The following is a 56,343-nucleotide window of genomic DNA, read 5'->3' as shown; positions in this document are numbered from 1 at the left end:
GACAAGCCGGCCTTGCGCATCCAGGGCGATGTGCAACTGGCGGCCGACATCAACTGGCTGGTTGACAACGTGCAGTGGGACGTCGAGGAAGACATGTCCCGCATCATCGGCGACGTGCCCGCGCACACCCTGGCCAACCTGGGGCGCAGCATTGCCGGGGCGGTGCGCCAGTTTGTCGGTGGTCGCATGGGCCAGGGCGCTGCCGCCAGCGGCGCGGACCGGTTGTCGCAATGAGCCGCTTTTTCCGAGGCTGCACCATCGTCTGGGTGGTGCTGCGCTACGGCCTGGATGAGCTGGTGCTTTCCAGCTTCCAGCACCCGTGGCTGCACCGCCTGCGCCGCGTGCTCACCATCGGCCGCAAGCTGGATGCGCCGCGCGGCCAGCGCCTGCGCGAGGCGCTGGAACAGTTGGGCCCCATCTTCGTGAAGTTCGGTCAGGTGCTGTCCACGCGCAGCGACCTGATGCCGCCCGATGTGGCCGAGGAGCTGGCCAAGCTGCAGGACCGCGTGCCGCCGTTTGATTCGCAGATCGCCGTCGACACCATCGAGCGCAATTTCCGCAAACCGCTGAACGAGATCTTCGTGCAGTTCGAGCGCACGCCGGTGGCCAGCGCCTCGATCGCCCAGGTGCACTTTGCCGTGACCCGCGACAAGCATGGCGTGGAGCGCGAGGTGGCCGTCAAGGTGCTGCGCCCGGGCATGAAGACGGTGATCGACAAGGACCTGGCCCTGATGCACATGATGGCCGGCTGGGTGGAAAAGCTCTCGGCCGATGGCAAGCGCCTGAAGCCGCGCCAGGTGGTTGCCGAGTTTGACAACTACCTGCACGACGAGCTGGACCTGGTGCGCGAGGCCTCCAACGCGGCGCAACTGCGCCGCAACATGGAGGGGCTGGACCTGGTGCTGATCCCCGAGGTGTTCTGGGACTACTGCCATGCCGAGGTGATGGTGATGGAACGCATGCACGGCGTGCCCATCAGCCAGACCGAGCGCCTGCGCGAAGCCGGGGTGGACATTCCGCAGCTGGCGCGCGACGGCGTGACGCTGTTCTTCACCCAGGTGTTCCGCGATGGCTTCTTCCACGCCGACATGCACCCGGGCAACATCATGGTCAGCCTGGCACCGGCCACCTTCGGGCGCTACATCTCATTGGACTTCGGCATCGTCGGCACGCTGACCGAGTTCGACAAGGAATACCTGGCGCAGAACTTCCTGGCCTTCTTCCGCCGCGACTACAAGCGCGTGGCCGCCCTGCACATCGAAAGTGGCTGGGTGCCGGCGAGCACGCGCGTGGAAGAGCTGGAAGCGGCCATCCGCGCCGTGTGCGAGCCGTACTTTGACCGCCCGCTGGCCGAGATCTCGTTGGGCATGGTGCTGATGCGCCTGTTCCAGACCTCGCGCCGCTTCCAGGTCGAGATCCAGCCACAGCTGGTGCTGCTGCAAAAGACGCTGCTGAACATCGAAGGCCTGGGCCGCCAGCTGGACCCCAACCTGGACCTGTGGAGCACGGCCAAGCCCTTCCTGGAAAAGTGGATGCTGGAGCAAATGGGGCCGCAGCGCTTCTGGCGCGAGCTGCAGGCCGAGGCACCGCGCTACGCCAAGCTGATCCCGGAGCTGCCGCGCCTGGTGCACGCCGCGCTGCAGCGCCAACAGGCTGCGGACCCGGAACTGGTACAGGAGTTGCTTCGCGAGCAGCGGCGTACCAATCGTTTGCTGCAGGGGCTGGTGTACGGCGGGCTCGGGTTTGTACTAGGCATGCTGGCCATGCAAGTCCTTACGCGAATTCGGCTTTTCTGATCCGGCCTGCACGGGCGCCTGCTGCGTGAGCGGGTGCTCAGTTCAAGAAAAAAGGAGCGCTTAGCGCTTGTTACGTTTGGATTTCGATGTCATTGGATATCGAAAGCCAATCGAGGCAAGCGCCAGGCGCTCCTTTTTATTTGTGGCCTGAAGCAGACAGCGCGCGATTTTTTCCGCGTGCGGACACAAGTGGTGTCCATAATCGCGCCTCAAATTTTTCCACAACCCTTTTCCTTTTCCCGGAGGGACCAGCCACCATGCTGATTACCTTTATCGCCGCGTACCTGTTGGTGTCGATCGGCATTGGCCTTTACGCAGCCCGCCGTGTGCACAACACGGCCGACTACGCCGTGGCTGGGCGCAACCTGCCGCTGTACATCGTGGTGGCGACCACGTTTGCGACCTGGTTCGGTTCGGAGCTGGTGCTGGGCGTGTCCGCGGTGTTCGTGGAGGAAGGTCTGGGAGGGGTGGTGGAGGACCCGTTTGGCGCGGGCATGTGTCTGATCCTGGTGGGCCTGTTCTTTGCCTACAAGCTGTACAAGAAGAACCTGATCACCATCGGTGACTACTACCGCCTGCGCTATGGCCGCGCGGTGGAGCTGCTGTGCTCCATCATCATCATCTTCAGCTACCTGGGCTGGGTGGCGGCGCAGGTGTCGGCGCTGGGTCTGGTGTTCCACCTGCTGACCGGTGGCGCCCTGTCGATCGTGGCGGGCATGGTGCTGGGCACCGTGATCGTGCTCATCTACACCCTGTTTGGCGGCATGTGGTCGGTGGCCATCACCGATCTGGTGCAGATGATCGTGATCTGTGTCGGCCTGCTGGCGATCGCCTGGTTTGCCGGCAACCTGGCCGGCGGCGCCGACAAGGTGATCGACTATGCCGTGACCGAGGGCAAGCTGCAGTTCTTCCCGCAGGATGCGGACTTGAAGACCTGGCTGTTCTTCTTTGCCGCGGCCATCACCATGATGCTGGGCTCCATCCCCCAGCAGGACGTGTTCCAGCGCGTGATGTCGTCCAAGGACGAGAACGTGGCGCGCCTGGGGCCCATCATCGGTGGCAGCCTGTACATCGTGTTCGCCTTCATCCCCATGTTCGTGGTGACGGCGGCCGTGCTGGTCATGCCCGAAGAGACCAAGGCCCTGATCGCGGACGATCCGCAGAAGATTCTGCCCACCCTGGTGATGAGCCACATGCCCGTGGTGCTGCAGATCGCCTTCTTTGGCGCGCTGCTGTCGGCCATCATGTCCACCGCCTCGGCCACCATGCTGGCGCCCTCGACCTCCTTCGTGGAGAACGTGCTGCGCAACATCAAGCCCGGCATGACCGACGCGCAGACCCTCAAGGCCATGCGCGTGACGGTGGTGGTCTTCACGCTGTGCGTGCTGGTCTATGCCATCAGCATGCAGGACAGCTCCATCTATGAAATGGTCGCCGGGGCCTACCAGGTGCCGCTGGTCGGTGCCTTCGTGCCCCTGGTCTGCGGCCTGTACTGGAAGCGCGCGACCACCCAGGGCGCACTGCTGGCTGTGGTGTCCGGTCTGGGCATGTGGCTGACCTTCGTTTTCATGCCCGGCTGGGGCGAGGCCTTCCCGCAGCAGCTGGCCGGCCTGCTGGGCGCGTTCGCCGGCATGGTGTTCGGCTCGCTGGCGCCCCAGTACATCGCCAACGAACACGAGGACGTGGTGCACTACCAGGGTTCCGTAGAGTAAGCGACCGGTGCCCCGTGCACCCTCGCTGGCGGTACACAGGGCGCTGAGGCGCCCTGTGTCGCGTCTGGGCAAGTGGTGCATAGGCATCACCCCAAAACAGGCCCGCCTATAATCGAGGGTTTTGCGAATTTCGCTTGATTGTTGTCTCGCACACGGAAACAGAAGCTATGCCGATTTATGCGTACAAGTGTGGCGCCTGTGGCCACGCCAAGGATGTGCTCCAGAAGATGTCGGATGCACCGTTGACCGATTGCCCGGCCTGTGGTGCCGCGGCCTTCTCCAAGCAATTGACCGCACCCGGCTTCCAGCTCAAGGGCACGGGCTGGTATGCCACCGACTTCAAGGGTGGAACCAGCAGCGCCGCGGCAGCGCCGGCCGCAGCTTGCGACAATGGCGGCAGCGCCTGCGCCGCCGCCGGCTGCCCTGCCGCCACCGAAGCCTAAATCCCCCCTTTTTGTCTATGTCTGCTTTGCGCAAATGGCTGTTCACCGGCTTGCTGGTCCTGGTGCCCGGTGTGATCACCGTCTGGGTGCTGAACTGGATCATCAGCACGCTGGACCAAACGCTGTACCTGCTGCCGCAAGCCTGGCAGCCCGACCACCTGCTGGGCATGCACATCCCCGGCTTTGGCGTGCTGCTGACGCTGGCCGTGCTGCTGGTGATCGGCGCCATCGCCAGCAACTTCGTCGGCCGCAAGCTGGTGCAGTGGGGCGATGCGGTGATCACCCGCATCCCGGTGGTACGCTCCATCTATTCCAGCGTCAAGCAGGTGTCGGACACTGTGTTCTCGGACAGCGGCAACGCCTTCCGGACGGCAGTGCTGGTGCAATGGCCCCGCGAGGGGGTGTGGACCGTGGCCTTCATCACCGGCAATCCGGCGGGCGAGGTGGCCAGCTACCTGCGCGATGAATTCGTCAGCGTGTTCGTGCCGACCACGCCCAATCCGACCGGCGGCTACTTTGTGCTGATGCGCAAAAGTGACTGTGTGGAACTTGAAATGAGCGTGGACGCCGCGCTCAAGTACATCGTCTCCATGGGGGTGGTGGCTCCGCCACCGCTGCCCGTGCCCGACGAAGAACGATAAACAACCCTGAAAGCGCGTCCCCCAAGGGCGCAGGAAGATAGACCATGGCCATGCGCTCCGAATATTGCGGTCTTGTGACCGAAGCCCTGATGGGCCAAACCGTTACCCTGTGCGGCTGGGTGAATCGTCGCCGCGACCATGGTGGCGTGATCTTCATTGACCTGCGCGACCGCGAAGGCTATGTGCAGGTGGTGTGCGATCCGGACCGTCCCGAGATGTTCAAGGTGGCCGAAGACATCCGCAACGAGTTCTGCGTGCAGGTCAAGGGCATCGTGCGTGCACGCCCCGCCGGCACCACCAACGACAAGCTCAAGAGCGGCCAGATCGAAGTGCTGTGCCACGAGCTGAACGTGCTCAACGCCGCCGTGACCCCACCCTTCCAGGTGGATGACGACAACCTGTCCGAAAACGTGCGCCTGACCAACCGCGTGATGGACCTGCGCCGCCCCGTGATGCAGCGCAACCTGATGCTGCGCTACAAGACCTCCATCCAGGTGCGCAACTTCCTGGACAAGCTGGGCTTCATCGACATCGAGACCCCCATGCTGGGCAAGTCCACCCCCGAAGGCGCCCGCGACTATCTGGTGCCCTCGCGCGTGCACGACGGCCAATTCTTCGCGCTGCCCCAGTCGCCCCAGCTGTACAAGCAGATGCTGATGGTCTCGGGCTTTGACCGCTACTACCAGATCACCAAGTGCTTCCGCGACGAAGACCTGCGTGCCGACCGCCAGCCTGAATTCACCCAGATCGACTGCGAAACCTCGTTCCTGAACGAAGAGGAAATCCGCGCCATCTTCCAGGAGATGATCACTGAAGTGTTCAAGCAGCAGCTGAATGTGGACCTGGGCGAATTCCCCATCATGACCTACCAGGACGCGGCCTTCCGCTTCGGTTCGGACAAGCCCGACCTGCGCGTCAAGCTGGAGTTCACCGAGCTGACCGACGTCATGGCCGATGTGGACTTCAAGGTGTTCTCCACCCCTGCGACCACCAAGGGTGGCCGTGTGGTGGCCCTGCGCGTGCCCGGTGGCGCGCAGATCTCGCGCGGCGAGATCGACCAGTACACCGACTTCGTGAAGATCTACGGTGCCAAGGGCCTGGCCTGGATCAAGGTCAACGACGTGGCCAAGGGCCGTGACGGCCTGCAGTCGCCCATCGTCAAGAACCTGCACGATGCCGCCATCGCTGAAATCCTGAAGCGCACCGCGGCACAAGACGGCGACCTGATCTTCTTCGGTGCCGACAAGGGCAAGATCGTCAACGACGCCATCGGCGCGCTGCGCCTGAAGATCGGCCACAGCGAATTCGGCAAGAAGAGCGGCCTGTTCGAAGACAAGTGGGCACCGCTGTGGGTGGTGGACTTCCCCATGTTCGAACACGACGAGGAAGAAGACCGCTGGGTGGCCGTGCACCACCCCTTCACCTCGCCCAAGGACGGCCACGAAGAACTCATGGCCACCGACCCCGGCAAGTGCGTGGCCAAGGCCTACGACATGGTGCTCAACGGCTGGGAACTGGGCGGCGGCTCGGTGCGTATCCACCGCGCCGACGTGCAGGCCAAGGTCTTCGAAGCACTGAACATCACCCCCGAGCAGCAGCGTGCCAAGTTCGGCTACCTGCTGGACGCCCTGCAGTACGGCGCGCCCCGCACGGTGGCCTGGCCTTCGGTCTGGACCGCCTGATCACGCTGATGACTGGCTCCGAGTCGATCCGCGACGTGATCGCCTTCCCCAAGACCCAGCGTGCGCAGGACCTGCTGACCCAGGCGCCTTCGCCCGTGGACGAAAAGCAGCTGCGCGAGCTGCACATCCGCCTGCGCAACCCCGACGCCGTCAAGGCATCGTGATTCGAGGGCTCTGAAATTCATAGCTGTTGGCGTTTGATGGACAAGCGCTGAAGCCTTGAAACGCTCCAAAAGCCTTTGCGGTGACGCAAAGGCTTTTTTGCATCCAGGGCCCGGCTTCCGGTGCGAAGATGCCGCCATGGTGTGCCAGCCCTACAAAATTCCACGCTCCGTGCTGGTCGTGATCTACACGCCGGATCTGCAGGTCTTGCTGCTGCGCCGTGCGCTGGGCGATGGCCTGGGGGCGGCTTTCTGGCAGTCCGTCACCGGCAGCCTGGATGCCGAGGACGAGCCTTGGGCGGCCGCGGCCGTGCGCGAGGTGCAGGAAGAGACCGGCATCGACGCCACGGCACCGGGCTGCCGCCTGCACGATTGGGAACTGGAGAACACCTACCCGGTCTATCCCCAGTGGCTGCACCGCTACGCCCCGGGCGTGTGCATGAACACCGAGCGCGTGTTCGGGCTGGAGGTGGCGTCCTACACCCACGTCACCTTGAATCCCCGGGAGCACACCGCATTTGCTTGGCATGCTTGGCGCGAAGCGGCAGACCGCTGCTACGCCCCGTCGAATGCCGAAGCCATCCTCCATCTGCCTGCTTTTGTCGCTGCATGACGTTTGAGTTACCGACCCTGTCGCCGCTGTCACCGTCCACACCGTCGGGCATCCTGCTGCCGCCGGAGCCCCGCATCCTGCGCGTGGCCACCTACAACATCCACAAGGGGGTGCAGGGCCTGGGGCCCACGCGCCGGCTGGAGATCCACAACCTGGGCCTGGCCGTGGAGCAGCTGGATGCCGACATCGTCTGCCTGCAGGAAGTGCGCAAGATGAACCGCCGCGAGGCCCAGTACTTCGAACGCTGGCCCGCCGTGGGCCAGGCCGAGTACCTGGCCCCCGAGGGCTATGAGGCGGTTTACCGCACCAACGCCGTGACCAAGGATGGCGAGCATGGCAATGCCCTGCTGTCGCGCTGGCCGGTGCGCGATGTCAAGCACCTGGACGTGTCCGACCACCGCTTCGAGCAGCGTGGCCTGCTGCATGCCGAGGTGGAGTTCCACGGCCGCGCCGTGCACACCGTGGTGGTGCACCTGGGGCTGATTGCCGGCAGCCGGGTGCGCCAGATCCAGCAGTTGCACCAGTTCATCGAGCGCGAGGTGCCGCCCGGCGCCCCGGTGGTGGTGGCCGGCGACTTCAACGACTGGGGCAACCACATCAAGCGCATGCTGGCGGGCTTCGGCATGCACGAATACGAGGGCGACCGCAGCAGCTTCACCTACCCCTCACGCCTGCCGCTGGCGCAGCTGGACCATGTCTACGTGCGTGGGCTGGAACCCCTGAGTCTGGTGGTGCCGCAGGGCCGCATCTGGTGGCGCATGTCCGACCATTTGCCCCTGATTGCCGAGTTCAAACTCTGAGTCCGCCGCTAATTCCATGGCGCCTGTCGGCCCGCTGATTCACTGTTACCATCCCGCCCATGTTTACAGATTTGCTTGCCGCATCCGATAAAAAGCCTGCCGGTGGAGACCCGCAGGGCACGCCCATTTCTGTCAGGATTCGTGAGCGGGTGCAGGCAGCAGGGCGCAGTTTCAACGCCAACGACAACATCGCCGACTTCATTGAGCCCGGCGAGATGGAGTTGCTGCTCGACGAGGTCGAGGCCAAGATGCAGGGCGTGCTGGACAGCATGGTCATCGACACCGCCAACGACCACAACAGCCAGGCCACAGCCCGCCGTGTGGCCAAGATGTACCTCAAGGAGGTGTTCGCCGGCCGCTACCACCAGCCGCCCAAGATCACCGAGTTTCCGAACGGCAAGAGCCTGAACGAGCTGATGATCGTCGGCCCCATCACGGTGCGCAGCGCCTGCAGCCACCACCTGTGCCCCGTCATGGGCAAGGTGTGGATCGGCGTGATGCCCAACAAGCACACCAATGTGATCGGCCTGTCCAAGTACGCGCGCCTGGTCGACTGGGTGCTGGGCCGCCCCCAGATCCAGGAGGAAGGCATCATCCAGCTGGCCGACCTGATCATGGAAAAAACCCGACCTGACGGCCTGGCTGTGGTCATGGAATGCTCGCATTTCTGCATGTCCTGGCGCGGTGTGCGCGAGAAGGACAGCAAGATGCTGAACTCGGTCATGCGCGGCGCCTTCCTCAAGGACCCCACGCTGCGCCGCGAGTTCCTGGCCCTGATCCCCGGGCGCCAGTAAGCGCGGTTTCCCCCTTCATTCCGGCTGCGTACCCCGCAGCCTTTTTCTTGCCTGCGCACCGTGGGCACGGCGCCGCTGGCGCTGCCCCGGGTCCCTATGTCACTGCAAGCCTTCGCCCTGATTCTGTTGGCCGGCCTGATCCATGCCGGCTGGAACATCGCCGCCAAGAAAGCCGGCGGTGATGCGCGCTTCGCCTTCTTCAGCTCGCTGCTGCTGGTGGTGGTCTGGGCGCCCCTGGCCTGGTGGGTGGGCCACGATGTGGTGCCGCACTGGGGCTGGCAGGCCTGGGCCCTGGTGGCCGTCAGCGGGGTGCTGCACCTGGCGTATTACGTGATTTTGCTGCGCGGCTACCGCCAGGCCGACCTGACCGTGGTCTACCCGCTGGCGCGCGGCAGCGGCCCGCTGATCAGTTCGCTGTTTGCCATCGTGGTGCTGGGTGAGGAGATCTCGCAGCTGGGCCTGCTGGGCGTGGCCGGCGTGGTGCTGGGCGTGTTCCTGATCGCCGGGGGGCCGGGCCTGCTGCGCGCGCGCCAGGACCCGGTGGCCCGCCTGCGGCTGCACCAGGGTTTGCTGTACGGCCTGCTGACCGGGGTCTTCATTGCGGCCTATACCGTGGTCGATGGCTATGGCGTCAAGGTGCTGCTGCTGTCCCCCATCCTGATCGACTACCTGGGCAGCTGCCTGCGTGTGCTGCTGCTGTCGCCCGTGGTGCTGCGCGACCTGCCCGAGGCCCGTGTGCTGTGGACGGTGCAGTGGCGCTGGGCCCTGTTGGTGGCCGTGGTCAGCCCGGTGGCCTATGTGCTGGTGCTGTTTGCCATGCAAAGCGCGCCCATCTCGCACGTGGCGCCGGCGCGCGAGGTGTCCATGCTGTTCGCGGCCCTGATTGGTGGCCACCTGCTGCGGGAGGGCGACCGCCTGGTGCGCATGGGCGGGGCGGTGCTGATCGCCCTGGGGGTGACGGCGCTGGGCCTGGGGTAAAGTGGCCCGCATGCTGCGATATGTTGTGAGTTGCAGTGGCGCACTGCTGCTGTGGATGGGTCTGGAGGGCGCGCGTGCCGCGCCGGCGCCCTGGTACTGGTGGACCAGCAAGGTCGACGGCCAGCGTGTGTGTGCGCAGTTCATGCCGCGCCAGGGCTGGACGCAGGCGGAGGGGCCCTTCAACAACCCCCAGTGCCGCCCGCAGCGCCAGGTACCACCGCGCTGACGCCGGTGGTGGCGCGCCCGCGGCGCCTGCACAATGGCATTTTTTGCGAAGCGCCACACGGCGCCTGACACATGCCTGCTTGGGAAACATTGGTGGCTTTCTATGGTGCAGCCTTGCTGCTGTCGCTCAGCCCGGGACCGGACAACCTGTTTGTGCTGGTGCAGTCGGTGCAGCGCGGCTGGCGCGTGGGCCTGTGCGTGGTGCTGGGCCTGTGCCTGGGCGTGCTGGGCCACACGCTGGCGGTGGCGCTGGGCCTGGCGGCGGTGCTGGCCGCGTCGCCCCTGGCCTTCACACTCTTGAAATGGTGCGGCGCGGCCTATCTGGCGTACCTGGCCTGGGGGCCTTGCGGGCCCCGGCGCAGCGGTCCGCGCTGCCGCAGGCGCAGATGGCGCGCGCCGACCGCCTGGATGCGGCCCAGGCCTGGCGCCTGGTCGGGCGCGGGGTGGTGATGAACCTGACCAACCCCAAGGTGCTGATCTTCTTCCTGGCCTTTCTGCCGCAGTTCGCCGACCCGGCGCGCGGCAGCGTGGCCCTGCAGTTGCTGGTGCTGGGCGGGGTGTTTGTGCTGGCGGCGTTTCCGGTGTTCGCCGCCGTGGCGTGTTTTTCCGGCGTCTTCGGCCAGGTGCTGATGGGCTCGGCCCGCGCGCAGTGGTGGCTGAACCGCCTGACCGGCGTGGTCTTTCTGGGCCTGGCCGTGCGCCTGGCGACGGTGGACAAATAAAAGCGGAGCGCTTTGCGCGCATAGACAAAGGGCTTCAGAGTGTTTTCGCTCTGAAGCCCTTGTTCCATCAGCGCCAGGCGCTATGGTTGCTGGTGATCAGGATTTCTCCGACCAGTGCATCACCGACAGGTCGTTGACGAAGATCGGCATGTCCTTCCACAGCCCGCGCAGCTGCTTGTTGGCAATCGTTACCCACTGCGGCTGGTACAGGAAGCCATGCACCGCGTCGTTGGCCAGCAGGCGCTGGGCCTCGCCCAGCAGGCGCGCGCGGTCCGTGGGCTTGGGCGTGTGCTTGATCTTGTCGAACAGGTCGCGGAAGGCCTGCGAGTCGTAGGCCCAGTAGTAGTCGGGTTTGGCGAAGTTGCCCAGGTCGAAGGGCTCGACGTGGCTGATCATGGTCAGGTCGTACTGCTTGTTGCCGTAGGTGCCGGACAGCCACTGCGCCCATTCCACGTTCTGCAGCTTGACCTCGATGCCCACCTTGGCCAACTGGGCGGCAATGATTTCACCGCCCTGGCGCGCGTAGGGTGCGGGGGGCAGCGTCATGTTCAGCTTCAGCGGCAGCTTCACGCCGGCCTCGACCAGCAGGGCCTTGGCCTTGTCGAGGTTGTGCGGGTTGATGCCGGTGGTGTCCACATAGCCAAAGGCGCCGGGCACGTAGTGGCTGCCAATCGGCACGCCGTAGCCCTCGGCGGCGCCTTCGATGATGGCCTTGCGGTCCAGGGCGGCGGCAATTGCCTTGCGCACGCGCACATCGTTGAGCGGCTTGCGGCCGTTGTTGATGGCCAGGATGGTCTTGGCACGCGAGCCGCTGACCAGGACCTGGAAGCGCCCGTCCTTCTCGAACTGGGGCACGCTGCGCGGTGTGGCGCGCGGGAAGGCGTCGACATCGCCGGCCAGCAGGGCGGCGACCTGGGCGGCTGCATCGGGGATGAAGCGGAAGGTGGCGCGGCGGATGCGGATCTTGGCCGCATCGCGGTACTGCGGCCAGGCCACCAGGGTGATGGAGGCGCCCTTTTGCCACATGCCCAGGCGGTAGGGGCCTGTGCCCACAGGCTTGGTGGCGTTGGTGGGGGCGCTTTTGGGCTCGACGATGATGGAGGTGCCCTGGCCCAGCACGAACAGGAAGTCGGGGTCGATGTCCTCGGTGACCAGCTCGACCGTGTGTGGATCGATCACCCGCACCTGCAGGTTGGTGAAGCTGCGCTTGTCCTTGTTGGTGCTCTTTTCGCCGCCGGCGCGCTCGAACGAGAACTTCACGGCCAGCGCGTCGAAGACTTCGCCGTTGTGGAAGCGCACGCCCTTGCGCAGGCGGAAGGTGTAGGTCTTGAGGTCGGGCGAGACCTCCCAGCTTTCGGCCAGCAGGGGCGAGACACTGCCGTCGGGGTTGATCTTGGTGAGGGTCTCGTAGATGTTGTACTGCGTGATCTCGGCGATCGACGAGGAGGCGCTGGCCGTGGGGTCGAGCACCGGCGGCTCCAGCGCCAGCGCCAGCGTCACCGTGTCTTTCTTGGCCTGCGCCCAACTGCCCAGGGGCATGAGCGTGGTCAGGCTGGCAAGCGCGCCAGAGGCAAGCAAACTGCGGCGGTGGATCATGGTGGCGGGTCTCCGGGGGGCTTCTGGGTATCGGGTCAACAAGCTGGCGTGCCGGGGTGGCCGGCCAAGCAATGCGCGTTTTTACACCAAGTTGGACGGGGCTTTGGCCCGCAACTGGCGCAGGGCCCGCGCGCGGCCCGGGGCAATCTGGGGCACGGCGTTCACCAGCGTCTGGGTGTAGGGGTGGCGCGCCTGCGTGAACAGCTGGTGGGGCGTGCCGCGCTCGACCACTTGGCCTTGCTGCATGACCAGCACTTCATCGCACAGGTGGTTGACCACGGCCAGGTCGTGGCTGATGAGCAGGTAGGTCATGCCAAAGCGCTGCTGCAGGTCCAGCAGCAGGTTCAGCACCTGCGCCTGGATGGAGACATCCAGCGCGCTGAGCGGTTCGTCGGCGACGATGAGCTTGGGGCGCGTGATCAGCGCGCGGGCAATCGCAATCCGCTGGCGCTGTCCGCCCGAGAATTCATGCGGGTACTTGTCCAGGTCGTGCGGGTGCAGGCCCACCTGGGCCAGCACCTCGGCGGCCCGCTCGCGCTGCTCCAGGCGGTTGCTGCCGGCCTGGGCGCTCAGGGGTTCGGCCACGATCCGCGCCACGGTCATGCGCGGGTCCAGCGAGCCGTAGGGGTCCTGGAACACCATCTGAAAGTCACGCCGCAGCGCGCGCAGGGCCGGGCGTGGCAGGCGGTGCAGGTCCTGGCCTTCGAACAGCACCTGGCCGCTGCTGGGGGTGTCCAGTGCCATCGCCAGGCGCGCCAGCGTGGATTTGCCACAGCCGGACTCGCCGACGATGCCGACATTGCGTCCGCTGTACACCGTCACATCCACGCCGTGCAGGGCCTGCACCAGGGGGGCGGGCTGCCACAGCTGGCGCCGCGGCAGGCGGTAGGTCTTGCTGACGCCCTGCAGCTGCAGCAGTGGCGGGCGCAGGTTGTCGGGGGTCATTGCCAAGCCTCCGTGTTGCCGGGGCGCATGGCTTCCGGGCGCAGGCAGCGCACCTGGTGCACGCCCAGGCTGCTGTATTCGGCCTCCTGTGGCTGGAAGCTGGGAATGCCCACCCGCTGCGGGCGCTCCTCGAAGCAGCGGGCCTCGGTGAATGGGCAGCGGCCGGCAAAGGTGCAACCGCGGGGTAGATTGGGCAGGGCGGGCACGTTGCCGGCGATGGTGAACAGCGCATACGGCTGGCCACTGGGCTGGCGCGCGGCATCCAGGCGCGGGCGGGCCGCCATCAGCCCGCGGGTGTAGGGGTGGGCCATGTGGCGGAAGATGGCCGCCGTGGGCCCGCTTTCGACGATCTGCCCGCCATACATGACCAGCATGTCGTCCACGTTCTGCGAGATCACGCCCAGGTCGTGCGAAATCAGGATCAGCGCCATGTCGCGCTCGGCCACCAGGTCGTTGATCAGGTCCAGGATCTGCTGCTGCACCGTCACGTCCAGGGCCGTGGTGGGTTCGTCGGCGATCAGCAGGTCCGGCTGGCAGGCCAGGGCCATGGCGATCGTGATGCGCTGGCGCTGGCCGCCAGAGAACTGGTGCGGGTAGTCGTGCACGCGCACCGAGGGCTCGGGGATGCCCACGCGCTCCAGCAGGCCGGTGGCGGCCTTCAGGGCTTCGCGCGGCGCCAGGCCCAGGTGGCGCACCATGGGTTCCGCCACCTGGCGGCCGATGGTGTGCACCGGGTTGAGGGCGGTCATGGGTTCCTGGAACACCATGGCCATGCGGTTGCCGCGCAGCGCCTGCCACTGGCGCTCGGTGCTGCCCAGCAGCTCCTGGCCTTCCCACTGCAGGCTGCCGGTCACGCTGGCCTGCTGGGGCTGCAGGCCCATCAGCGTCATCGCGGTCAGCGATTTGCCGCTGCCGGACTCCCCGATCAGGCCCAAGGCACCGCCGCGTTCCAGCTTGAACGAGAGGTGGCGCAGTGCCTGCACGCTGCGGCCGGAGCTGCGCAGAAAGAGGTTGAGGCCGGTGACTTCAAGCAAGGGCATGGCGGGGCTCACTGGCGCTGGCGGGACAGGCGCGGATCCAGCAGGTCGCGCAGGCCATCGCCCAGCAGGTTCAGGCCCAGCACGGCCAGGGCAATCGCTGCGCCAGGGAAGACGGCCAGCAGCGGCGCCTGGAACATCAGGGTCTGGGCGTCGCTGAGCATGCGCCCCCAGGACGGCTGCGGCGGCTGGGTGCCCAGGCCCAGATAGGACAGGGCGGCCTCGGCCAGGATGGCCAGGGCGAACTGGATGGTGGCCTGCACCACCAGCACGCCCAGGATATTGGGCAGCACATGCTGCACGGTGATGCTCAGGCGGTGCTTGCCGCAGGCGCGCGCCGCCAGCACGTACTCGCGCGCCCAGATGGCGTTCGCCGAGGCCCGGGTGATGCGCGCGAAGGTGGGAATGTTGAAGATGCCGATGGCGACGATGGCGTTGACCATGCCTGGGCCGAACACCGCCGTCATCATGATGGCCGACAGGATGGCGGGAAAGGCGAAGGTGAAGTCCGACAGCCGCATGATGAGCTCTTCGGTCCAGCCACGCAGGGCCGAGGCCATCAGGCCCAGGGCCACACCACAGACCAGGCCGATGCCCACGGCCACCAGGCCCACGGCGATCGAGCTGCGGGCCCCGACCATGATCTGCGACAGCACATCGCGGCCAAAGGCATCGGTGCCTATCCAGAACTGGGCGCTGGGCGCCAGCAGCTTGGCGTCCAGGTTCATCGCATAGGGGCTCCACGGCGTCCAGACGAAGGACAGCAGGGCGGTGGCGATCAGGGCCAGCGTCAGCGCGGCGCCCACCACCAGGCTGGGATGGCGCAGTGCGTGCTGCGGCCAGGCGGCGGTGGCGCTCATAGGTCGCTGGCCTTCACGCGCGGATCGATGGCCGCGTACAGCACGTCCACCACGAAGTTGACCACGATGACCATGGCGGCCAGCAGCATCACGCAGTTGCGCACCACGATCAGGTCGCGGTTGGCGATGGACTGGAAGATCAGCCGGCCCAGGCCGGGCAGGTAGAACACGTTCTCCACCACGATGGTGCCGGCCAGCAGGTTGGCAAACTGCAGCCCCATGACGGTGACCACCGGAATCATGGCATTGCGCAGCACATGGCCCCAGAGCACGGCGCGCTGGCTCAGGCCCTTGGCGCGCGCGGTGCGCACAAAGTCTTCGCGCAGCACCTCCAGCACGGCCGAGCGTGTGATGCGGGCCAGGATCGCGGCCTGCACCACAGCCAGGGCGATGGCAGGCAGCAGCAGGGCTTGCAGCGCGGGCCACAAGCCGCCGCCCATCTCGGCGCTCCAGCCGGGAAACCCGCCGGCCGAGAACCACTGCAGCTTCACGGAAAACAGCAGAATCAGCAGGATGGCAAACCAGAAGTTGGGGATGGCAATGCCCAGCTGTGCAAGACCCATGGTGCCGATGTCGCCCAGCTTGTTGTGCTGCGAGGCGGCATACACACCCGCCAGCAAGGCCAGCACAGTGGTCAGGGCCATGGCCAGGATGGCCAGCGGCAGGGTCAGCGCCAGGCGCTCCCCCACCAGCTCCCACACGGGCGAGCCATAGGCATAGCTGTTGCCCAGGTCGCCGGTGAAAAAGCCCAGCACCCAGTGGGCGTAGCGCTGCAGCGCGGGCTGGTGCAGGCCCAGTTGCTCGGCCATGGCGGCCACGGCCTCGGGATCGGCATCGGGGCCCATCAGCACCTGGGCGGCGTTGCCCGGCAAGACCTCCAGCACGGCAAACACCACGACCGATGCCCCGAGCAGGGTGGCAATCAGCGTGAGCAGGCGTTTGGCGAGGAAAACACTCATGAAGGCAAGGCAGGCGAGGGGCGCGGGCCCCGAGCATAGCGGCAAATCCCACAGTGCAAAGCATGGACGTAGTGACCCCCTGCACGGCACTGGGGACAGGCGCGGGATAATCGGCGCATGTTGCCTGAGTTGACCCCCCCCGACCCCTGGGCCGCCGTGCGGGCCGAACTGTGCCCAGGAGGCGTGCCATGGCACTGATGATCACGGAAGAGTGCATCAATTGCGATGTCTGCGAGCCCGAGTGCCCCAACGATGCCATCTTCATGGGCGAGTTGATCTATGAGATCGACCCGCACAAGTGCACCGAATGCGTTGGCCACTTTGACGAGCCACAGTGCATGCAGGTCTGCCCGGTTTCCTGCATCCCGGTCAACCCGGAGTTTGTCGAAAGCCGCGACAGCCTGCTGCAGAAGTTCGAGCGCCTGCAGGCGCAAGCGCAGAAAATCTGACCCAAAAAATATCAGTCAAATTGGCTGCTAACGCTTGCCAGTCAAGCGTCAGTAGCTATTTTTTTATTCCTTGGTCGCTGGCACACCGGCCGCGTCGTCGGGCGCCGGTTTGCGCGGTGGCTTGGGGCGCGGTGGCTTGTTGGTGTTGATCTGCGCGATGGCCTTGTCCATCTCGCCGGCCACCAGCAGGGGCCAGGCCTTGAGGCTGCGGTCCAGCTGTTCGTGGATGGCCTGCCACTGGTCCTGGGGCGGTTTGCGCAGCACCCAACCTGAAACCTCCCCCTTTTGCCCCGGGTGGCCGATGCCGACGCGCAGGCGCCAGTAGTCGGGGCTGCCCAGCTGGGCGTGGATGTCGCGCAGGCCGTTGTGGCCGCCGTGGCTGCCGCCTTGCTTGAGCTTGATCTGGCCGGGCTCGAAATCCAGCTCGTCATGCACCACCAGCACCTCTTCGGGCTTGATCTTGAAAAAGCGCGCCAGGGCCCCCACCGACTTGCCCGACAGGTTCATGAAGGTCTGCGGCTGCAGCAGCCACACCGTCTGCCCCTGGACGTTGGCGCGGGCCGCCAGCCCCCAGTAGCTGCGCTCGGGCTGCAGGTGCACCTTGAGTTCCCGCGCCAGCCCGTCAATCCACCAGAACCCTGCGTTGTGGCGTGTGTCTTCGTATTCCGGGCCTGGGTTGCCCAGGCCCACAAACAGTTTGATCATGTGCGGATTATCCAATCAGGGTCGTGTATGCGGCGCGGCCGTGCAAAACAAATGGCCCGCACAGGGCGGGCCATTGTTGGGGGACAGTCCGTCGGGACTGTCCGGTGCCAAGCGCAAGAATTACTTCTTGCCCTTCTTGGCGGGAGCGGCAGTGGCCACAGGTGCTGCCACGGCAGCTTCGGGCAGCTTCACAGCGACCAGCACGGGGTTCTTGTTGGAACCGCGGGCAATGATCTTCACGCCAGCAGGAGCCTTCACGGTTTGCAGGCCGGGGATGATCTTCGAGGTCAGCTTGGACAGGTCCACAGTGATGAACTCGGGGGTCTTGGCGGGCGTAGCCAGCACGGACACTTCAGTGATCAGGGGGGTCACGGTGCCGTTTTCCACGGTCACGGCGGGCGATTGCTCAGCGCCTTCGTAACGCAGGGCCACCTTGGATTCGACCTTGGTGTTTTCGTCCACGCGCTGGAAGTCCACGTGCAGGATCGCGGGCTTGAAGGGGTGGTACTGCACGTCGCGCAGCACGGCCTTCACGACTTGACCGTCCAGGTCCAGATCCAGGATCGAAGTGTGGAAAGCTTCCTTCTTCAGAGCGTGGAACAGGGTGTTGTGATCGATTTCGATCTTTTGTGCGTCCTGACCAGCACCGAACAGGATGCCAGGGGTGTTGCCGGAAATACGCAGGCGGCGGCTCGCACCCGTACCTTGCAGATTGCGCGATGTTGCAGCGATTTGCATAACTTACTCCAATGTGAGTGGACCGCGACCAGTCCCACTCGGTTGATGACCAAAGCACATGCTTTGGAAGAAACTCCGGAAAACGCAAGCCTCCCGAAGGAGGCTGTCACGGATTCCGAAGGAAAAACTTTAGTCCTGGAACAGGCTGCTCACCGAGTCACCGGTGGAGATGCGCTGGATGGTTTCCGCAAACAGCGGAGCCACGGACAGTTGGCGGATCTTGCTGCACGCCTGGGCGGCTGCACTCAGAGGAATGGTGTTGGTCACCACGACTTCGTCGAGCGCCGAGCCTTCGGTGATGCGCTGGATCGCAGGGCCGGAGAAGATGGGGTGTGTGCAATACGCATACACGTTCTTCGCACCGCGTTCCTTCAGCACTTCGGCAGCCTTCACCAGGGTGCCGGCGGTGTCGATCATGTCGTCCATGATGACGCAGTTGCGGCCATCGATGTCGCCAATCACGTGCATCACTTCGGACACGTTGGCCTTGGGGCGGCGCTTGTCGATGATCGCCAGATCGCAACCCAGTTGCTTGGCCAGTGCGCGGGCACGCACCACGCCACCCACGTCCGGAGAGACCACGATCAGATCGTCGTACTTCTTCTGGTTCAGGTCACCCAGCAGCACGGGCGAGGCGTAGATGTTGTCCACGGGAATGTCGAAGAAACCCTGGATCTGGTCCGCGTGCAAGTCCATGGTCAGCACGCGGTTGACACCAGCGGCTTGCAGCATGTTGGCCACGACCTTGGCCGTGATGGCCACACGCGTGGAGCGCACGCGGCGGTCCTGGCGGGCGTAGCCAAAGTAGGGGATGACGGCGCAGATGCTTTGTGCCGAGGCACGCTTCAGCGCATCGACCATCACCAGCAACTCCATCAGGTTGTCGTTGGTGGGGGCGCAGGTGGGCTGCACCACGAAGACGTCGCGGGTACGAACGTTTTGCTTGATTTCTACGGTGACTTCACCGTCGGAAAAACGACCAACATCGGCCGCGCCCAGGGACGTGCCGAGATGCTTGGCGATTTCTTCGGCCATGCCACGGTTGGCATTGCCCGTAAAAACCACGAATTCAGAATTGTTGGATTGCATGAGCTTCCCAGTATTGGGTTTGCTTGAACGCATGAAGATATTTGGCAGGGGAGGAAGGACTCGAACCCTCGCATGCCGGAATCAAAATCCGGTGCCTTAACCAACTTGGCGACTCCCCTACACAGGTCAATTGTCGTTGATAACAACCAACCGGTAGCTTGACTACTCTGGTATCCAGTGAAACAAAGGATGTTTTTCCAGATTCTTGCAAAGTTTGATTTGCCAACCGCACGGTGCGTCTTGCATTTCAATGGCTTTGCTGGTTTGTGCAAACACTGCACTTCCTGAGCCAGTCATTGTAGCATGCAATCCCAGTGATTCCAGCAGCTGTCGTGCTTTTCTCACGTCGGGGCACAAGGCTTCAGCGACGGGCTGCAAGTCGTTATGGCCAAAACCGTAGTGATCTGCAGCAAAGTCTTCGATTCTAGCACGCTTTGTGTCGCGCGTCAGATTGGGCGCGGTGAAGATGCCTTGCGTATCCAAGCCGGCCTGGGGCTTGACCACAATGAAATCGCTGGCAGGCAGTTGTGCGGCGCCGGTGAGCGGTGCGATGTGTTCGCCAATGCCTTCCACCCAGGCATTCTGTCCATGGATGAAAAACGGCACATCGGCGCCCAGGCGTTCACCAATCCGGGCCAGTTCGGTGCGCGAGAGCTGCAGGTTCCACAGGCGATTGAGGGCCACCAGGGTGCTGGCCGCATCCGACGATCCCCCGCCCATCCCCGCCTGGGCCGGGATGTGCTTGTCGATCGCAATCCGTACACCCTGGGTGCAGCCTGTGGCGGCTTGCAGCGCCTGGGCGGCGCGGGTGCACAGGTCGTCGGCTGGAAGCGGCGGGGCCTCGGGGTTCAGGTCCTGGCGGGAGATCTGGGCACTGTGCGTGCGCTCGAAATGCAAACGATCTTGCCAGTCGATGAGCATGAACACCGACTGCAGCAGGTGGTAGCCATCGGCCCTGCGCCCCGTGATGTGCAGGAACAGGTTCAGTTTGGCGGGGGCCGGCACGTCATAAAAAGTGTGCATGGAGAGGGGCAAAAAGTGTCGCGAAAGAGGGCCTGCCTCTTGGCTTATTCGGGTGTTTGTAGCAGCAGTTGCAAGGTGGCCGTGGGTGGCGGGCTCAGGCGCTGCGCTGTGATGCGACCTTGTGCATAGCGGCTGAGGTCCACCTGCCAGCCTGGTGCGCTGCTCTGGAGGCCGCGCAGCCAGCCGAACAGTGCCTCCAGGGGCAGCTGTGTACCCAGGCTGCGCTCAAGCAGCTCTTGCAGCGACGTGGATTCGGTGATGCGGTCCCCTTGCTGCAGGGACGCCCCGCCCGGTTGCCATTCCAGCTTGGCGATCTGCGAGCCCAGGGGACTGAAAATGTCCAGCCGGCCGTTGTCCGGCGTGCCTTGCAGATGGAAAGAGGCACTGAAGGAGCGCTCCGGAGCCAGCGGGTCGTGCACCTGCAGGCCCATGCGGCCCGCCCAGGCTTGCTGCTGCGGGCCGGACGCTGCGGGCGGTGGTGGGGTGCTGCAGCCTGCGAGCACCAACATGGCGCCCAGGGCCAGCATGCGGGCACCTCCTGCCAGGGGATGGGAAAGAACAGACATGGTGGGGCGCGGCATCAGGGCGTGACTTGCAGGCGTTCCAAGGTGGCGCGCAAGGTTTCGTTGTCGGCATCGCGCCGTTGCGCCTGGCGCCAGATGGTGCGTGCACGGTTGTGCTGGCCCAGGGTCCAGAGCACTTCTCCCAGGTGAGCGGCAATTTCCACATCGTCACGCACTGCGTAGGCCTTTTCCAGCAGCGCCAGTGCCTGCGCGTGGTTGCCGGCACGGAACTCCAGCCACGCCAGGCTGTCGGTGATGAAGGGGTCCTCGGGGGCGTGCGACAGGGCGGTTTCAATCAGCTTGCGGGCTTCCGGCAGTCGAATGCCGCGGTCGGCCCAGGAGTAGCCCAGCGCGTTGTAGGCGTGGTAGTGGTCGGGGTGCTGCGCGATCAGGTCGAGCAGGATCTTCTCCATCACCTCCAGCTTGCCGGCACGCTCGGCCAGGATCGCAGTTTCGTAGGCAATGTCGGCGTTTCTGGGGGATTGCTCATACAGGGTGCGCTGCAGCAGATAGGCTTCCTGGGGCGCGCCATTGTCCCGCAGCAGAGTCACTTCAGCCCGGCGTTTTTGCATTTCCTGTTCATCGCCATTCGCGGGAACGGCACGGATCAAGGCGCGGCCCTGGGCCAGCTTGCCCTGTTTGGCCAGGGCCTGGGCCTTGAGGCCTTGCACCGTCAGCGTTTGAGCCTCTTCCGGCACTTTGTCCAGCCATGCCAGCGCCTGGGGGTAGTCTTTTTGCTGCAGGGAAATGCGCCCGCCCAGCACATAGGCCTGGGTGAGTGCATGCGTGCGCGGCGCTTCGTTCGGGATCTGCAGCAACAGGCTTTCCAGGCGTTGCAGCGCCTGCTGCGCCTGCGGCCAGGCCGCGCGCTGGGCATGCAGGCTGGCCTGGGCCATCCAGGCATCGGTCATGTCGGGCTGTGCCTTGAGCAGGGGCGTCAGCTGCTTTTGCGCGTCTTCCAGGCGCTGCTGCTCCATGAGCACGCGCACATACGCCATCTGTATGGTCGGTGCGGGCTGGTGCTGCATGTAATCCTGGACCATTGGCTCGACGGACAGGCTGCCGGTTTCGAGCAGTTCCAGCGCCAGCAGTGCCGTGGCGCCATTGCGTGGGCCGAGGTCATAGGCCTGTTCCAGGGCCTGCAGTGCCAGGTCCTTCTGGCCGGCCACCAGGCGCAGATGGCCAATCGTGGCCCAGGCTGCAGACCCCAGGGCGGGGTCCTTTACATCGGGCTGCAGCGCCTGCTCGACCACGCTGGCTGCCATGGCCTTGTCGCTGGCACGGCTGTACAGCTGGGCAATCGCCAGATAAGTGGCGGGTTTGGAGGCTGCGGGGGTCCAGGCGACTTCGCGGGCCAGGTACTCCTGGGATTCGGAGACGCGATTGAGCATCAGCAGAATCTGGAGCATGTAGCGGTTGGCGTCCCGCGACTGCGGGAAGGCCTTGTACCACTCGTTGGCCACGATCAGCGCACGCTGGCCCGAGCGGGATTGCAGGGCCAGCTCGGCGGCCCGCTGGTACAGCTGCGCCGACTGGGTCTGGCGGGCGGCATCCATGAACAGCGCAATGGCATTGGTGGCATCGCCCTGGGAGGCGGACATCTCTCCGACCAGCAACTCATAGAACAGCTCCGCATCCAAGGCCGCGGCCAGGTCTGAGGCCGATGGCTGGTCGGGCTGCGGCGCGGGGGAGGATTTTCCTTGAGCGTGAGCCGGCACTGTTCCAAGAACAAGGGCAGGGATCAGGGCCAAGTGCCAAGTGCGGAGTGTGAGAACCATCGACCCATAATAATCCAAGCATTTCCCCCCTGTGAATGAATTCGACAGATGCCAGAACTTCCTGAGGTTGAAGTCACGCGCCGCAGCTTCGCGTCGCAAATCGCCGGTGCCCAGGTGCTGTCGGTGACCCTGGGCAAACCCCTGCGCTGGCCGCTGGGGCGTGCACCGTCCAGCTTGGTGGGGGCCCGGGTGCAGCAGGTGCGCCGGCGCGGCAAGTACCTGTTGATCGATCTGGACCGCGGCATGCTGATGGTGCACCTGGGCATGTCCGGCAGCCTGCGGTTCGCTACCCAACTGCCCGCCGCACTGGGTCCGCACGAGCACTTCGACATGCAAACCGACCGGGGCACGCTGCGCCTGCACGATCCGCGGCGTTTCGGCGCCGTGATCGCCACGGACGGCGACGACGATCCGGTGGCGCGCAAGCTGCTCGACGGGCTGGGCATGGAGCCGCTGGATGCGCACCACTTTCGTTGGGAGTCGTTCCGGGATGGGCTGGCGCGCAGCCGCACGCCCATCAAGCCCTTGCTGCTGGGGGGCAAGCTGGTGGTGGGCGTGGGCAATATCTATGCCTCCGAGGTGTTGTTTGCCAGCCGGATTGCACCCACCACACCGGCACAGGCCATCAGCGCCATCAAGGCCCGCCGTTTGTTCCAGGCAATTCGCGACATCCTGGCCCTGGCGGTCGAGCGCGGCGGCACCACGCTGCGTGATTTCTCGAATGCGGATGGGCTGCCGGGACACTTCCAGTTACAAGCCAAGGTCTACGGCCGCGAAGGCCTGCCCTGTGTGCAGTGTGGCAGGCCGATTGCCTTGTTGCGCCAAGGACAGCGCAGCACGTTCTACTGCCCGCACTGCCAGAAATCCTAGGCAAAAGGGTCACATTCACCGGGCTCCCCGCAGGCAGGCTGCAGGTATATTGCATGCAGGCAGCACACAGACGTTGCGAGAGGGGATGATCGTGGGCCTTTCATTCGGCGAGCAATTTGATCGTTTTGGCCAATGGCGCAAGGGGTTTGCCGCTCAGATGGCCGGTTTCCGGGATTGGCTGGCGGCCCAGGACCTGCTGGATGCCGCCGTGCAGGACCACCTGCTGCGCCTGGAGCACCTGCTGCGCGGTGACAAGGTCTGTGTGGCCTTTGTGGCGGAGTTCTCGCGCGGCAAGTCCGAGCTGATCAACGCCGTGTTCTTTGCCCACTATGGCCGGCGCATCATGCCGGCCACGCCGGGGCGCACCACCATGTGCCCGACCGAGCTGGGCTACGACCCGGCCTTGCCCCCCTGCCTGCGACTGCTGCCGGTGGAGACCCGGGCGCAGCCCTACAGTCTGGCGGAATGGCGCAGCCGGCCCTCGACCTGGGTGCAGCTGCCCATGGACGTGCACGACCCGGACCAGTTGGCCAGCACCCTGGCGCATGTGGCGCAGGTGTGCAAGGTGCCGGTGGAGGAGGCCAGGACCCTGGGCTTTTGGAGCGATGAGGCGGGGGCCGACAACCCCGTGCCCGATGAGCAGGGGCTGGTCGAGATTCCCAAATGGCGCCACGCCCTGCTGAACATGGCCCACCCGTTGCTCAAGCAGGGGCTGGTGATCGTCGACACGCCGGGCCTGAATGCCGTCGGCACCGAGCCGGAGTTGACCGTCAACCTGATCGCCCAGGCACATGCCGTGGTGTTCCTGCTGGCGGCCGATGCGGGCGTGACCAAGTCGGACCTGGCCATCTGGCGCGAGCACCTGCTGCCCTGCCACCGCGAGGGCGATGCCCACCTGGTGGTGCTGAACAAGATCGACACCCTGTGGGGCAGCCTGGATTCCGGCACGGAAGTGCAGGCCCAGCTGAACCGCCAGCGTGCGCAGAGCGCGCAGATTCTGGGCATCGATCCGGCGCGCATCCTGCCGCTGTCGGCGCAGAAAGGCCTGATGGCCAAGATCGAGAGCAATGCCGCCCTGCTGCAGCGCAGTGGCCTGCCCTTGTTCGAGGACCTGCTGGCGCAGGGCATCCTGGCGCACCGCCAGAGCATCCTGCGCAACGTCGTAGGGGCGGGCGTGACCCAGTTGCAGGCCCAGGTGCAGCGCGCCATCCAGATCCGCCGCCGCGACCTGGACGAGCAGATGCTGGAGCTGCGCAGCCTGCGCGGCAAAAATGCCACGGTGATCCAGAGCATGCGCCAGCGCATCCAGCAGGAGCAGCGCACGTTCGAGGACAGCAGCGCCAAGATTCTGGCGGTGCGCACGGTGCACCTCAAGCTGATGAACCAGGCCTTCCAGCTGCTGGGCGCGACCTCGCTGCGGCGCGAGCTGCAGCAACTGGCCGGGGCGCTGGAGCATTCGGGGCTGAAGCTGGGGGTGCGCAAGGTCTACGCCGCCACGTTCGAGAGTCTGCGCGGCCTGGGGCAACAGGCCAAGGCCGCCGCCGGCGAAATCCAGACCATGCTCAGCGCCACCTTCAAGGAACTGAACACGGAGTTCGGCTTCTCCCTGCAACTGCCTGGCGACTTGCAGCTGCACGACTTCGACCGCGAGCTGGCGCAGATCGAGGAGAGCTACCTGCAGTACCTGGGATTCGGCCATGCGCTCAAGCTGGCGAACCCGCTGTTTGGCCAGCGCATGGTCAAGGCCCTGGGCATGCGGCTGCGCACCCTGTTCGAGTCCGCAGCGAATGACCTGGATTTGTGGAGCAAAAGCGCCACATCGCAGCTGGATGCACAATTGAAGGAGCGCAAACGCAGCTTTGCCCGCCGCATCGAGGCGGTGGACCGCATCAGCGAAGCGGCCAGCGGCCTGATGGAGCGGATTGCCGAGATCGAGTCTGCGGAGCAGCAGCTCTCCGCGCTGGAGCAGCGGCTGGCGCAATGGATGCAGCAACTGCTGCAGCCGCCCGAGCCGGAGGCCGCGCTGGCCGATGCCCCGGCCGCCGGTGTCTGAGGCTGCGTGCGTCCTGTGGCTTTCGTTCTCTGACCTGTTGCTTTCCCTTGAATCCCCCTCTCCCTCTTATCGCCACGGACGTGGTCCGCTGGCAGGCCAGTCATGGCCGCAACCACCTGCCCTGGCAGCAGACCCGTGACCCGTACCGCGTCTGGCTGTCCGAAATCATGTTGCAGCAGACCCAGGTCAGCACGGTGCTGGGCTACTACGAACGCTTCTTGCAGCGTTTCCCGGACGTCGCCAGCCTGGCGGCTGCGCCCCAGGACGATGTGATGGCGCTGTGGAGCGGTCTGGGCTACTACACCCGGGCGCGTAACCTGCACGCCTGCGCCCAGGCGGTGGTGCAACTGCATGGCGGGGCCTTCCCGCGCAGTGCGGCCGTGCTGGCCACGCTGCCGGGCATCGGCCGGTCCACGGCGGCGGCCATCGCCTCGTTCTGCTTTGGTGAGCGCGTGGCCATCCTGGATGCCAACGTCAAACGGGTGCTGACCCGGGTGCTGGCCTATGGCGAAGACCTGTCCAGCAGCCGCAACGAAAAGGCCTTGTGGACCCTGGCCGAAGACCTGCTGCCGACGCAGGAGCTGGCCAGCAGCATGCCGCGCTACACCCAGGGCCTGATGGACCTGGGCGCCACCGTGTGCCTGCCGCGCAATCCATCCTGCCTGGTGTGCCCGTTGCAGCCGCATTGCCGCGCCGCACAGCAGGGCGCGCCGCAGGCCTACCCGGTCAAGACCCGCAAAACGCGGCGCAGCACCCAGTCCTGGTGGCTGCTGGTGCTGCGCGATCCGCAGGGGCAGCTGTGGCTGCAGCGCCGCCCTGTCCAGGGCGGGGAGACCGGCATCTGGGCCGGGCTGTTCAGCCCGCCGGTGTTTGTCAGCGCCCCGGCGCTGGAGGCCGGCCTGGACACCCTGGCCTTGCGCGTGGCCCGGCGCGAGGACTGGCCGGCGCAGCTGCATGTGCTGACGCACCGCGACCTGTTCCTGCACCCGGTGGTGGTGGAGTTGGCCGAGGGCCGCCTGCCCCAGGACTCTGCAGAGCTGGGCGCCGGGCAGTGGCAGTCCGCGGCGGACTGGTTGCAGCAAGGCCTGCCGGCGCCTGTGCGCAAGCTGGTGGAGGCTCTCGCCGGTTAGCTTGAAACGGTCGCCTGTGCCTGCGCCGTGGCAGGGGCGGTGCAGCGGTATGAAAAAAGGAGCTGTTGGCGCTTGTTTTTAAAGGCATTCAAATACAAAAGTATTTGAACTGCTTCTGAATCCAGCGCGAGCAGCTCTCTTTTTTGGGTCAGAGAAGCTGGGGTGTCTCGGGCACCGGAGCGGCGGCGGCCGGGCCGCGGCTGCCCATTTCGCGGTGGCGGCGCAGCGTGGTCCATTGCGCCTGGTAGCGCTGGGCCAGCTGTTCCACCAGGTAGACGGAGCGGTGCTGGCCGCCGGTGCAGCCGATGGCCACGGTGACGTAGCTGCGGTGGTTGGCGTTGAGGGCCGGCAGCCAGTGGTCCAGGAACTGGGCAATGTGCGTCTGCATCGCCGCCGCGTCGGGCTGCTGGCGCAGAAAGCGCTGCACCGGCTCGTCCATACCGGTCAGGGGGCGTAGCTCCAGGTCGTAATAGGGGTTGGGCAGCATGCGCACGTCGAACACGTAGTCGGCATCGACCGGGATGCCGTGCTTGAAGCCGAAGGACTGGAACACCAGCGTCATCTGGTTGGCGGGCGCCTGGATCAAGGCCTTGACGTAGCTTTGCAGCTGCGAGCCGCGGATGTTGCTGGTGTCGATCACGTGGGCGTACTCGCGCAGGTCGCCCAGCAGCTCGCGCTCCTGCTCGATGATCTGCACCAGGGCCTGGCGGCCGTCGGGCAGCTTGGACTGGGACAGTGGGTGGCGGCGCCGGGTCTCGGAGAAGCGGCGCACCAGGGTGCTGGTGGAGGCGTCCAGGAACAGCACGTGCAGGTGCACACCCGAGGCCTTGAGGCGCTGCAGCTTCTCCAGCTCGCGCGGCAGATCGGGCAGGCCCGCGGCGCTGCGGGCGTCGATGGCGATGGCCACGCGGTTGCCATGGTGCACGTGCTGCAGGCGCACAAAGTCGGCCAGCAGCTCGGGCGGCAGGTTGTCCACGCAGTAGTAGCCCGCGTCTTCCAGGGCGTGGAGTGCGACCGACTTGCCGGAGCCCGACATGCCGGTGATCAGCACAATTTCCAAATCCGTCATAGCCTGCCTTTGCGTGATCGAGGGGGTTAGGGGGTGTGGGCAGCCTGCAGCAGCATCTCGCGGGCGTGGGCCATGGTGGTGTCGGAGATCTTCTCCCCGCCCAGCATGCGCGCAATCTCGCGCTCGCGCTGCGTGGCATCGGTGGGCGTGACCGAGCTGCTGGTGCCGCCCTTGTCGCGCTTCTTGGCGACCACGTAGTGGTGGTCAGCACAGGCGGCCACCTGGGGCAGGTGGGTGACGGCCAGCACCTGGCGGTCGCGCCCCAGGGCGCGCATCAGCTTGCCCACGGTTTCGGCCACGGCGCCGCCGACGCCGGAATCCACCTCGTCAAAAATCAGCGTGCCGGCCTGGCCCAGCTGGCTGGTGGTGACGGCAATCGCCAGCGACAGGCGGGACAGCTCGCCGCCCGAGGCCACCTTGCCGATCGGCTTGGGCGTGGCGCCCGGGTGGCCGGCCACCAGGAACTGCACGCTGTCCACGCCGTGGGGGCTGGGCTCGGTCAGCTTGTCCAGCTGCACCTCGAATTTGCCGCCCTGCATGCCCAGGCCCTGCATGGACTGGGTGATGGCGCGCGACAGCTTGGGCGCGGCCTTGGCGCGCTGCTGCGAGAGCTCGCGGGCGGCGGCCTGGTAGGCCTCGTGGGTGCGTTGCTCGGCCTGGCGCAGGCGGCCGATGTCGACCACCGCATCCAGCTGGCGCAGCTCGTCGCGCCAGGACTGCAGCAGGCCGGGCAGCTCCTCGGGGGTGCGCTTGTAGCGGCGCGCCAGCTGCATCCACAGCGACAGGCGCTCGTCCAGCTCGGTCAGCTTGTCAGGGTCCAGCTCGGTGCGGCGCAGATAGATCTGCAGCGAGTGCTGGGCGTCGTTGATCTGTGCCAGGCTGGAAGCCAGCACATCGGCGATCGCCTGGAACTCGGGCTCCAGGTGCTCCTTGTCCTGCAGCATGTCCTGCGCGCGCCCCAGCGGGCTGCTGATGCCGGCCTCGTCATCTTCCAGCAGGAACAGGGCGCCCTGTGCCGTCTCCAGCAGTGCCTGGGCATGGGACAGGCGCGTGTGCTGGGTGTTCAGCTCGTCCCATTCGTCGGCGACGGGGCTGAGCTTGTCCAGCTCGCCGATCTGCCACTGCAGGCGCTCGCGCTCGCGCTGCACGGTGTCCTGGGCCGCGATCGCATGCTCCAGATCCTTGGCGGCGGCGCGCCAGACCATCCAGTGCTGGCGCAGGGCCTGGGTGCTGACGCCGGCGTAGGCATCCAGCAGCTCGCGCACCGCGTCGGCCCGCGTCAGGCTTTGCCAGGCATGCTGGCCATGGATGTCCAGCAGGGCCTCGCCCAGGCCGCGCAGCTGCGTGGCGGTGGCGGGGCCCCATTGATCCAGGCGCGGCTGCGGCCCTGGGTGTCGATCACGCGGCGCAGCAGCAGGCTGTCTTCCTGGGCAAAGCCGCCTTCCTCCAGCCACAGCTGCAGGTGGGTGGGGCAGTCGAATTCGGCGCTGATGTCGGCCTGGCTGGCACCCTCACGCACCACGCCTGGGTCGGCGCGGCTGCCCAGCACCAGCTGCAAGGCGTCGATCAGGATCGATTTGCCGGCGCCGGTCTCGCCCGTCAGCACGGTGAATCCGGTGTGCAGATCCAGGTCGAGCTGCTGCACGATGACGAAGTCGCGCAGTGCAATCCGCTTGAGCGCCATGTTCAATAGCCCCCTTCGTTCCAGCCCAGCTTCTTGCGCAGCGTGGAAAAGTAGTTCCAGCCCACGGGGTGCAGAAAGTGCACGCTGTAGGCCGAGCGGCGCACGTAGATGCGGTCGCCGTGCAGCAGCGAGGCCAGCGACTGCATGTCGAAATTCGCGCTGACGTCGCGGCCACCGACCACTTCCATCATCACTTCCGTCTGGTCGGACAGCACGATGGGGCGGTTGGACAGGGTGTGCGGCGCGATGGGCGCCATCAGCCAGGCCGGGATGGAGGGGTGCATCAGCGGACCGCCGACGGACAGGGTGTAGGCCGTGGAGCCAGTGGGCGTGGCGACGATCAGGCCGTCGGCGCGCTGGTTGGACAGAAAGCGCCCATCGACTTCCACGCGCAACTCCACCATGCCCGAGGTGCCGCCGCGGTTGACCACCACGTCGTTCATGGCCAGGGCCTCGAACACGCACTGCTCGTTGCGCACCACGCGCGCATGCATCAGCGGGCGGGCATCCTCCTCGTACTGGCCGTGCAGCATGGGCTGCAACACATGCTGGTAGTCGTCTAGTGCAATGTCGGTGATGAAGCCCAGGCGCCCCTGGTTGATGCCGATCAGCGGAGTGCCGTACCGGGCCAGGTGGCGACCGATGCCCAGCATGGTGCCATCGCCCCCCACCACGATGCCCACGTCGCAATGCCGGCCCAGGCCATCCACATCCATGCTGGGCAGGCGCTGGTGCAGGCCGGTGTGTGCGGCGGTTTCTGCCTCCACGATGACTTCACAGCCCTGCGTCTGCAAAAAGTCGGCAATGTCCTGCAAGACCTCACGGGACTGGGCCGTGGAAGCGTCGGAGGCGGTAGAGGCTTGGTATTTCCCAACCAAGGCAACGTGGCGAAACTTGGACGTCATAAAGGAAATTACATCATTAAAATCTGTGCATGCTCGATGAACGTGCCAAGTTGTTGTTGAAAGCGCTGGTCGAGCGCTACATTGCCGACGGCCAGCCGGTGGGGTCGCGCACTTTGTCGCGCGCCTCGGGCCTGGAATTGTCGCCCGCGACCATCCGCAACGTGATGTCCGACCTGGAGGAGCTGGGCCTGATCGCCAGCCCCCACACCTCGGCCGGGCGCATTCCCACCGCCCGCGGCTACCGCCTGTTTGTGGACACCATGCTGACCGTGCAGCAAGGCAGCCTGGTGACGCCGGCCCTGGCGGCCGAGCAGCCCCAGAAGGTGATTGCGAATGCGGCGCAGCTGCTGTCCAACATGTCCCAGTTCGTGGGCGTGGTCATGGCGCCGCGCAGCAGCTCGGTGTTCAAGCACCTGGAGTTCGTGAAGCTGTCCGAACGGCGCGTGCTGGTCATCATCGTCTCGCCCCAGGGCGATGTGCAAAACCGTGTGATCTTCACGGATGCCGATTTCTCCTCGGCCCAACTGCTGGAAGCCTCCAATTTTCTGAACGCGCATTACGCCGGCCTGGACATCGAGCAGGTGCGCGAGCGCATCAAGCAGGAGGTGGAACAACTGCGCGGAGAGGTTGCCCACCTGATGCAGGCGGCCGTGAACATCAGCGCCGAGGCCATGAGTCCCGACCTCCAGGACCAGGTCATCATCTCCGGTGAGCGCAACCTGCTGTCCGTCAGCGACTTTTCCAGCGACATGGGCAACCTGCGCCGCGCCTTCGACCTGTTCGAGCAAAAGACCCAGTTGCTGCACCTGCTGGACTTCTCCAGCAAGGCCGAGGGGGTGCGCATCTACATCGGTGGTGAGAGCCAGGTGGTGCCGTTCGAGGAGCTGTCGGTCGTGAGTGCCCCCTACGAGGTCGATGGGCAGGTGGTGGGCACCCTGGGGGTGATCGGCCCGACGCGCATGCCCTACGACAAGATGATCCAGATTGTGGACATCACTTCCAAGCTGGTCAGCAATGCGCTGAGCCACCATCGCTAGCCGTTACAATGCGCAGGCTTTGCGGGCCCGACCATGGGTTGGCAAGCCCGGTTGGGGCGTTAGCTCAGTTGGTTGGAACATGGGACTCATAATTCTTCTACATCGTAGAGAAGCAAAAGTGAGTTGTGCTCAAGTTTCAAAGGGTTAGGCTGGTTAATTTCAGCCTGATTGGGTAGTTAAAACCGTTGTCTGGTTCATGTCTGGTCCAGAGAACGGCAGACCCGGAGATTGCTAGTTTGGCAGTTTTTGGTGAAGTTTCGGGCCTCTAGCTCATGCTTGGTTAGAGCAGCGGACTCATAATCCGTTGGTGCCGTGTTCGACTCACGGGAGGCCCACCAAATTGAATAAAAAAGCCAACCTCTTAGGCGGTTGGCTTTTTTATTTTGTCGTTGCATCGATCACCTGTATTTGCATTTCTAAGGGGTGATCTGTCGGATTGCGCAAATGCTGCCTAAAGTGATCGGAATACGTGGAGTTTTGTCTAGTTGACGGGCTGATGATTGCTGCCGCCCGGGGGCCGGGGGGCAATGCGTGTGTGGGCCTGGGGCCTGTGGGTTCGAGCGGGAGCCCCTGCTGCCCATGGTGCTTACGGCGGGGCGCGCGGGCGCTGCGGAACTTCGGCGCTACCGTGTGTTCTGAAGCAGGGCGTGTGAACCTGATCCAAGGATATGACTATGCTGATTCAGACTGGTGCTTCGGGCTTTATCCACCCGCATGGCAGCGAGATCACCCCGGAAGGCGTGTACCTGCGCCGGCGCGAATTGCTGCAGTGGGCCGCCCTGGGCGGTATGGGCGTGGCGTCGGGAGCCGCCTTTGCCAAGGCTGACACACCGGACGCTCTGGCGCCCTTGCGCGCGCTGCCCTCCAGCGTGCCGGGGGCGCTGGCCCTGGACAAGCAGACCCCGTTTGCCGATGCCTCCAGCTACAACAACTTCTATGAGTTCGGCCTGGACAAGGGGGACCCGGTGCGCAACGCGCAGGCCCTGCCCACCCGGCCGTGGACGGTGCGTGTGGAAGGGCTGGTCCAGCAGCCCAAGACCTTCGATCTGGATGCGCTGCGCAAGCTCAGCGCCCTGGAGGAACGCATCTACCGCCTGCGCTGCGTGGAAGGCTGGTCCATGGTGATTCCCTGGATCGGCTACTCGCTGTCCAAGCTGCTGGCCGAGGTGCAACCCCTGGGCAGCGCCAAGTATGTGGAGTTCGTCACGTTGGCCGATCCCAAGGTGATGCCGGGGCTGAGGCGCTCGGTGCTGGACTGGCCCTACACCGAGGGGCTGCGCATGGACGAGGCCATGCACCCGCTGACCCTGCTGACCCTTGGCATGTACGGCCACGAGCTGCCCAAGCAGAACGGGGCCCCGGTGCGCGTGGTGGTGCCCTGGAAGTACGGTTTCAAGAGCGCCAAAAGCATCGTCACCATCCGCCTGGTGGAGCGCGAGCCAGGCACCGCCTGGAACAAGGCAGCGCGCAACGAATATGGCTTTTATTCCAACGTCAACCCGGATGTGCCGCATCCGCGCTGGAGCCAGGCCACCGAGCGGCGCATTGGCGAGGGCGGCCTGTTTGCCCCCAAGCGCAAGACCCAGCTGTTCAACGGCTACGAGGCCCAGGTGGGGCAGCTGTATGCGGGCATGGACCTGCGCAAGAACTTCTGACGGGGCGCGATGTCGTTGTCACTGAAAGGCCTGCAGCGCGTGGCGCTGCATCTGCTGTGTCTGGTGCCTGCGCTGTGGCTGTTCTTTCTGGCGGTCACCGACGGTCTGGGGGCCAACCCGGCCGAGGCCTTGCTGCGCGACCTGGGCCTGTGGGCCCTGCGTTTCGTGTGCCTGGCGCTGGCCGTCACGCCGCTGCGCGTGTGGCTAGGCTGGAACCGGCTGGCGGCCTACCGGCGCATGCTGGGGCTGTATGCCTTCTTCTACGGCAGCCTGCACTGGCTGTGTTACCTGCTGCTGGACATGGGGCTGGACTGGGCGGCGGTGCTGGAGGACCTGGCCAAGCGGCCCTTTATCTTGGTGGGCACCCTCGCCTGGGGGATTTTGCTGGTGCTGGCCGTCACGTCCATCCCGCGGCTCATCCGACGCATGGGGGGCAAGCGCTGGCAGGCCCTGCACCGCGCGGTCTATGCGGCGGCGGCGCTGGCCGTGCTGCACTTCTGGTGGATGCGTGCCGGCAAGAACAACCTGGCCGAAGTGGGCGTCTACCTGGCCATCGTGGCCGCGCTGCTGCTGGCGCGCGTGTTGCACCGCTACACCAAGGGGCGGCGCATCGGCCATCCCAGGCCGCCGGTCCGCTGACGCCTGGACCGGCCCAGGGGGCCGGTCGGGCGCACCTGCTCAGGCCTGGATCAGGACTTCGCCGCGCAGGGTGTAGGTCATGGCCTCGGTGATCTTGACGTCGACCAGCTGTCCGATCAGGCGCTCCTGGCCGGGGAAGTTGACCACGCGGTTGCACTCGGTGCGGCCCATCAACTCGCCGTTGTCGCGCTTGCTGAAGCCTTCGACCAGCAGCTTTTGCACGGTGCCCACGCGTTCCAGGCTGATGTCCTTGATGTTCTGGTTGATCACGGCCTGCAGCTCCTGCAGGCGGCGCAGCTTGACCTCGTGCGGGGTGTCATCGTGCAGGTTGGCTGCGGGCGTGCCGGGGCGGGGGCTGAAGATGAAGCTGAACGAGTTGTCAAAGCGCACGTCGTGGATCAGCTTCATCATCTTCTGGAAGTCGTCCTCGGTCTCGCCGGGGAAGCCGACGATGAAGTCGCTGCTCATCGCCAGATCGGGGCGGATGGCGCGCAGCTTGCGCACCGTGCTCTTGTATTCCATAGCGGTATACCCGCGCTTCATGGCCATCAGGATCTTGTCGCTGCCGTGCTGCACGGGCAGGTGCAGGTGGCTGACCAGCTGGGGGATCTTGGCGTAGGCCTCGATCAGGCGCGGTGTGAACTCGTTGGGGTGGCTGGTGGTGTAGCGGATGCGCTCGATGCCGGGGATCTCGGCCACGTATTCCAGCAGCAGGGCAAAGTCGCAGATTTCGGCCGTGTCGCCCATCTTGCCCTGGTAGGCATTCACGTTCTGGCCCAGCAGCGTGACTTCCTTCACCCCCTGGTCGGCCAGGCCGGCCACTTCCACCAGCACGTCCTCGAAGGGGCGGCTGACTTCCTCGCCGCGCGTGTAGGGCACGACGCAGTAGCTGCAGTACTTGGAGCAGCCTTCCATGATGGACACAAAGGCGGAGGCACCTTCCACGCGCGCGGGTGGCAGGTGGTCGAACTTCTCGATCTCGGGGAAGCTGATGTCCACCTGCGGCTTGGCCTTGGCGGCGCGGGCATTCAGCAGCTCGGGCAGGCGGTGCAGGGTCTGGGGGCCGAAGACCACGTCCACATAGGGCGCGCGCTTGATGATTTCGTCGCCTTCTTGGCTGGCCACACAGCCGCCGACGCCGATGAGTACGCCCTTTTCCTTCAGGTGCTTGACGCGGCCCAGGTCGGAGAACACCTTCTCCTGCGCCTTCTCGCGCACCGAGCAGGTGTTGAACAGGATCAGGTCGGCCTCGTCCATGTTCTGCGTGGGCTCGTAACCCTGGGCGGCGCCCAGCACGTCGGCCATTTTGTCCGAGTCGTACTCGTTCATCTGGCAGCCGAAGGTTTTGATAAAGACTTTTTTGCTCATGGTGGTCGCAACGCAGCCGTCGTGGTGTCGGCTGGTTTTCCAAGTAAAAACGGCCGCCCGGGCAAGCAGGGCGGGCGCAACAGGTCTAAAAAGAGTAGCGTTGAAACGCGGGCAGGGGCGGTCGCCGCGTCAGCGCTTGACCGAATAGTGGGCGAGTTCCTCGGGGGTGAGGATCCACGCCGTCAGCAGCCACTGGGTGCTGGCTTCCTTGACATAGGCCACCCGCAGCTCCTGGTTCAGCACGGTGTGGGCAAAGATCAGCTTGTTGTCGGCGCTGAACAGGCGAAAGCCCGGTGCGGTGCGGATGGGCTGGCCATTGATCTGCGCGTTGGGCACCTGGTCGATGCGCAGCACCCCCACCAGCGCGGTGCTGGGGAACGTGCGCAGGCCGGGGTGGGGCACCGGCTTGATGGTTTGTACGGCAGGCAAGGTGCTGGGGGCTTCTTGGGCCGCGCAGGTGGCGGCCACCGCCAGCAGGGGCGCGGCCATCCAGGAAGCAAGCGAGCAGCGGTTCATGGTGTTCATCCAGGGGCTGACAGACTGCGGCATTCTAAAGAAAACTCCACGCCAGCGAAGCGCGCTCAGATATGGCCGGGCGGGCCGCCGAGGTGGCGGCCACGCGCATCAGGCCCGTGGCTCCTCCGGGCGGTCGGCGAAGCGCTTGGACAGCACGGCGCAGACCAGCAGCTGGATCTGGTGGAACAGCATGATGGGCAACAGCAGCGTGCCCATGGCACCGCCCACAAACAGCACCTGGGCCATGGGCACGCCCGTGGCCAGGCTCTTCTTGGAGCCGCAGAACAGGATGGTGATGCGGTCGGGCAGGTCAAAGCCCAGGCGGCGGCCCAGCCACCAGGTCGTGCCCAGCACCAGGGCCAGCAGCACGCAGCAGGCCACCGCCAGCGCCAGGATCTGCTGCAGCGGCAGCTGCGACCACAGGCCTTCGACCACGGCGCTGCTGAAGGCCGTGTAGACCACCAGGTAGATTGAAGTCTGGTCCACATGCTTGAGCCAGGCCTTGTTGCGGTCCACCCAGGCCCCGATCCAGCGGCGCGCCAGCTGGCCCAGCACAAAGGGCAGCAGCAGCTGCAGCATGATCTTGAGCACGGCATCGCCGAAGGGCAGGCTCTGGGCGCTCTGGCCCAGCATCAGCAGCACCAGCAGGGGCGTGATGAAGATGCCCATCAGGCTGGAGGTGGCGGCCGAGCAGATGGCGGCCGGGATGTTGCCGCGTGCGATCGAGGTGAAGGCGATGGACGACTGCACGGTCGAGGGCAGGGCGCTGAGGTAGAGCATGCCGCGGAACAGCTCCGGCCCCAGCAGGGGCAGCAGCACGGGCTTGAGCGCGTAGGTCAGCAGCGGGAACAGCAGGAAGGTGCAGGCGAACACCAGCGAATGCAGGCGCCAGTGGCCCATGCCCTTGACGATGGCCTGCAGCGACAGCTTGGCGCCGTGCAGGAAGAACAGCAGGGCGATCGCCAGGTTGGTCACCGTGGTGGCATAGCCGGCATAGACGCCGCGCACGGGCAGGACGCTGGCCAGCAGGAGCATGGCCAGCAGGATGAGCATGAAGTTGTCGGGCAGGAAACGGGGGCGTCGCATGGCAGGGGCGGGGCAAACGTGGCCGCCACCGACGGCGGCCAACAGGGGATGGGAACAGGGGCAAACCACGGCGGCCGGGCCGCGCTGGCCTGCACTCTAGTACGCTGGCGACTTTCCTGCTAACGACATCAGGCGCATGGATATCGCTGAAACGACAAAACGCCGGGATCTGGCCTCGCGCCCCGTGCCTGTGCTGGCGCGGCTGCCGCGGCCGGTGTATGCGCGCGCCGAGCAGATGCAGCGCAAGGCCGCCACCGTGGCCCACGCCCATGGCTGGGTGCAGTTCTCCTATGCCAGCCGCGGTGTGCTGCAGGTGCAGACGCACCAGGGCCTGTTCATCGCACCGCCGCAGTGGGCCATTCTGATCCCGCCGCACTGCGTGCACAGCGTGGTCAATGCGCCGCACACCGAGATCCGCAGCCTCTACATCGAGACCGGGGCCATGCCGGCCCTGGGCACGGACTGCGTGGTGCTGGAGGTCTCGGACCTGCTGCGCGAGATGATCCGCCACTTCGCCACCCTGCCGGTGGAGTACGCCCAGCAGGGCGCCGAGGGGCGGTTCGTGCAGGCCCTGCTGGACCAGATCCATGCCGCACCGCCGGCCGCGCTGCGCCTGCCCTGGCCCGAGGACGAGCGCCTGCGCGCCTGGTGCCGCCACCTGCTGGACGTGCCCGAGGCGCCGCTGCAGCTGGGGGCCTGGAGCCGGGCCCTGGGCGTGTCCGAGCGCACCCTGGGCCGGCTGTTCCAGAAGCAGACGCAGATGAGCTTTCGCCAATGGCGCCAGCGCGCGCGCCTGCTGGCCGCCCTGCCGCAGCTGCAGGACCAGCAGAGCGTGACCGAGGTGGCCCTGGCCTGCGGCTACGATTCGACCTCGGCCTTCATCGCCGCGTTTCGCCAGTTGTTTGGGCGCACGCCTGGCCAGTTCCTGCGCGCCCGCGCTGCGGCCACCTCCTTGTCCTGAAGGGGTGTTTGCGCAGGGGGGGCCTGTGGGCGGTGCAGGGGCTGGGCGAGCAGTCCAAACCGACGGTGGGGACGCGCTCACTCGGCCATCGCCCGGATCGGCACGGTGCGCCGCAGCGGTGGAAGCGGTGCCGTCGCGTGCTGGGGGGGCCGTTTCACCCGCGCGTGGCTGGCGCCGGCGATGGTCCGTGGCCAGCCTGCAGCCCGGGTCGGGTGTGGCGTCGCTGGGCTGTTCGACGCGGTTGCGGGCCCTGCTGCGGCCTTGGGGCTGGGGCTGCGCGGCGGTGTTCAGGCCGACTGCGCGCCGGGTGCGTAGAGCACGGCCTGGGGTGGGCGGCACAGGCCCCAGAAGCGCAGGCCAGTCAGTTCGGCCATGCGCACGCCCATGGCCGTGGGGGCCGAGATGGTGGCCAGCGCACCCACGCCCAGCTTGGCGCATTTGCGCACCAGTTCATGGCTGCCGCGGCTGGAGAGCACGACAAACCCGGGTGCGCTCAGGCGCCCGGTGCGGGCCAGCCGGCCCAGCAGCTTGTCGAGGGCGTTGTGGCGGCCCACGTCTTCCAGCACCTCGTGCACCTGGCCGTCCAGCGTGGCCCATCCTGCGGCATGGATGGCGCCGGCCTGGGCGTTGAGCACCTGCCGGGGCGGCAGGTGGGCGATCGCCTGCAGCACGGTGGGCAGGTCCACCTGGGCCACCCAGTCGTGCGCCGGCAGGGCGTCGAACGACAGGTCCAGCGCAGCGAAGCTTTCCACGCCGCAGACGCCGCAGCCGGTGCGCCCGCTCATGCTGCGGCGGTGGTCCTTGAGGCGGGCGAAGCAGCGCGAGGCGATCTCCAGCTGCACTTCCATGCCGTCCATGCCGGCGGGCAGGCCGGCGGCGGCCGCGGCCACGGGCTGGACGTCCACGCCGTAGCAATCGGTGGCGCTGTCGATGATGCCTTCGCTGAGCGCAAAGCCGATGGCGAAATCCTCCAGGTCCAGCGGCGTGCCCATCATCACCGCGTGGGCGATGCCGTTGAAGACCAGGGCAATCGGCACTTCGTTGGCCAGCACCCGGTCTTGGTTCAGCACGCCACGCTCGGCATGGTGCAGCTGCACGGCCTGGGTGTGCAGCGCGGGGACGGCGGTGGGCGGGGCGGGGGCCAGCGTGCAGGCGGTGGCGGCAGGCAGTGTCATGCGGCGATTATCCCTGCCGTGGTGGAACCATCGCAGTCGTGTGGGTTGTCGCGTGCGGTTCATGAAAAAAGGAGCTGCTGGCGCTCGATCCACAAGGTTTTCAGCACAAAAACATGCGGAAAACCAGGTGCATCCAGAGCCCACAGCTCCTTATATCGCAAAGCGGGGGGCTGCGCCGGCCTCAGTCCGGCGCGCCCAGCAGCGGCAGCATCAGCGGGTTGATGCCGCTGCGCGCCAGGTCCTGGGCTTCCATCTCGGCGTCCAGGGCCAGGCTGGCCAGGTCGTCGGCCACCAGCTCCAACTGGTGGTCGGCCTGCTGGTAGAAGGCCTTGAGGTAGGTCTGGCAGTCGGTGCAGCCCTCGGCCTTGATGGGCGCGTGCTCGTCTTCCAGGCACCAGTAGTCCAGCGCCTGTGTGCTGTCGCAGTTGGTGCAGGTGCTGCGCACCACGTGCCACTGGCATTCGCACAGGCTGCACTGCAGGTAGCGCAGGCCGGCCTGCGCACCGCCTTGCACCAGGCTGCCGGTGGGCACATGGCCGCAGACCGGGCACAGGTGGCGCGGTGCGCCCAGCGTGGCCTGGCCGGTGGCGGGCAAGTGGCTGGCCAGTTGGCGCCAGTACAGCGACAGGGCCGCCCACAGCAACTGGGCCACGCCGGCCTCGGGCAGGGCGTGGGCCTCGGTCACGGCGTCGCTGCGCAGGCGCGCGCAGCAGGGCCTCGGACCAGGCGTCGCGCTGTGCGGCATCGGCCTGCTGCAAACGGGCCAGCGCCTGCTGGATGGCGGCGGTCTGCATGCGCGGCTGCTGGGCCATGCGGTGCAGCAATCCATCGAGCAGGGCCTGCAAGTGTGCCGAGCGTGGCCAGTTGGCGGAGTGCAGCGGCGTCTGCGGTTGCTGCTGCAGGACCGCGGTCAGGCGGTCGGCCTCCTCGGCGGGCAGGGGCAGGGCCTCGGCCGTGGCCTGCTGGGCGTGGGCTAGGTCGGCCGCCCACAGCAGGTAGTCGGCCATGGCATGGCCCTGGGCCAGGTGCTGCAGGCGGCTGGCGCGCCGTGCATAGGGCAGCTGGGCGGCGGGCAGCTGCACGGGTTCGACGGGCCCCACGCCCGGCGAGCGCTCGGACTCCGGAACGATCTGGATGCTCATCGCGTGCGGCCCCCCTTGGCCTTGGTGGGCGTTGTGGGCGGGGTGCTGATCTCGGCGTGCCAGCGGTCATGGTGGGTGCGGGCCCAGGCATGGCTAACGTAGCCGGTGACCATGCCGCGGATCGAGCCCTTGACCCACAGTGCCAGGTAGATGTGGCCAATGATCAGCAAGATCAGGCTAATGCCTGCCAAGGAATGCACCAGCAAGGCAAGGCGCAGCGCCGGGATGGGAAACAGGTGCGCAAAGTACGCACGCCAGATCATCAAGCCCGAGACCAACAGCACGCAGATCAAGGCCATCGTGCCCCAGAACAGGAACTTCTGCCCCGCGTTGTACTTGCCAATGCGCAGCTTTTTGCTGTGGTCACCGGCCAGCACGGACTGGATGTTGTCCGCCCAGATTTTGTCTTCCTTGACGAAGAGGTTGTATTTCACAAACCGCACGAACAAGTAGACCAGGGCCACAAACACCACGATGCCCAAGATGGGGTGCAGCAGGCGCGCCAGCTGCGGCGTACCGAGCACGCCGTTGAGCCAGTTCAGGCTGGGGAACACCCAGGAAATGCCCGACAGCGCCACCAGAAAAAAGCACACCACCATGGCCCAGTGGCACAGGCGATCGGGCAGGGGGGTACGCAAAATCATGCGGTCTTTTTTCATGCCTTCTCTCCTTCGCTGGTCTTGGTTTTCTCGTCCTCATCGACCTCGTTGGGGCCGGTGGTGATGTAGTGGGCAGCCGCGCCCGCCAGCGCGGTGACAAAGCCCAGCGCCGCCAGCGGCTTGAACCAGCCCTTCCAGCCCTGGACCACGCTGCTGATCCGGGGATCCTTGGGCAGGTTGTGGTAGAGCTGCGGCTGGTCGGCGTGGTGCAGCACGTACATCACGTGGGTACCGCCCACGCCCTGCGGGTTGTAGACGCCGGCCTGGTCGAAGCCGCGGGTCTGCATCTCGGCCACACGGCCTTCGGCCTTGACCAGCATGTCGTCCTTGGTGCCGAAGGCGATGGCGCCCGTGGGGCAGGTCTTGACGCAGGCCGGCTCCTGGCCCACGGCCACGCGGTCGGAACACAGCGTGCACTTGTAGGCCTTGTTGTCCTTCTCGCTGATGCGCGGGATGTTGAACGGGCAGCCGGCCACGCAGTATCCGCAGCCAATGCACTGCTCGGACTGGAAGTCCACGATGCCATTGGCGTACTGCACGATGGCGCCGGGCTGGGGGCAGGCCTTGAGGCAGCCCGGGTCCTCGCAGTGCATGCAGCCGTCCTTGCGGATCAGCCACTCCAGCTTGCCCTGTTCGTTGACGTGCTCGTCAAAGCGCATCAGCGTCCAGCTCTGCGGCGAGAGGTCGCGCGGGTTGTCGTAGACGCCGAAGTTCTCGCCCACGTCGTCGCGCAGGTCGTTCCATTCGCTGCAGGCCACCTGACAGGCCTTGCAGCCAATGCAGATGCTCACATCGATGAGTTTGGCCACGTCCGCCTTGTGGTCGCGGACGTGGGCGGCGGGCGTGAGGTCGTTGGTCGCCGAGCGCCGCACGATATCTTGGGTTTGCATGCTCATGGGCGCGCCTTATGCTTTCTCGATGTTGACCAGGAAGGCCTTGAACTCCGGGGTCTGCGCATTCGCATCGCCAATCCCGGGGCTGAGCGTGTTGGCCAGATAGCCCTTGCGCGTGGTGCCTTCGTAGCCCCAGTGACAGGGAATGCCGATCTGCTCGATTTCCTGGCCATCGACCTGCAGCGTCATCACGCGCTTGGTGACCACGGCCTTGCCCTTGATGTGGCCGCGCTTGCTGGACACACGGATCACGTCACCGGCCTGGATGCCCTTCTTGGCGGCCAGCTTTTCCGACAGCTCGATGAACTGCTCGGGCTGGACGATGGCGTTCAGGCGCGAATGCTTGGTCCAGTGGCGGAACATCTCGGTGATCGAGTAGGTCGTGGCCACGTACGGGAACTCCTCGCGGCCGCCCATGCGCGCGGCATCGTCGGCAAACACACGCGCCACGGGGCTCTGGCTGACCTTGGGGTGCAGCGGGTTGGCCGCAATCGGGCTCTCGGTGGGCTCGTAGTGCTCGGGGAAGGGGCCGTCGTTCATGCCCTTGGCCGAGAACAGGCGGCCCACGCCTTCGGGCAGCATGATGAAGGGGTTCACGCCGCTGTTCGGGGCAGCGGTGGCGGGGTAGTCCGGCACATCGCTGCCGCCCCACTTCTTGCCATCCCAGTGCAGGATCTGGCGCTTGGGATCCCAGGGCTTGCCCGAGGGATCGGCCGAGGCGCGGTTGTACAGCACGCGGCGGTTGGCCGGCCAGGCCCAGGCCCAGCCGGGAGTGTTGCCATGGCCGGTGTCGGTGTTGTCGCGGCGCGCCATCTGGTTGCCGGCCTCGGTCCATGAGCCGGCAAAGATCCAGCAGAAACTGGCGGTGCTGCCGTCGTCGCGCAGCATGCCGAAGTCGGACAGCAGCTGGCCCTGCTTGGCGATCAGCTTGCCGCTGTCGTCGTACAGGTCGGCCAGGGCGTAGCCGTTGGCTTCCTTGGCCACTTCCTCGGGGTGGGGGTCCTGCGGGTTGTGGTAGTCCCAGCGCATGTTCATCAGCGGCTCGGGGCAGGTGCCGCCCTCCTGGGCGTACAGCTCGCGCAGCTTCGTGAAGATGCCGCCCAGGATGCGGCCGTCGTGGCGCGCCTCGAACGGTGGCTCCTGCGCGGCCCAGTGCCATTGCAGCCAGCGGCTGGAGTTGACGATGGCGCCGTTCTCCTCGGCGAAGCACGAGGACGGCAGACGGAACACCGTGGTCTGGATCTGCGCCGGGTCCACATCGTTGAACTCGCCGTGGTTCTTCCAGAAGGTGGAGGTCTCGGTCTGCAGCGGGTCGATGACGACCAGGAACTTCAGCTTGGCCAGCGCATCGCGGATCTTGCCGGAGTCGGGCATGGCCGCCACGGGGTTGAAGCCCTGGGCGATGTAGCCATTGACCTTGCCGCGGTACATCAGGTCGAAGTAGGCCAGCATGTCGTAGCTGCGGTCCCACTTGGGCAGCCAGTCGTAGCCCCAGTTGTTGTCTTTGGTGGCGTGCTCGCCGTACAGGTCCTTCATCAGGCTGACGAAGAACTTGGGCGTGTTCTTCCAGAAGTTGACCTGGCCGGCCACATCCGCCTTGGGCGTGATGTCGTTAAGGTAGCCCTCCAGGTTCTGCTGCGCATCCTTGGGCAGGTCCATGTAGCCGGGCAGGCGCGTGGACAACAGGCCCAGGTCGGTATAGCCCTGGATGTTGGAGTGACCGCGCAGCGCGTTCACGCCACCGCCGGACATGCCAATGTTGCCCAGCAGCAGCTGGATCATGGCCGCGCCACGGATGATCTGCGCGCCCGCTGTGTGGTGGGTCCAGCCCAGGGCGTACAGGAAGGTGGCGGTGCGGTCGGGCACGCAGGTGCTGGCCAGCTGTTCGCACACGTGCAGGAAGTCGGCGACCTGGGTGCCGGTGATGGTGTTGACCATCTCGGGCGTGTAGCGCTCCACGTGCTTCTTCAGCAGATTCAGCACGCAGCGCGGGTGCTGCAGGGTCTCGTCCTTCAGGGCGTGGCCCTGGGCGTCGCGCTCATAGGTCCAGCTGCTCTTGTCGTAGACCTTCTTGTCTTCGTCGTAGCCGCTGAACAGGCCCTCGTCGAAGCGGTAGTCCTCGCGCACGATCAGGCTGGCGTTGGTGTAGGCCTTGACGTAGTCGTGCTGGATCTTGTTGTGCTGCAGCAGGTAGTTCACCACGCCCATCAGGAAGGCGGCGTCCGAGCCGGCGCGGATGGGGGCGTAGAAGTCGGCGACGGACGCCGTGCGATTGAAGCGCGGGTCCACCACCATCAGGTGGGCCTGGTTGTGGATCTTGGCCTCGATCGCCCACTTGAAGCCCACGGGGTGGGCCTCGGCAGGGTTGCCACCCATGACCAGGATCACGTTGGCGTTCTTGATGTCCACCCAGTGGTTGGTCATGGCGCCGCGGCCAAACGAGGGCGCCAGCGCGGCCACGGTGGGGCCGTGGCACAGGCGCGCCTGGCAGTCGAAGCCGACCATGTCCAGGGCACGGGCAAAGCGGAAGTCCAGCACCCCGGTTTCGTTCGAGGCGGCCGACGAGGCCAGCATGCCGGTGGACAGCCAGCGGTTGACCAGTTGGCCCTTCTCGTTCTTCTCGATGAAGTTGGCGTCGCGGTCGTCCTTGAGCAGGCGGGCGATGCGGGTGTTGGCTTCTTCCCAGCTGATGCGCTTCCAGGCGTTGGTGCCGGCCTCGCGCACCTCGGGGTACTTCAGGCGCTGGTCGGAGTGGATGTAGTCCAGCGCGCCCGCGCCCTTGGGGCACAGCGAGCCGCGGCTGACCGGGTGGTCCGGATCCCCCTCATCTTGGCCTTGGCATTCTTCGCACCATCACCCAGGCTGTACATCAGCATGCCGCAGCCGACCGAGCAGTAGGTGCAGTTGTTGCGGGTTTCCTTGGCGCGCAGCAGCTTGTACTGGCGAGGCTGGGTGGCCAGGGCCACCGAGGGCGCAAAGCCCAGGGATGCAGCAGTGGCGCCAGCGACACCGGCACCGGCACCGGCACCGCACAGCTTGAAGAACCGTCTTCTGCCGTGATTCATCGTGAGTTGTTTTCTTCAACCGCGCTCCCATGACCATGGAGGGCGTTAGGTTTGCAGGCCATGCATGCAGTGCACGCACGCCTGGTGAGCCGGGGGAACAGCCCGGACTCGGGGCCTCGACCTTGGCGACTGCCCGCGCATTGCCGGACCTCACGGGCCACGTCGAATGTTGAGGGATGCCAATGGCAAGCAATTGAACCCGCGCGTGGGGCGTGGGTTCGCAAGGCGAGGAAACGAAGGGTGAAGGCCCTCAAGCCTTCCTTTTTCGCGCTGAATTTAGATCAGGTCGAAAAGCGGGCGAATCCAGTCCCATGCCCAGGCACTGTCCAGCGTGGGTGTCCAAATGGTGAGCAAATCGCTGTGATATGTCACGGCGTGCTTGCCATGGGCCAAAGTTTGATGCTGCTCAGTCCAGCAATGCCACGCTTTTGACCTGGATGAACAGCGATTGCCCGGTTTCGAGGCGAAGCTGCTGCGCCGAGTATTGGCTGATGCGCGCCAGCAGCTGGGTGTGGCCGGTGCGCACCGCCACCATGGCGTAGCCCGGCGTGTCCTCGCGCACCGACTGCACGGTGGCCGACAGGGTGTTGAGGATGCTGCTGTGCTGGGGCGGTTGCAGGCACGGGCTGACATCGCGGGCCTGGATGCGCAGGCGGCGTTGGCTGCCCACCACGGGCGGCTGCGGGGTGATCAGCCGCAGGTGGCCGCCGTCGAAGGCCAGCGTGCTCAGGTGGGTGGCGGCGTCGTGCGCCAGCACCCGGGCATCGATCACGGCCGTGGCGGTGTCGCCCTGGGACAGCGGCAGGTCCAGGCGCGAGAGCATGGGCGCCGTCGCGCCCTTGGCTAGCACGCGGCCGGCGCGCAGCAGCACCAGGTGGCTGGCCAGGCGCGCCACCTCGTCCAGCGCATGGCTGACGTAGAGCACGGGAATGTCCAGGTGGGCCTGCAGGCGGTCCAGGTAGGGCAGGACTTCGGCCTTGCGTTCGGCGTCCAGGGCGGACAGGGGTTCGTCCATCAGCAGCATCTGCGGGCTGGTAGCCAGGGCGCGGGCAATGGCCACGCGCTGGCGCTCGCCGCCGGACAGGGTGGGCGGCTGGCGGCCCAGCAGCTGCGCAATGCCCAGCAGCTCCAGCAGTTGTTCCAGCGCGACACGCTGGCGGGCCACGGGGGTGCGGCGCAGGCCGTAATGGATGTTGTCGTGCACGCTCAGGTGCGGGAACAGGCTGGCTTCCTGGAACACATAGCCCAGGCCGCGCCGGTGCGTGGGCAGCCAGCAGCGGCTGGCATCGTCCTGCCAGACATGGCCGTTGACGCGCACCTGGCCCTGGGCACGTTCCAGTCCGGCGATGCTGCGCAGGCAGGTGGTCTTGCCGCAGCCCGAGGGGCCGAACAGCGCGGTAATGCCCTGGCCTGGCAGTTGCAGGTCGACGTCGAGCACAAAGTCGGCGCGTTGCAGCTGCAGGCGGGCGGAGATCACACGGTCATTCATGGGGCAGGCCAGGGTTACAGGGGGGAGCTGTGGCGGTGCGCGCGCGGTTGCAGCCAGTGCAGCAGCACCAGCACCACGAAGGCGAAGACCACCATGCCGCCCGCCAGCCAGTGGGCCTGGGCGTATTCCATGGCTTCCACGTGGTCGTAGATCTGCACGGACACCACGCGGGTCACGCCCGGGATGTTGCCGCCGATCATCAGCACCACGCCGAACTCGCCCACGGTGTGCGCAAAGCTGAGCACGGCGGCGGTGATGAAGCCGGGGCGCGCCAGGGGCAGCACCACGCTGAAGAAGGTGTCCAGCTTGCTGGCGCCCAGGGTGGCGGCCACTTCCAGCGGGCGCTGGCCCAGGCTTTCAAAGGCCCGCTGCAGCGGCTGCACGGCAAACGGCAGCGAGTAGATCAGCGAGCCAACCACCAGGCCAGCGAAGGTGAACGGCAGCCGCCCCAGGCCCAGCCATTGCGTGAACTGCCCGACGGGGCCGTTGGGTCCCATGGTGACCAGCAGGTAAAAGCCGATCACGGTCGGCGGCAGCACCAGGGGCAGGGCCACGACGGCGCCGATCGGTCCTTTCCAGCGCGAAGACGTGTGGGCCAGCCACCAGGCCAGCGGGGTGCACAGCACGAGCAGCAGCACGGTGGTGACGCTGGCCAGCTGGAGGGTGAGGGCGATCGCGGCCCAGTCTTCGGTGGAGAGCATGCCCAAAGGGGGTGGTGAAAAAGTGAGCTGCTTGCGCAGCTAAAACAAGCACTTCAGCATCGAAACATGCGGAAGTGCTCAGAAACGTGGCGCTGCCTGCTTCAGAAAGCGTAGCCGTACGAGGTGATGATGGCGCGCGCCTTGTCGCCGCGGAGGTAGTCCATCAGCGCCTTGGCGGCGGCGTTGTCCTTGGCCGTGTTCAGCACGATGGCATCTTGGCGGATGGGTTCGTGCATGCTGGACGGCACCAGCCAGGCCGAGCCGGACTTGATTTTGCCGTCTTCCATCACCTGCGACAGGGCCACGAAGCCCAGCTCGGCATTGCCGGTGGCGGCGAACTGGTAGGTCTGGCCGATGTTTTCACCCTGCACGAACTTGGGCTTGATCTGCTCCAGCAGGCCCAGCTGGGTCAGCGTCTGCTCGGCCGCCAGGCCGTAGGGCGCCAGCTTGGGGTTGGCAATCGCCACGTGCTGGAACTTGCCGGTCTTGAGCACGGCGCCCTGGGCGTCAACATAGCCCTCCTGCTTGCTCCACAGCACCAGCTTTCCCACGGCGTAGGTGAAGCGCGAGTCGGCCACGCCCTTGCCTTCGCTGGCAATCTTGGCGGGGGTGGTGTCATCGGCCGACAGCAGGATGCCAAACGGTGCGCCATTGCTGATCTGCGCATAGAACTTGCCGGTGGCACCGAACGACAGCTCGGCCTTGTGGCCGGTGTCCTTGGCGAATTCCGCGGCAATCTTCTGCATCGGGGCGGTGAAGTTGGCCGCCACGGCCACCGACACGGTGTCGGCATGGGCGGCGCCCGCCAGCAAGGCGGTCAGGATCAGGCTGCGGCGCAGGGTGGGCAGGGTGAACATGGAGCGCTATTCCTTTAGTGAATAGCGAAAGTATAGCCATGCTGTGCCGGTACGGTGGGCAATTGGCGGCATGATGCGCGCATGTCCCAGTCTTCGAACGATTCATCCGCAGCGCCCGTCTGGATGCAGGCGCTGGGCTACCCGCAAACCGACCGCCGCCTGGAGGTGCTGCGCGGCATTGCGCGCAGTGGCTCCATCTCGCAGTCGGCCCGCGATGTGGGCGTCAGCTACAAGGCTGCTTGGCAGGCGATCGACACCCTGACCAACCTGGCGGGCGTGGCCCTGGTGGAAAAGTCCGTCGGCGGTGCGGGCGGCGGCGGGGCCCGATTGACGGCGGCCGGGCAGGAGCTGTTGACGGCCGCCGATGCCCTGGCCCAGGTGCGCGGCTCGGTCATGCAGCAGCTGCGGGCACCGGTGGCGGTGCCGCGCCTGGGCGTGCAGACCAGCATGCGCAACCAGTGGCCCTGCGTGGTGCAGCAGGTGCAGGTGGCCGGGCCGCTGGCCCTGGTGCAACTGCGCAGCCAGCACGCCGAACTGGAGCTGACGGCGCGCATCACGGCCGAAAGCGCCCAGCTGCTGGGCCTGCAGGCCGGGTTGCCCGTGCTGGCCTTGTGCAAGGCCACGGCCGTGCTGGTGCAGCCCTGGCAGCTGGCCGCGCAGACCGGACCGGTACCGAATGCCTGGAGCGGCAAGGTCACGCGGGTGGCCATCGGGGCGATCGGCGATGAGGTGGCGGTGCAGACCGCCGCCGGGGTGCAACTGGTCGGCTTTGCCGCTGCGGGCAGTGGCTTGCGCGTTGGGCGCAAGGTGGTGGTGCAGGTGCCGGAGTCGTCCGTGGTGCTGGCGCTGCTGGCGTGAGCCGCTGGACTGCCGCGTCGTTGACGCAGGTCAAGCTGGCCGGGCATGAAGCCGTTGATAGTTGCTAATCGTTAAAAAATCGGGCGTTGCCAAGGTTATCGGATGGGGCGCAGCATCGGTTTGCGTGGCTTTTTGCCACAATAGGCCCCTGAACGAAGTGGTTATGGCCTGCGCATGCGGCAGGCAGAACGGAAAGACACAGCGCAGTGAGTATTTTTGACCGGTTGATTTCGACATTGACAGGGGCGGAAGACAAGCCCGCACCAGCCCCCGCGCCGACCCGGGCCACCAGCTCGCAGGAGGAGGAGCCGCGTCGCCGCTTCATGGGCCGCGATGGCCTGGCCGATGAGTCGGAGCCGGCGGTCGTCGAAAAGGGCTTGGAGCATGCCCCGGCCGAATTCTGGGTGCACATCCAGCCCGCCACCCAGCGCCTGCTGCTGGTGCCCGATCTCGGGGTGGCCGAGGGCGAAGAGTTCACCGCCCGCATGATGGCCGACCTGCAGCGTGCCGGTTGGTGCGAGGAAGTGGCCTACCACGCGGGCTATGACCAGTACTGGAAGATGCCTTCGCAGGAGTCCATCTTGCGTGCGCCTTCGCTCTACCACATCCCCACACCGCTGCTCAACCGCATGAAGATGGAGACCAAGCTGGTCAAGCAGGGCGAGCCGCGCGGCTTCTGGATGCGGGTGCGCATGCGCTCGGCGGAGGAGCTGTCTGCGGGCGGCGAGCACCCAGCGGCCTGAGTCCGCGGACTGACATCCCCATACGGCGCCTTGGCAGGCGCCTTTTTTACGCCCGGTGTGCGAGGCTCAACGAATGCTGCCCACCACTGGCAGCCCTCGCAGCAGTGGCCAGCCGGTGCGCTCGACGAAAGCGGCGTAATCCATGGGGCGGGTGATCTGTGCGTCGGCCCGGTTGGGCAGCACATAGGCCCAGGCACGCTGCTGGTTTTCGTCGTACACCAGCTTGAACAGGTGGCTGGGAATCCACACGGCATTGCGCCCCAGTGTCTGCGTCGGCCCCTCGTGCAGGCTGCCGGTGAATACATAGACATTGCCCGCCGTGCGCAGCGCGTACTTGCGCACATCGGCTTCCAGCTTGGACCACAGCCGGCGGTTGTGCGTCGGGTCCTGGGGCACCATGTTGCTCAGCGCAAACGACTGGGCCATGGCCTGGGTATCTGGCTGGTTGGCCGCTGCGGCCAGGTGGCCGCGGTCATACCCACTGCCCTGGTAGTCGGACAGGTCGGCGCGCCATGGCGCAGGAATGCGGGTGTCGGCGTAGAACGCGTCGGTGCGTACCAGCCCGGTGGCGTGCTGCAGGCGTTGGCGGTTGAGTTTTTCCACCACCACCAGGGGCGTCTTGGTCAGGCCCGAATACAGCACGGCGAAGGCATCGGCACACAGGGCCAAGGGGGCACACTGGGTGCTGGTGTCCGCCACATGCAGGGGGCGTTGGGCCGGAAACTGGTCGGCGCAATCGGCAAAGTCGCCACTGCGCGTGGCTGCGGGCGGTGGGGCCGAATCCTGGGGGCGTGTGTCCTGGGTGCGCGTGCGCAGCCAGTGGGTGGTGGCATCGCCCACGGCCGCACTGACTGTGCCACCCAACTGGCGCATTTCGGTGCGCAGCAGCGCCAGCCAATCCCTTGCCGTGGTGCTGAGCATGTGCTCGGGCGGCTCCAGCAGCAGGTTCAGGGGCTGGATGGGGTGGCTCAGCACGGCATTGCCCAGGATGGCCCCCCAGACAAAGCAGGCCATGCGGCTGGTCAGGCGCTGGCGCCATGCACGCAGCCAGGAGAGAGGGGCAAAGGTTTTCTTTTTACGCGTCGCCATGGGCCAGCACATGCCCAGGCAAGAAAGTTTGCTTGTACATCGATAGCATGCAGCCCATCATTCTAGGGCCGGTCTGCTATATTTTTCGATAAAAACTGTATGCAAATACAGTGATTTGGGAGCGCGATCTGCTGCACCCCACAGGAAAAAGAGCGTTTTTCGGATTTGTGCCGCCAAAACCTGCCTATAATCACGGCTTCAGCGGCTGTAGCTCAGCTGGATAGAGTACTTGGCTACGAACCAAGGGGTCGTGGGTTCGATTCCTGCCAGCCGCACCAAAACGACAAGCCTCAGAGCTGCAAAGTTCTGAGGCTTTTTCGTTGGTGCTGACGAAACTGTGCGCAACTGTTTGCTGCATCCATAGTGCTGGCTTTGGCTTGCGCCGCGCAGGCGCCAAGACCACAAGATGGCTGGCAGGCGATTCGCCTGTCCGCCGCAGTCATCGGGTGGGGCAGTCAATCCCGTCAGCGCGTGGCAGAGACTTGCGTTTGGACAGCGAAAGTCGTGTCACTGCTGCCACGCTAAGGACGTGGGCGTTTTCTCGGTGTGACCCGTGACTGGGCGACGGTCATTCTGCCTCTACGCCCCCTGACAACCCTGCGAGGCAGTCGCAGTACGCTGCAGCCTTTGGCGCCGGTTGGTGCTCCCAACCTTCTACCCCAGGGCGGGTTGAGGGCCATCCAACGATGGAGTGACCAGTGCACCGCGCTGCTGCACGTCGCACTGGAGTCTTTGGGGGCCATGGATGGCACAACAGACCTTCGCAGGCCGTGCGATGGGACGCCGTGCTGGGATGACCTAATGCGGCGGGGCAGCGCTCCTCAGCCCCGCCGCCACAGCCATGGCGCAGGGCCTCAGGCCTGGCTGGCTTCCTGCAAGACGTGCAGGGCATGCACGACGTCATCGCTGCTGATGGCGTCTGCCAGCTGGACCGCCGTGCCCAGTGCTGCCAGGGCCGTGGCGCCCTGTTGCTGCAACTGTGCAATCGTCTGGCCTGCGACCTTGGGCTGGTCAAAGCCGGTGCTTTGCAGCAGCAGGCGGCCATCGGCAGCCAGGAACTTGAAATAGAACTTGCCGTCCTTCTCGCGGTACTGCTTGAAGCTGGGCAGGGCCGCCTTCGCCGCCTTGGCCTGCTTGGCGCCGGTGTCCTGGCTGGCCAAGCTGCGCAGACCGACGGCCGCGCGCAGGGTGGCGATCAGCGGGCGGCTCAGCGCGCGGGCGCGTTCGGCACCAATCTGCAGGGCAGCCTCCACCTTTTCGGGGTGGGCCATCAGATCTTCGTAGCGTGCGCGCATGGGTGCCAGCTCGGCGTCGATGCGCTCAAACAGCATCTGCTTGGCATCGCCCCAGCCGATGCCGTCGGCAAAAGCCTGGCGCATGGCAGCGGTGTCCTCGGGGGTGGAAAAGGCTTGGTAGAGCTGGAACAGCGCGGAGCCTTCGGTGTCCTTGGGTTCGCCGGGGGCGCGTGAATCGGTGACGATGCTGCCGATCAGCTTCTTGAGTTGCTCGCGTGGCGCAAACAGCGGAATGGTGTTGTCGTAGCTCTTGCTCATCTTGCGGCCGTCCAGGCCGGGCAAGGTGGCCACGCTCTCCTCGATGGCGGCTTCGGGCAGCACAAAGTGCTCACCGTACAGGTGGTTGAAGCTGGAAGCCATGTCGCGCGCCATCTCGATGTGCTGGATCTGGTCGCGGCCCACGGGCACCTTGTGGGCATTGAACATCAGGATGTCGGCGGCCATCAGCACGGGGTACATGAACAGGCCGGCCGTCACGCCATCGTCCAGGTCCTTGCCGGCTTCGGCATTCTTGTCCTGGGAGGCCTTGTAGGCGTGGGCGCGGTTGAGCACGCCCTTGCCGGTGACACAGGTCAGGAACCAGTTCAGCTCGGGGATCTCGGGCACGTCGGACTGGCGGTAGAACACCACGTGTTCGGGGTTCAGTCCGCAGGCCAGCCAGCTGGCGGCAATCTCCAGGGTGGAGCGGTGCACGCGCGCGGGGTCCTGGCACTTGATCAGGGCGTGGTAGTCGGCCAGGAAATAAAAGCTTTCAACGCCTGCCGTGCGGCTGGCCGCCACGGCCGGGCGGATGGAGCCTGCGTAATTGCCCAGGTGCGGGGTGCCGGAAGGGGTGATGCCAGTCAGGAAACGGGTGGTGCTCATAGCTCAAACCAAGTTCAAAGTCGGGGGCTGCGCAGGGGGCGCAGCGCAGAAAAATGTTGCCTCAGCGCAGCAGCGCCAGCACGGGGGTGATGATCCAGTCGATCACGGTGTAGCCCATGTCCATCAGCGGCCGCAGCCACAGGCTGCCCACGATGCCCAGTAGCACCAGCGCCAGCACGATGAAAAAGCCAAACGGCTCCACGCGCGACAGCAGGAGGGCGGCGCGTGTCGGCAGCAGGCCCACCAGGATGCGACCCCCATCTAGGGGAGGCAGGGGGAACAGGTTGAAGGCCCACATCACCAGGTTCACCAGAATGCCGGCGCGCGCCATTTCGATGAAAAAGCGCTCCTGTGTGCCAGCCACGGCCAGGATCACCAGCAGCACGGCCCAGGCGATGGCCTGGACGAAGTTGGAGGCCGGGCCGGCCAGGGCCACCCAGATCATGTCGCGCTTGGGGTGGCGCAGGTTGCCGAAGTTCACCGGCACCGGCTTGGCATAGCCGAACAGGAAGGCCCCAGAGGTGGAGAAGTACAGCAACAGCGGCATCAGGATGGTGCCGATGGGATCGATGTGCTTGAGGGGGTTGAGGGTGATGCGGCCCATCATCGCGGCGGTCTGGTCGCCAAAATGGCGTGCAGCATAGCCGTGGGCCGCCTCGTGCACTGTGATGGCGAACAGCACAGGCAGGGCGTAGATGAGGACGGTTTGTATGAGGTCGGAGGCGTTCACCGCCTCATTGTCGCAAACCTGGCGCCCCGTTGGTGCGTGGGCCTACAAACCAATGCGGTCCAGCAGGCCGGCACCTTGTCGCAACACCGCCGGCTCATCCCCTGCACCCATGGGGGTCAGATCCAGCACGGTGGTGGGCTCCAGGGGGCAGGCACCGGCGTCGATGACGGCGTCAATCTCGTGCTCCCAGCGGGCGCGGATGGCCTGCGGGTCGTTCATGGGCTCGCTCTCGCCGGGGGCGATCAGCGTGGTGGCCAGCAGGGGGGCGCCATGCAGCTCCAGCAGCATTTGGGTGCCCTTGCGGTCGGGCACGCGCAGGCCAATCGTCTTGCGCGAAGGGTGGCTGACCCGCCGTGGCACCTCCTTGGTGGCGTCCAGGATGAAGGTGTAAGGGCCTGGCGTGGCCAGCTTCATCAGGCGGTACTGCTTGTTGTCCACGATGGCGTAGTTGGCCAGTTCCGACAGGTCCCGGCACAGCAGTGTCAGGTGGTGCTTGTCGTTCACCTGGCGGATCCGGCGCAACCGGTCTACGGCGTTCCGGTCGTCCAGCTGGCAGACCAGGGCATAGCTGGAGTCGGTGGGGATGGCCAGCACCCCGCCCTTTTGCAGCAGGGCCACGGCCTGCTTGAGCAGCCGGGGCTGGGGGTTGTCGGGATGAATCTCGAAATACTGTGCCATGGACGATCCTTGGTGATGCCGTGGTGGTAAGCCTAGCGCAGCTGGGCCCAGTCTGTCGTCAGTCCGGTGGAATTTGTCGCCCACCGTGGGCGTGGCAGGCCCGGTGCTTCAGGGCGCCGGGGCGCGCACGATGCGGTCCTGCAGCAAGTCCCAGACGGGTTGCAGCCCCGGCAGGTCGGGGGGCAGCCCCCCCAGGTCGATCTTGGACTCCTGCGGGCTGTGAAAGTCGCTGCCGCGCGAGGCGGCCAGGCCCAGCTCGCGGGCCAGTGCGGCATAGGTCGCGTATTCGTGCGGCGCGTGGCTGCCAGTCACCACTTCCACGGCCTGACCACCGCAGGCGCAGAAGCTGTTGAACAGGGCATGCTCTTCGTTGGCCGTGAAGCCATAGCGGGCGGGGTGGGCCATCACGGCAACACCCTGTGCCTGCGTGATCCAGCCGACAGCTTCCTGCAGGCTGGCCCAGCGCTGGGCACGTGCCCGGGCTTGCCATCGGCCAGGTAGTGCTTGAACACCTCGGGGATGTCCTTGCAGACGCCGGTCTCCACCAGATGGCGTGCAAAGTGGGTGCGCGAGATCAGGGCCGGGTTGCCCACATAGCGCAGTGCGCCTTCGTAGGCGTTGGGGATGCCCACGGCCTCCAGCTGGCGGCCCATCTCCTGGGCGCGTGGGCCGCGGCTGTTGCGCAGGTCGGCCAGACCTTGCTGCAGCGCAGGATGTTCCGGATCAACGCCCAGCCCGACGATGTGCACGCAGGCCTGGGCAAAGCTGACGGAGATTTCGACCCCGGCCAGAAAGTCCAGCCCCTGCGCGGCGGCCGCCTGCTGGGCGGCAGGGATGCCGGCCAGCTCATCGTGGTCGGTCAGCGCCCACAGCGTGACGCCGGCCGTGCGGGCGCGTTGCGCCAGTTGTGCGGGCGTGAGGGTTCCATCCGAAAACGTGGAATGGCAGTGAAGGTCGGCATGGAACCTGGCAGGCATGGGTGGGGGTCTCAAGGGGTGTGTAAGTGGGTACAAACTGCCTGGGCAAAAACGCAGACACAAAGCAACTGTGTTTTTAACGCGGTTTGCTTGGGCACAATAGCTGTCGGGAATCCTGGGTCGGCAAAAGGGCTTCTTCCAGATACTGCGTCGGCAGGTGTCGGGCGCATTCCACCAGCCACCGTCTGGGCTGCGCCCTGCCGCAACAACAACAAAGCGCAAAGGGAGGGGTATGCAATTCAAGAACTGGTCGGTGTCCCAAAAAATCTGGGTTGCTGTTTGGCGTGCTGGCCTTGACGTTGGCCGCCGGCTTCGGCATGACCACCTACATCGGGCGTGTGGAAGCACAGGTGCGCTCGGACATCCAGAATTATGAAAGCCGCATCCGCCTGGCGGTGCAGTGGCGTGGCGTGACGGACTTGGCGATTGCCAACGTGATCCTGGGGGCCATGTCGAACGAGGACGAGGTCAGCCGCTACGCCGCGGGCAAGGTCCAGCAAGGGGTCGAGGGGGCCTCGGCCCTGCAGCAGCAGCTCGAACAGGTGCTGAACAGCCAGGAAGGTCACCAGCAGCTGGAAAAGATCGCCCAGGCGCGCAGCAAGGTGCTGGAGATCAATGGCCAGCTGAGTGCGCTGCGCAACCGCGGCGAGCTGGCGCCTGCCCGGCAGATGCTCGACAGCCAGTTGCTGCCGGCCGTTGCGGTCTACAACCAGGCACAGACCGATCTGGTGACGCTGCAGGAGCGCATGCGGGACCAGGCCCTGGCCGACAGTGCCCAGGACCGCGACGCCGCCATGCTGGTGGGCAGTGCGGCGCTGTTGGCGGTGGTGGTGCTGGGCCTGCTGCTGTCCATCGTCATCGTGCGCCAGATCACGGTGCCGCTGGACCAGGCGGTGGCGCTGGCGGACACGATTGCTGCGGGCGATCTCACGGCCGAGGTGCAGGATGATCGCAAGGATGAACTGGGCCGCTTGCTGCGCAGCCTTCAAACCATGGCGCAGCGCCTGCGCGACGTGGTGTCGGAAGTGCGCAATGGCGTGGAGGCAGTGTCGTCGGCGGCCTCGCAGATCGCCACCGGCAACCACGACCTGTCCGGCCGCACCGAGCAGACCGCTGCCAATCTGGAAGAGACCGCCGCCAGCATCGAGGAGCTGACCTCCACGGTCGCGCCGTCGACCGACACGGCGCGCCAGGCCAACCAGCTGGCGACGACCGCGGTGCAGGCCGCTGAACGTGGCGGCCATGTGGTGGAGCAGGTGGTGACCAGCATGCAGCAGATCACCCACAGCAGCCACAAGATCAGCGACATCATCGGCGTGATCGACGGCATCGCCTTCCAGACCAACATCCTGGCGCTGAACGCCGCCGTCGAAGCCGCGCGGGCCGGTGAGCAGGGCCGCGGCTTTGCCGTGGTGGCGGGCGAGGTGCGTTTGCTGGCGGGCCGCAGCGCCGAGGCGGCCAAGGAAATCAAGGCCCTGATTGCTGCCAGTGTCAGCAATGTGGATGCCGGTTCGGCCCAGGTGGCCCAGGCCGGTGCCAGCATGCAGGAGATCGTGGCCAGCGTGCGCCGGGTGACCGACCTCATCGGTGAAATCAGCGCCGCAGCCAGCGAGCAGCACGACGGGTTTGCGCAGGTGAACCAGGCGGTGAGCAACCTGGACCAGATGACCCAGCAGAACGCCGCCCTGGTCGAGGAATCCAGCGCGGCGGCCATGTCCATGAACGAACAGGCCGAGCGCCTGGCCCAGGTGGTGGCCGTCTTCAACGTGGGGCAGACGGGCATGCCCACGCCCCGCCCGCTGGCAGCCAGCCGCCCAGGGGCGAATGCGGCCCGCGCCACATTCGC

48 protein-coding genes, 3 tRNA genes and 6 pseudogenes (1 of these 57 only partly in view) are annotated in these 56,343 nt (G+C 65.9%); 25 read left to right on the top strand and 32 right to left on the bottom strand.

The window, feature by feature from the left end; genetic code table 11:
- The 12 genes and pseudogenes from SJH88_RS03510 to SJH88_RS03455 form a co-directional block, all read left to right on the top strand.
- Positions 1-234: the 3' end of a ubiquinone biosynthesis accessory factor UbiJ gene (locus SJH88_RS03510; RefSeq protein WP_042416934.1), read on the top strand. Its footprint begins 330 nt before the window's first position; only the last 234 of its 564 coding nucleotides appear in the window; its start codon lies beyond the left edge, outside the window; the stop codon is at positions 232-234.
- Positions 231-1,796, top strand: coding sequence for a ubiquinone biosynthesis regulatory protein kinase UbiB (gene ubiB, locus SJH88_RS03505; protein WP_274753625.1), 1,566 nt, complete (start codon positions 231-233; stop codon positions 1,794-1,796). Before SJH88_RS03510 ends, ubiB begins: the two co-directional genes overlap by 4 nt.
- A 257-nt stretch (positions 1,797-2,053) precedes the next feature.
- Positions 2,054-3,508 (top strand): high affinity choline transporter 1, encoded by a 1,455-nt coding sequence (locus tag SJH88_RS03500; protein ID WP_274753624.1) that lies wholly within the window; start codon positions 2,054-2,056, stop codon positions 3,506-3,508.
- A 167-nt stretch (positions 3,509-3,675) separates the two neighbouring features.
- Positions 3,676-3,951, top strand: coding sequence for an FmdB family zinc ribbon protein (locus SJH88_RS03495; protein WP_043380045.1), 276 nt, complete (start codon positions 3,676-3,678; stop codon positions 3,949-3,951).
- 17 nt (positions 3,952-3,968) lie between these two features.
- Complete coding sequence (locus SJH88_RS03490; RefSeq protein WP_042416923.1) at positions 3,969-4,592, top strand: DUF502 domain-containing protein; 624 nt, start codon at positions 3,969-3,971, stop codon at positions 4,590-4,592.
- A 44-nt stretch (positions 4,593-4,636) separates the two neighbouring features.
- Positions 4,637-6,438, top strand: a pseudogene (aspS, locus tag SJH88_RS03485) (aspartate--tRNA ligase).
- A gap of 136 nt (positions 6,439-6,574) precedes the next feature.
- Complete coding sequence (nudB, locus tag SJH88_RS03480) at positions 6,575-7,048, top strand: dihydroneopterin triphosphate diphosphatase (protein ID WP_274753623.1); 474 nt, start codon at positions 6,575-6,577, stop codon at positions 7,046-7,048.
- Entirely contained in the window at positions 7,045-7,848 is an 804-nt protein-coding gene (locus SJH88_RS03475) for an endonuclease/exonuclease/phosphatase family protein (RefSeq protein WP_274753622.1), read from the top strand. Before nudB ends, SJH88_RS03475 begins: the two co-directional genes overlap by 4 nt.
- 59 nt (positions 7,849-7,907) lie before the next feature.
- The gene (folE, locus tag SJH88_RS03470) at positions 7,908-8,642 is read left to right on the top strand and encodes a GTP cyclohydrolase I (RefSeq protein ID WP_274753621.1); all 735 of its coding nucleotides are present in this window, start codon (positions 7,908-7,910) and stop codon (positions 8,640-8,642) included.
- Positions 8,643-8,738: 96 nt separating this feature from the next.
- Positions 8,739-9,620, top strand: coding sequence for an EamA family transporter (locus SJH88_RS03465; protein ID WP_274753620.1), 882 nt, complete (start codon positions 8,739-8,741; stop codon positions 9,618-9,620).
- 10 nt (positions 9,621-9,630) lie between these two features.
- Positions 9,631-9,846, top strand: a complete 216-nt coding sequence (locus tag SJH88_RS03460; RefSeq protein ID WP_042417021.1) for a hypothetical protein — start codon at positions 9,631-9,633, stop codon at positions 9,844-9,846.
- A 71-nt stretch (positions 9,847-9,917) separates the two neighbouring features.
- Positions 9,918-10,567, top strand: a pseudogene (locus SJH88_RS03455) (LysE family translocator).
- A gap of 96 nt (positions 10,568-10,663) precedes the next feature.
- On the opposite strand, the gene SJH88_RS03450 reads toward SJH88_RS03455, so the two are convergent.
- From SJH88_RS03450 to SJH88_RS03430, 5 genes are all read right to left on the bottom strand, one after another.
- Positions 10,664-12,163 (bottom strand): ABC transporter substrate-binding protein, encoded by a 1,500-nt coding sequence (locus SJH88_RS03450; protein WP_274753619.1) that lies wholly within the window; start codon positions 12,161-12,163, stop codon positions 10,664-10,666.
- Positions 12,164-12,244: 81 nt separating this feature from the next.
- Positions 12,245-13,108, bottom strand: a complete 864-nt coding sequence (locus SJH88_RS03445) for an ATP-binding cassette domain-containing protein (RefSeq protein ID WP_274753618.1) — start codon at positions 13,106-13,108, stop codon at positions 12,245-12,247.
- Positions 13,105-14,148, bottom strand: a complete 1,044-nt coding sequence (locus tag SJH88_RS03440; protein WP_274753617.1) for an ABC transporter ATP-binding protein — start codon at positions 14,146-14,148, stop codon at positions 13,105-13,107. Before SJH88_RS03440 ends, SJH88_RS03445 begins: the two co-directional genes overlap by 4 nt.
- Positions 14,149-14,156: 8 nt before the next feature.
- Positions 14,157-15,005 (bottom strand): ABC transporter permease, encoded by an 849-nt coding sequence (locus SJH88_RS03435; RefSeq protein ID WP_274753616.1) that lies wholly within the window; start codon positions 15,003-15,005, stop codon positions 14,157-14,159.
- Complete coding sequence (locus SJH88_RS03430) at positions 15,002-15,964, bottom strand: ABC transporter permease (protein ID WP_210930201.1); 963 nt, start codon at positions 15,962-15,964, stop codon at positions 15,002-15,004. The genes SJH88_RS03435 and SJH88_RS03430 overlap by 4 nt, the downstream gene beginning before the upstream one ends.
- 188 nt (positions 15,965-16,152) lie before the next feature.
- On the opposite strand from SJH88_RS03430, the gene SJH88_RS03425 reads away from it, so the two are divergent.
- Positions 16,153-16,413: a YfhL family 4Fe-4S dicluster ferredoxin gene (locus tag SJH88_RS03425; protein WP_043380097.1), complete on the top strand. Its 261-nt coding sequence runs from the start codon at positions 16,153-16,155 to the stop codon at positions 16,411-16,413.
- Between the two features lie 63 nt (positions 16,414-16,476).
- Here the strand turns inward: SJH88_RS03425 and pth are convergent, their stop codons facing one another.
- The 7 genes from pth to SJH88_RS03390 form a co-directional block, all read right to left on the bottom strand.
- Positions 16,477-17,118, bottom strand: a complete 642-nt coding sequence (gene pth / locus SJH88_RS03420) for an aminoacyl-tRNA hydrolase (RefSeq protein ID WP_183303167.1) — start codon at positions 17,116-17,118, stop codon at positions 16,477-16,479.
- A gap of 120 nt (positions 17,119-17,238) precedes the next feature.
- On the bottom strand, positions 17,239-17,856 hold the full coding sequence (locus tag SJH88_RS03415; RefSeq protein WP_042416876.1) for a 50S ribosomal protein L25/general stress protein Ctc: 618 nt from the start codon (positions 17,854-17,856) through the stop codon (positions 17,239-17,241).
- A 129-nt stretch (positions 17,857-17,985) separates the two neighbouring features.
- On the bottom strand, positions 17,986-18,945 hold the full coding sequence (locus SJH88_RS03410) for a ribose-phosphate pyrophosphokinase (protein WP_042416873.1): 960 nt from the start codon (positions 18,943-18,945) through the stop codon (positions 17,986-17,988).
- A 42-nt stretch (positions 18,946-18,987) separates the two neighbouring features.
- A tRNA-Gln gene (locus SJH88_RS03405) sits at positions 18,988-19,064 on the bottom strand.
- 43 nt (positions 19,065-19,107) lie between these two features.
- Positions 19,108-19,968, bottom strand: a complete 861-nt coding sequence (gene ispE, locus SJH88_RS03400) for a 4-(cytidine 5'-diphospho)-2-C-methyl-D-erythritol kinase (protein WP_045267459.1) — start codon at positions 19,966-19,968, stop codon at positions 19,108-19,110.
- Between the two features lie 44 nt (positions 19,969-20,012).
- Positions 20,013-20,534 (bottom strand): outer membrane lipoprotein LolB, encoded by a 522-nt coding sequence (locus SJH88_RS03395; RefSeq protein WP_274753615.1) that lies wholly within the window; start codon positions 20,532-20,534, stop codon positions 20,013-20,015.
- A gap of 14 nt (positions 20,535-20,548) precedes the next feature.
- Entirely contained in the window at positions 20,549-22,171 is a 1,623-nt protein-coding gene (locus SJH88_RS03390; RefSeq protein ID WP_274753614.1) for a tetratricopeptide repeat protein, read from the bottom strand.
- 186 nt (positions 22,172-22,357) lie between these two features.
- On the opposite strand from SJH88_RS03390, the gene mutM reads away from it, so the two are divergent.
- The 3 genes from mutM (at position 22,358) to mutY (ending at position 26,362) form a co-directional block, all read left to right on the top strand.
- Positions 22,358-23,179 (top strand): bifunctional DNA-formamidopyrimidine glycosylase/DNA-(apurinic or apyrimidinic site) lyase, encoded by an 822-nt coding sequence (gene mutM, locus SJH88_RS03385; RefSeq protein WP_270151388.1) that lies wholly within the window; start codon positions 22,358-22,360, stop codon positions 23,177-23,179.
- A gap of 91 nt (positions 23,180-23,270) precedes the next feature.
- On the top strand, positions 23,271-25,232 hold the full coding sequence (locus tag SJH88_RS03380) for a dynamin family protein (protein ID WP_274753613.1): 1,962 nt from the start codon (positions 23,271-23,273) through the stop codon (positions 25,230-25,232).
- A 47-nt stretch (positions 25,233-25,279) separates the two neighbouring features.
- The gene (mutY, locus tag SJH88_RS03375; protein ID WP_274753612.1) at positions 25,280-26,362 is read left to right on the top strand and encodes an A/G-specific adenine glycosylase; all 1,083 of its coding nucleotides are present in this window, start codon (positions 25,280-25,282) and stop codon (positions 26,360-26,362) included.
- Positions 26,363-26,510: 148 nt separating this feature from the next.
- On the opposite strand, the gene rapZ is transcribed toward mutY, so the two are convergent.
- The 3 genes and pseudogenes from rapZ to SJH88_RS03360 form a co-directional block, all read right to left on the bottom strand.
- The gene (gene rapZ / locus SJH88_RS03370) at positions 26,511-27,431 is read right to left on the bottom strand and encodes an RNase adapter RapZ (protein WP_274753611.1); all 921 of its coding nucleotides are present in this window, start codon (positions 27,429-27,431) and stop codon (positions 26,511-26,513) included.
- 26 nt (positions 27,432-27,457) lie between these two features.
- Positions 27,458-29,115, bottom strand: a pseudogene (gene recN / locus SJH88_RS03365) (DNA repair protein RecN).
- 2 nt (positions 29,116-29,117) lie between these two features.
- The gene (locus tag SJH88_RS03360; protein ID WP_042416851.1) at positions 29,118-30,020 is read right to left on the bottom strand and encodes an NAD kinase; all 903 of its coding nucleotides are present in this window, start codon (positions 30,018-30,020) and stop codon (positions 29,118-29,120) included.
- 29 nt (positions 30,021-30,049) lie between these two features.
- On the opposite strand from SJH88_RS03360, the gene hrcA reads away from it, so the two are divergent.
- The 4 genes from hrcA to SJH88_RS03340 all read left to right on the top strand — a co-directional run bounded on the left by hrcA (position 30,050) and on the right by SJH88_RS03340 (position 33,351).
- Entirely contained in the window at positions 30,050-31,057 is a 1,008-nt protein-coding gene (hrcA, locus tag SJH88_RS03355; RefSeq protein WP_274753610.1) for a heat-inducible transcriptional repressor HrcA, read from the top strand.
- A 259-nt stretch (positions 31,058-31,316) separates the two neighbouring features.
- Positions 31,317-31,395 (top strand) — tRNA-Ile (locus SJH88_RS03350).
- Between the two features lie 336 nt (positions 31,396-31,731).
- Positions 31,732-32,712: a protein-methionine-sulfoxide reductase catalytic subunit MsrP gene (gene msrP, locus SJH88_RS03345; RefSeq protein WP_270151403.1), complete on the top strand. Its 981-nt coding sequence runs from the start codon at positions 31,732-31,734 to the stop codon at positions 32,710-32,712.
- 9 nt (positions 32,713-32,721) lie between these two features.
- Entirely contained in the window at positions 32,722-33,351 is a 630-nt protein-coding gene (locus tag SJH88_RS03340) for a protein-methionine-sulfoxide reductase heme-binding subunit MsrQ (protein ID WP_274753609.1), read from the top strand.
- Positions 33,352-33,390: 39 nt separating this feature from the next.
- Here the strand turns inward: SJH88_RS03340 and miaB are convergent, their stop codons facing one another.
- The 3 genes from miaB to SJH88_RS03325 form a co-directional block, all read right to left on the bottom strand.
- Positions 33,391-34,719 carry a tRNA (N6-isopentenyl adenosine(37)-C2)-methylthiotransferase MiaB gene (gene miaB, locus SJH88_RS03335; RefSeq protein ID WP_042411746.1) on the bottom strand — a complete coding sequence of 443 codons (1,329 nt, stop codon included), beginning with the start codon at positions 34,717-34,719 and terminating at the stop codon, positions 33,391-33,393.
- 129 nt (positions 34,720-34,848) lie between these two features.
- The gene (locus SJH88_RS03330; protein ID WP_042411776.1) at positions 34,849-35,235 is read right to left on the bottom strand and encodes a hypothetical protein; all 387 of its coding nucleotides are present in this window, start codon (positions 35,233-35,235) and stop codon (positions 34,849-34,851) included.
- Between the two features lie 108 nt (positions 35,236-35,343).
- Entirely contained in the window at positions 35,344-36,321 is a 978-nt protein-coding gene (locus SJH88_RS03325) for a bile acid:sodium symporter family protein (protein WP_183303480.1), read from the bottom strand.
- A 136-nt stretch (positions 36,322-36,457) separates the two neighbouring features.
- Between SJH88_RS03325 and SJH88_RS03320 the strand changes: the two genes are divergently transcribed.
- On the top strand, positions 36,458-37,282 hold the full coding sequence (locus SJH88_RS03320; RefSeq protein ID WP_274753608.1) for an AraC family transcriptional regulator: 825 nt from the start codon (positions 36,458-36,460) through the stop codon (positions 37,280-37,282).
- A gap of 287 nt (positions 37,283-37,569) precedes the next feature.
- On the opposite strand, the gene fdhD is transcribed toward SJH88_RS03320, so the two are convergent.
- The 9 genes and pseudogenes from fdhD to modA form a co-directional block, all read right to left on the bottom strand.
- Entirely contained in the window at positions 37,570-38,457 is an 888-nt protein-coding gene (gene fdhD, locus SJH88_RS03315; protein WP_274753607.1) for a formate dehydrogenase accessory sulfurtransferase FdhD, read from the bottom strand.
- A gap of 181 nt (positions 38,458-38,638) precedes the next feature.
- The gene (gene fdhE, locus SJH88_RS03310; RefSeq protein ID WP_274753606.1) at positions 38,639-39,142 is read right to left on the bottom strand and encodes a formate dehydrogenase accessory protein FdhE; all 504 of its coding nucleotides are present in this window, start codon (positions 39,140-39,142) and stop codon (positions 38,639-38,641) included.
- A 28-nt stretch (positions 39,143-39,170) separates the two neighbouring features.
- Positions 39,171-39,599, bottom strand: a pseudogene (gene fdhE, locus SJH88_RS19755) (formate dehydrogenase accessory protein FdhE domain-containing protein); the annotation flags it as partial.
- Positions 39,596-40,258 carry a formate dehydrogenase subunit gamma gene (locus tag SJH88_RS03305; protein WP_042411735.1) on the bottom strand — a complete coding sequence of 221 codons (663 nt, stop codon included), beginning with the start codon at positions 40,256-40,258 and terminating at the stop codon, positions 39,596-39,598. The pseudogene fdhE (SJH88_RS19755) and the gene SJH88_RS03305, both read right to left, overlap by 4 nt.
- Positions 40,255-41,154 (bottom strand): formate dehydrogenase subunit beta, encoded by a 900-nt coding sequence (fdxH, locus tag SJH88_RS03300; protein ID WP_274753605.1) that lies wholly within the window; start codon positions 41,152-41,154, stop codon positions 40,255-40,257. The genes SJH88_RS03305 and fdxH overlap by 4 nt, the downstream gene beginning before the upstream one ends.
- A gap of 9 nt (positions 41,155-41,163) precedes the next feature.
- Positions 41,164-44,216 (bottom strand): annotated as a pseudogene (gene fdnG, locus SJH88_RS03295) (formate dehydrogenase-N subunit alpha).
- A 406-nt stretch (positions 44,217-44,622) separates the two neighbouring features.
- Positions 44,623-45,705, bottom strand: a complete 1,083-nt coding sequence (gene modC / locus SJH88_RS03290; RefSeq protein ID WP_274753604.1) for a molybdenum ABC transporter ATP-binding protein — start codon at positions 45,703-45,705, stop codon at positions 44,623-44,625.
- A gap of 14 nt (positions 45,706-45,719) precedes the next feature.
- Positions 45,720-46,406 carry a molybdate ABC transporter permease subunit gene (gene modB / locus SJH88_RS03285; protein WP_042411769.1) on the bottom strand — a complete coding sequence of 229 codons (687 nt, stop codon included), beginning with the start codon at positions 46,404-46,406 and terminating at the stop codon, positions 45,720-45,722.
- A gap of 101 nt (positions 46,407-46,507) precedes the next feature.
- On the bottom strand, positions 46,508-47,263 hold the full coding sequence (gene modA / locus SJH88_RS03280; RefSeq protein WP_274753603.1) for a molybdate ABC transporter substrate-binding protein: 756 nt from the start codon (positions 47,261-47,263) through the stop codon (positions 46,508-46,510).
- Between the two features lie 81 nt (positions 47,264-47,344).
- Here modA and SJH88_RS03275 point away from each other — a divergent pair, with 81 nt between their 5' ends.
- Together SJH88_RS03275 and SJH88_RS03270 are read left to right on the top strand one after the other, a co-directional pair.
- Positions 47,345-48,121, top strand: a complete 777-nt coding sequence (locus tag SJH88_RS03275) for a TOBE domain-containing protein (RefSeq protein ID WP_274753602.1) — start codon at positions 47,345-47,347, stop codon at positions 48,119-48,121.
- A gap of 206 nt (positions 48,122-48,327) precedes the next feature.
- A complete protein-coding gene (locus tag SJH88_RS03270) occupies positions 48,328-48,864 on the top strand; it encodes a hypothetical protein (protein WP_270151431.1) in 537 nt (178 codons plus the stop codon).
- A gap of 66 nt (positions 48,865-48,930) precedes the next feature.
- Here SJH88_RS03270 and SJH88_RS03265 read toward each other — a convergent pair whose 3' ends face one another.
- Positions 48,931-49,953, bottom strand: coding sequence for a DNA/RNA non-specific endonuclease (locus SJH88_RS03265; protein ID WP_274753601.1), 1,023 nt, complete (start codon positions 49,951-49,953; stop codon positions 48,931-48,933).
- A 201-nt stretch (positions 49,954-50,154) separates the two neighbouring features.
- On the opposite strand from SJH88_RS03265, the gene SJH88_RS03260 reads away from it, so the two are divergent.
- Positions 50,155-50,231, top strand: a tRNA-Arg gene (locus SJH88_RS03260).
- Positions 50,232-50,807: 576 nt separating this feature from the next.
- Here SJH88_RS03260 and SJH88_RS03255 read toward each other — a convergent pair.
- From SJH88_RS03255 to SJH88_RS03240, 4 genes and pseudogenes are all read right to left on the bottom strand, one after another.
- Positions 50,808-52,112: a tryptophan--tRNA ligase gene (locus tag SJH88_RS03255; RefSeq protein ID WP_274753600.1), complete on the bottom strand. Its 1,305-nt coding sequence runs from the start codon at positions 52,110-52,112 to the stop codon at positions 50,808-50,810.
- 61 nt (positions 52,113-52,173) lie between these two features.
- The gene (locus SJH88_RS03250) at positions 52,174-52,842 is read right to left on the bottom strand and encodes a site-2 protease family protein (RefSeq protein ID WP_274753599.1); all 669 of its coding nucleotides are present in this window, start codon (positions 52,840-52,842) and stop codon (positions 52,174-52,176) included.
- A 42-nt stretch (positions 52,843-52,884) separates the two neighbouring features.
- A complete protein-coding gene (locus tag SJH88_RS03245) occupies positions 52,885-53,520 on the bottom strand; it encodes an L-threonylcarbamoyladenylate synthase (RefSeq protein WP_043380182.1) in 636 nt (211 codons plus the stop codon).
- Between the two features lie 108 nt (positions 53,521-53,628).
- A pseudogene (locus SJH88_RS03240) lies at positions 53,629-54,497 on the bottom strand (PHP domain-containing protein).
- Between the two features lie 317 nt (positions 54,498-54,814).
- Here SJH88_RS03240 and SJH88_RS03235 point away from each other — a divergent pair.
- Positions 54,815-56,343 (top strand): methyl-accepting chemotaxis protein (locus tag SJH88_RS03235; protein ID WP_420921714.1); only part of this gene is annotated, 1,529 nt, incomplete at its 3' end.

The organism is Comamonas sp. GCA5, assembly GCF_036541385.1.
Taxonomy (GTDB): domain Bacteria; phylum Pseudomonadota; class Gammaproteobacteria; order Burkholderiales; family Burkholderiaceae_C; genus Comamonas; species Comamonas aquatica.
This window is presented reverse-complemented; position numbering and strand designations above follow the sequence as displayed.

Excerpts from the sequence above, each read along its gene's own strand:
- pth (WP_183303167.1), bottom strand. The coding sequence starts at position 17,118 with ATGATCAAACTGTTTGTGGGCCTGGGCAACCCAGGCCCGGAATACGAA.
- SJH88_RS03500 (WP_274753624.1), top strand. The coding sequence starts at position 2,054 with ATGCTGATTACCTTTATCGCCGCGTACCTGTTGGTGTCGATCGGCATT.
- miaB (WP_042411746.1), bottom strand. The coding sequence starts at position 34,719 with ATGAGCAAAAAAGTCTTTATCAAAACCTTCGGCTGCCAGATGAACGAG.
- folE (WP_274753621.1), top strand. The coding sequence starts at position 7,908 with ATGTTTACAGATTTGCTTGCCGCATCCGATAAAAAGCCTGCCGGTGGA.
- ispE (WP_045267459.1), bottom strand. The coding sequence starts at position 19,968 with ATGCACACTTTTTATGACGTGCCGGCCCCCGCCAAACTGAACCTGTTC.
- nudB (WP_274753623.1), top strand. The coding sequence starts at position 6,575 with ATGGTGTGCCAGCCCTACAAAATTCCACGCTCCGTGCTGGTCGTGATC.
- SJH88_RS03465 (WP_274753620.1), top strand. The coding sequence starts at position 8,739 with ATGTCACTGCAAGCCTTCGCCCTGATTCTGTTGGCCGGCCTGATCCAT.
- fdhD (WP_274753607.1), bottom strand. The coding sequence starts at position 38,457 with ATGACACTGCCTGCCGCCACCGCCTGCACGCTGGCCCCCGCCCCGCCC.
- fdxH (WP_274753605.1), bottom strand. The coding sequence starts at position 41,154 with ATGAGCATGCAAACCCAAGATATCGTGCGGCGCTCGGCGACCAACGAC.
- SJH88_RS03435 (WP_274753616.1), bottom strand. The coding sequence starts at position 15,005 with ATGAGCGCCACCGCCGCCTGGCCGCAGCACGCACTGCGCCATCCCAGC.
- SJH88_RS03415 (WP_042416876.1), bottom strand. The coding sequence starts at position 17,856 with ATGCAAATCGCTGCAACATCGCGCAATCTGCAAGGTACGGGTGCGAGC.
- rapZ (WP_274753611.1), bottom strand. The coding sequence starts at position 27,431 with ATGACGGATTTGGAAATTGTGCTGATCACCGGCATGTCGGGCTCCGGC.
- SJH88_RS03495 (WP_043380045.1), top strand. The coding sequence starts at position 3,676 with ATGCCGATTTATGCGTACAAGTGTGGCGCCTGTGGCCACGCCAAGGAT.
- SJH88_RS03255 (WP_274753600.1), bottom strand. The coding sequence starts at position 52,112 with ATGAGCACCACCCGTTTCCTGACTGGCATCACCCCTTCCGGCACCCCG.
- SJH88_RS03320 (WP_274753608.1), top strand. The coding sequence starts at position 36,458 with ATGGATATCGCTGAAACGACAAAACGCCGGGATCTGGCCTCGCGCCCC.
- SJH88_RS03410 (WP_042416873.1), bottom strand. The coding sequence starts at position 18,945 with ATGCAATCCAACAATTCTGAATTCGTGGTTTTTACGGGCAATGCCAAC.
- mutM (WP_270151388.1), top strand. The coding sequence starts at position 22,358 with ATGCCAGAACTTCCTGAGGTTGAAGTCACGCGCCGCAGCTTCGCGTCG.
- SJH88_RS03275 (WP_274753602.1), top strand. The coding sequence starts at position 47,345 with ATGTCCCAGTCTTCGAACGATTCATCCGCAGCGCCCGTCTGGATGCAG.
- SJH88_RS03445 (WP_274753618.1), bottom strand. The coding sequence starts at position 13,108 with ATGACCCCCGACAACCTGCGCCCGCCACTGCTGCAGCTGCAGGGCGTC.
- SJH88_RS03440 (WP_274753617.1), bottom strand. The coding sequence starts at position 14,148 with ATGCCCTTGCTTGAAGTCACCGGCCTCAACCTCTTTCTGCGCAGCTCC.
- SJH88_RS03305 (WP_042411735.1), bottom strand. The coding sequence starts at position 40,258 with ATGAAAAAAGACCGCATGATTTTGCGTACCCCCCTGCCCGATCGCCTG.
- SJH88_RS03450 (WP_274753619.1), bottom strand. The coding sequence starts at position 12,163 with ATGATCCACCGCCGCAGTTTGCTTGCCTCTGGCGCGCTTGCCAGCCTG.
- msrP (WP_270151403.1), top strand. The coding sequence starts at position 31,732 with ATGCTGATTCAGACTGGTGCTTCGGGCTTTATCCACCCGCATGGCAGC.
- SJH88_RS03475 (WP_274753622.1), top strand. The coding sequence starts at position 7,045 with ATGACGTTTGAGTTACCGACCCTGTCGCCGCTGTCACCGTCCACACCG.
- SJH88_RS03360 (WP_042416851.1), bottom strand. The coding sequence starts at position 30,020 with ATGACGTCCAAGTTTCGCCACGTTGCCTTGGTTGGGAAATACCAAGCC.
- hrcA (WP_274753610.1), top strand. The coding sequence starts at position 30,050 with ATGCTCGATGAACGTGCCAAGTTGTTGTTGAAAGCGCTGGTCGAGCGC.
- SJH88_RS03460 (WP_042417021.1), top strand. The coding sequence starts at position 9,631 with ATGCTGCGATATGTTGTGAGTTGCAGTGGCGCACTGCTGCTGTGGATG.
- SJH88_RS03245 (WP_043380182.1), bottom strand. The coding sequence starts at position 53,520 with ATGGCACAGTATTTCGAGATTCATCCCGACAACCCCCAGCCCCGGCTG.
- SJH88_RS03395 (WP_274753615.1), bottom strand. The coding sequence starts at position 20,534 with ATGTCTGTTCTTTCCCATCCCCTGGCAGGAGGTGCCCGCATGCTGGCC.
- modB (WP_042411769.1), bottom strand. The coding sequence starts at position 46,406 with ATGCTCTCCACCGAAGACTGGGCCGCGATCGCCCTCACCCTCCAGCTG.
- SJH88_RS03430 (WP_210930201.1), bottom strand. The coding sequence starts at position 15,964 with ATGAGTGTTTTCCTCGCCAAACGCCTGCTCACGCTGATTGCCACCCTG.
- SJH88_RS03490 (WP_042416923.1), top strand. The coding sequence starts at position 3,969 with ATGTCTGCTTTGCGCAAATGGCTGTTCACCGGCTTGCTGGTCCTGGTG.
- SJH88_RS03340 (WP_274753609.1), top strand. The coding sequence starts at position 32,722 with ATGTCGTTGTCACTGAAAGGCCTGCAGCGCGTGGCGCTGCATCTGCTG.
- SJH88_RS03330 (WP_042411776.1), bottom strand. The coding sequence starts at position 35,235 with ATGAACCGCTGCTCGCTTGCTTCCTGGATGGCCGCGCCCCTGCTGGCG.
- SJH88_RS03325 (WP_183303480.1), bottom strand. The coding sequence starts at position 36,321 with ATGCGACGCCCCCGTTTCCTGCCCGACAACTTCATGCTCATCCTGCTG.
- SJH88_RS03265 (WP_274753601.1), bottom strand. The coding sequence starts at position 49,953 with ATGGCGACGCGTAAAAAGAAAACCTTTGCCCCTCTCTCCTGGCTGCGT.
- SJH88_RS03425 (WP_043380097.1), top strand. The coding sequence starts at position 16,153 with ATGGCACTGATGATCACGGAAGAGTGCATCAATTGCGATGTCTGCGAG.
- modC (WP_274753604.1), bottom strand. The coding sequence starts at position 45,705 with ATGAATGACCGTGTGATCTCCGCCCGCCTGCAGCTGCAACGCGCCGAC.
- ubiB (WP_274753625.1), top strand. The coding sequence starts at position 231 with ATGAGCCGCTTTTTCCGAGGCTGCACCATCGTCTGGGTGGTGCTGCGC.
- modA (WP_274753603.1), bottom strand. The coding sequence starts at position 47,263 with ATGTTCACCCTGCCCACCCTGCGCCGCAGCCTGATCCTGACCGCCTTG.